The following is a 56,098-nucleotide window of genomic DNA, read 5'->3' on the forward strand; positions in this document are numbered from 1 at the left end:
CGCAAGAAGCAGGCAGAACAGAATTCTTGGTGAAATTTCCAGGCATACGAGCCGATCCGTATCCACCATTCTTGAAGATGCAAGAAGCAAGCAGAGCGAATCCTTCAAGGAACTATCAAGAGAAGTCCAGAATGCAATTATTCAGAATGGGGAGTGGCAAGAGCAACGGGATGGACTGGCGCAGGTCGCAGCCGATCAACTAATAGGCGGATTAAATAATCTTCAAGTCTACGAGGCGCAGATTCAGACTCTGATTGAGGGGCTGCATTCAAAAGTAGACACAACGGTACGGCGTCATAGCATTAGATACAATGAAACGACAGAGGCTATAAGGACGGACCATGGGTATGTTCTTGTTCCGAGTCACGATCTCCCGTTGATCCTTCATATCCTTTCCACTCCCACTCATGGTTACGAGTGGGGGACGTCACAGGTCATGAAGACGGTTGTTGCAGAAGGAATGCATGTGGCTGATGTGGGAGCCAACGTCGGGATGCACACCCTCTTGTTGGCGCGCCTCGTAGGTGAAGAAGGGAAGGTCTATGCCGTTGAGCCATTGACGGATCTTGCCGCCAACTTGAAGCTGGCGATGGCTCTCAATGGGTTTCATCGTCGCGCATCTGTCATCAACGTTGCCGCCGGCGACGCGGCGGGTCAGGCCCTGATAAATAGGGGGCTCACCTCCAGCCATTCGTCATTCCTGCCGCTTGACGACGCGTTAAAGGTTGGTTCTGAGGCGGTGGAGCTCGCGACGCTCGACGACGCCATTCCTGGACAGGTTGATTTCCTCAAGATTGATGCCGAGGGGTATGAGCTGAATATCCTGCGGGGGGCGAGCCGTCACCTTAGCAATCCGGACATTGTGGTCGTGGCGGAGTTCGCTAACAGCTATGTGGAACGGGCGGGGGGCAATGGCGAAGCGTGGTTCGCCACGATGCATCAGCGAGGCTTTTCCTGTTTTCTGATCGCTGCCGAGCCGGGAAGAAATGTGCTTAGTCCTTTGGCGGACATTGCCTTCTTCGAGGATGGGAACTACCTGATGGTTCGTCGTGGCTCCCGGCATTGGAGCAGTTTGATTTCCCTCTCGAGCGCCGCGTTGCAATGAGCGAGACACAGTTGATGATACCTGTCTACAAGCCGAGCCTGTCGGGCAACGAAAAGGCTTATGTAAACGATTGCCTTGATACGACGTGGATTTCATCGGTCGGCAGCTATGTGGATCGTTTCGAAAGTGACCTGGCGCGCTTTCTAGGCGTGAAACACGCTATTGCCGTTTCCAACGGAACCGTCGCGCTTCATCTGGCGGTGCATTGCCTTGGGATTGGGCCCGGGGACGAGGTGCTTGTCCCCACGTTCACTTACATCGCCTCGGTAAATGCGATAGCGCAGACTGGTGCTGTCCCGGTGTTTGTCGACTGCCGCCTCAGTGATTGGCTAGTGGATGCTGAGGCGCTGGAGGCAGCCATCACGCCGAAAACAAAGGCAATCATGGCGGTGCACCTGTATGGCGGCATTTGCGATATGGCGGCAATCAATCAAGTCGCGTCGCGACATGGTCTTCATGTCATTGAAGATTGTGCTGAGGCCTTGGGGTCGACCACAAGCGGTCGGCATTGTGGAGGACTATCGTCGGTAGGAACTTTCAGTTTCTTCGGCAACAAGACTGTTACCACCGGAGAGGGTGGGGCCGTCACGACGAATGACGATGCATTGGCTGCAAGGATGCGCTTGGTGAAGGGGCAGGGCCAATCACTCGATCGGCGCTATTGGCACGTGGAGTTGGGCTTCAACTACAGAATGACCAACATCTGTGCGGCCATTGGGGTTGCTCAGCTGGAACGTGTTGAAGAATTACTTGAAAAGAAGAGAGAACTGGGGCGCTCCTACCGAGAAAGGTTGTCGGATCTACCTTTGACGTTCCAGGATCTCGACCCTACGACATCGAGTTCCGATTGGCTGATTAGCGCTTTGCTTCCTAAAGATGTGGACCGTGACGCGTTTATGTCTCGCTTGGCCGCTAAAGGCGTTGATAGTCGCCCCGTTTTCCACTGCGCGCATGAAATGCCGATGTATTCCTCACTCAGTTCTTCTAAGAACTTCCCAATTTCAACGGAAGTTTCGTCTCGAGGAATTAGTTTTCCGAGCTATCCGACCATTTCGACTGCGGAGTTTGATCAGGTTGTCGATGCAGTAAGGCATTGCCTATAGAAGAAACCTATCTTGGGCGGTCAATGTTGAATACTAAAGGTCAAGTGATGAAAAATAAAACGGCGCTAATAACGGGAATTACAGGTCAGGATGGCGCTTATCTGGCGCAGATGCTTCTGACGAAAGGTTACAGAGTAGTCGGCGTTGTTCGGCGTTTGAGCCATTTTGGAGTCGCTACACAGCGGCTCGATTGGCTCGGGATCACCGACCAGGTCGAGCTTGTTGACGGCGATCTCCTGGATGTTGGCGGATTGGCTCGAATTATTCGCGAGTACAAGCCGGACGAGGTCTATAATCTTGCGGCTCAGTCCTTTGTGAAGACATCTTGGGCTCAGCCCACGCTAACGGCGCAAGTAACTGGTGTCGGCGTCGTAAATGTATTGGAAGCGGTGAGGCTTGAGAGCCCCGATGCCCGATTCTACCAAGCTTCATCGTCTGAGATGTATGGTCTCATTCAGGAAGAAAAGCAGAGTGAGGTCACCCCCTTCTATCCGCGTTCACCCTATGCTGTAGCCAAGCTTATGGGGCATTGGGCCACCGTAAATTATCGTGAAAGTTTCGATATATTTGCCTGCTCAGGCATTCTGTTCAATCACGAATCACCACTTCGTGGGCTGGAGTTCGTAACTCGCAAGGTGACTGATGCTGCCGCGCGCATCAAGTTAGGCCAAGCTAATGAGTTGGTTATGGGCAACATGGACGCTAAGCGTGACTGGGGACACGCTCGCGATTATGTCCGAGCCATGTGGCTGATGCTGCAACAGGACAAGCCCGATGACTACGTAGTTGCAACCGGCCGTACGGTCACGGTTCGTGAGATGGTAAAGGTCGCGTTTGAGCATGTTGGCCTTAATCCGGAAGAATATGTGCGGATTGACCAGGCTTTCTTCCGTCCAGCAGAGGTCGATGTTCTGCTGGGTAATCCGGCCAAAGCGAAGCGTGTCCTTGGCTGGGAGGCAGAAACGACCATGGAAGAAATGATACGTGAAATGGTTGATGCAGATCTCGCCCGCCACGCTCGGTAGCTAGAAGACGCGTTTGAAAGGGGCTGCGCCCAGATATGGCCGATCTGATGCCGCGAGATGGCATATTCCCGCCGGACGGGGCCATCCTCGTTACGGGATCTTCGGGGTTCGTAGGGCGGCGGCTTGTCCGCCGCCTTCGAACTGACGGTTATAGAGTATACGAAACTACTCGCTTTAACGCCGGGGTCAATGAAGGCCGGCTCTTCTTTGATCTGTTTGATCGACAGTCTATTGTGAAAGCGTTAGGCCAAGCAAAACCTGCTGCTATCCTCCATCTTGCGGCGCAATCTTCAGTTTCCGGCAGCACTTCCTCACCATTAGACGCATGGTCAACAAATGCTGGCGGTGCGATGAATATCTGTTCCGCTGTTAAGGAAGTGACCGCGGCTCCGGCCATTATATTTGTCAGTTCTACCGAGGTGTACGGGCGCGCCTTTAATCGCGGCGTGGCTACGGAGATCTGTTCGCCAGAGCCGATGAACCCCTATGCGCGATCGAAGCTGGCAGCAGAGCAAATATTTCTTGATACTTACCCGTCCCATGCCCCTCTCGTTATTGCTCGTCCGGCCAATCATAGTGGAGCAGGCCAGGATGAAAAATTCGCGCTTCCATCTTTCGCAAAACAGTTGAGAGACGGGTCTGACACCATCAGCGTGGGGAATATTGGAGTTCGCAGAGATTTTCTGCATGTTGACGACGTAGTTGACGCCTATGTATCTCTTTTGCAGGGGATATTGACGTTTGAGCGCGGCGAGACATTCAATATTGCCTCTGGAAATAGCCCTACATTGCGGCAGTTGCTCGAGAGAATGATGGATCTGGCGGGTAGCGAAGCCCATATCGTTGTCGATCCAGGTCGGATCAGACTGTCTGATATCCAAGAAGCGCTCGTCGATAGTCGTAAGTTAACCAGGGCAACTGAATGGCGGCCGAAAAGGCCTCTCGAAGAGTTACTGAAAGAGCTTCTCTCCTAGCCGTACATACGCTTCGTATAGAGCCTAATCATCGCCAATGTCTATTGGCAGACCGCTACGTCTGAATTTCATGTATGTCGCATACCCGACGCCGCGCTATCCAGGATTCGTCACTCAGGTCCTTGGGCGCTAATCTCGAAGCACTGGGTCTTTCCGGCAAAGAGCGACCTTTAAAGATCCTGCATCTAGTTGCGATCGGTAGATCGTAAGATGAGATTTGTCGAATATCTGATCGTACTCCCATAGAGCGAAACTCTGCTCGTTTACTCCCTTGCGAAGCTCGGCAAGGTATCCATCGTCAATGCTGCTGCGATGTACATGTCCGACGGGCTCACACATGAGCAGGATCAAGCCGTTCGCCGAAAGTTTAGTTTCAAGACTCCTTAGAAGTTCGACCGGATCTGGAAAATGGTGAAATGCGGAGAAAACGCAGATAACGTCAGCCCATCCGTCTTCAATAGGTAGATTGAGCCCGTCGGCCAAGATGAAGTCGACCGGGTAGCAACTACCTGCCGCGACGTAATTGGCATTGGCGTGCTTTCCGATCATAAGGCCATAAGGGTCGACATCGAAATTGATACGATTGGCGTAATCTAGGCCGGCGATCATCGGGCTGGCATTGCCTCCAACTTCGACGATGTTTAGCTCTCGCCCACTGAAGCGATCGGATATCCATAGATCGGCTAATCGCAACGCCTCGACATGGTCTTCGTTGTAGGATCGATTGACGTTAGTCTGCCGCCACGACGAAGGCGGAGGAAAAACTGCATTTTCGCTCACCTGGACATCGAATGCTAAGCTCGCCTCCGTGAACCATAGTGCGTTCTCTTGAAGCGGTGTTATGTCGAGGCGATAGCTGCCGCCCACGCTCGGTGTTGCTATAACGACAGGGATTGTCATGGAGTGTCCAGGCATGATCGAACACAATAGTGGCGTCCTATGTCCCTCCAGCGTCACAAAGCCTTGACCGTTGGGGATGTCTCGTGACCAGTGATACCCTAAGAGGAAGGGGTAGGCGCCGGATGAGTCGATGGCCTTGTCTCCGCCGTTTCTCAGCGTGACATTCATGGAAAATTGGGTGGACGTGGGGACTTCCGGCAGGTCGAAGATGCAGCTCAACCTGTGGTCGCCCGACACAACATCGATCATATCGACATCGATAGCATCTGCCGAAGTTTCAGACAGAACGGTTGTGCTGCTATTGATAACTCGGTCAATAAACTGATCAGATTCGATCTGAATCCAGCGCTCTCGAAAAACAAACCGGGTACTCAGGATCGACCTAATCGCTTCTGAATCAAGCGCATTATTATACTCCTTTGCAATCATCGCCACCAGTTCCGAGCTTGGCTTCCGCCCGGATGATGTGGCCTTCGTGTCGGGCACCAGCAAAGGAATCCCGTGCATGATGTCGTACTTTCGTCCGTGTCGCTTTTCGATCAACACGGATCCGTTTGACAGCAGGTGGTTCCCGGTTTCGGGGCAGATAAGTGGGGGGGATGTCGGCCTGAAAGTGCGGCTGCGCGCACGAATCTTGTTGCTCAGGCGCGAAACATACTGCCGCAGCGTATCCATTTCGTCCAAACTCCATCTTGAGCTCTGGCAGCTGGTCCATGGCGCCGTGGGCCTGTGGTCGCTTCGGCATCCTGGGATCAACAGCTATTTGTGTGGCTGTACCCGCGTCTACTCGTGTTCGATTGTATAGACCGAATCATTTGTGAACCTAGAGCTTCTAGAGTGAAATTTTGCAAATAGGCGGCTGTAGCTGCGTCGAACTCGTCAAAGCTAAACGTGCCGGCCGCCACCTCTAGATATGGCTCATGATCGTCTGCAGGTCGGTTCAGCAGCATGTGGCTGGCCTTCTCAAGGGCGGCTGCCAGCGCGCTGGGCGTATCGTTGTGACTTAAAACGGAAAGGCCTCCTCCAATGTACTGCAGATTGCTGTTTGAGTAGGTGACAGGAAGGGCGCCGGCGCTTAGGGCCTCGAGTACGGGGATGCAAAACCCCTCGTGGAGAGACGCTGTCGCAAATATATTGCTGTCTCGATAGAGGCGATCTAGGGCCGATTGGGACAGATCGAGTTTGAGCCGGATGCGATATGAATCGGCAGCCTGGCGCGCTTTATCCCTGATCATTTTCAGGATGGACGCATCAGCATGGCGAGATGAACTTGCTATAGTTAGCTGTACACGAAGCGTAGCTGTGGCGGACAGGATCTCTACGGCCAGGAGAAGATCCTCTAGATTCTTCGATTTAACTAAACGACCTACATAGACGATTTTGATCAAACGCCTTGCCGACCATCGTGTCGGAGATCGTCGTATGTTTCGAACAGGTAGAGATATCACCTGTGCCGAGGCGCCGTGGGCAATGACCGCTTGCCTGTTAAACTCACTATCGCACCATATGATATCCGCGCTATGAATAAAGTGAGGATAATCCAAGTATGTAATATCAGAAAGTGCAGTGGTGCTTCCGTGCGCAATGTTCCCAGGCGTTACATTGTGAAAGCGAACTATTCTCAATGCGTGCCCATTTCCAAGCCATATAAGGTTAAATATATTGTGGATAATGCCAACAAAGAATATTATTATGTTAGATTCTATATATTTATTATTAGTTATAAGTGATGATGTATCTTCAAATGTAACAATATCATTGTGGCTAAAGTCAGACCTTCGGCAGAAGATCGTAACATCAAGGCCTGCGGCTTTAAAAGCTAGCCTTGTCGATAAAACAGCGTGACCAATTCCATCTCTATGAAAAAGAGAAGGTACAACCAATGATATTTTGGTAATTTTGACTGGACTATCCATCAGGGTTCTGCGAATAGTTGCTCTCTTGGCGGAAATGCTCAAGTTCAATCTCAAGAATTAGTTGTCTCTTCTTTATGGTCTCCAATTCTGACTTTAACTTCTCAACTTCTGCTATAGCGCCGATGAAGGATGGAAGATAGCGCTGCCACCCTGCTTGGAGGGCGCGGAATTCCAGAACCTCAAGGCTTGCGCCCGGCTCTCGAACGGGGCGGCGTTTCGGGGCGGGCGCGCGCAAGAGCAGGTGCGCCAGGCGACTGCGAAGAGCTCTCGTGCGGCGCGCCAGGGCCCGTCGGATGCTTGTGGAGTTTTTCACCGGTCTCTCGCTGACGTGGTGGAGGTTGTGGCTGGCGGCATGATTAGGCTGTGATGTCGAGTTGCGAGCGGAGCATCAGCATCGTGCAAGATGCTGCGAACGAAATGTTTGCGGGCGCATATATGGCGCGAGAACCAAAAAAATGTCTCAGCGGAGGCAGATCCTCACAGAAAATGACACCTGTGTGACTCCGGCGAATATCGATAAGATAGGAAACATGAAGAGATGCTGATGAAGATATGAAAATCGTGTATTCTTGCTTGTCGCTATAAATTTTTTGAAAATATTGTTTTTCCTCGCTCATTCTTTCTATTAGTATTTGAGTGAAATTTATATTCAATGATAGTGATCTGATTGCCTGATTTATCGATTCATGCTCTTCTGGCGATGTAACCGTCAGTACCTTTGCCTCCGCTCTTATCCGTTGGTGTGGGGGGCGCCAGCTAATCATAGAGCATGCTCTACGAGGACGACAAAATGCCCTATTTTTTATGTGTTCGCCATCGATGCCCAATGGAAGTATTTCATCAGGCGCCCCTTCTGAGGGGGTGCCAAAAACGATGCCTTTGGGCGCGGCGCCTGTTTCTTGATAATGGCGAACGATGCTCCTAAACACCGCCGATCGAATGTCAGGATCGGCTATCTGGATCAGTTCGGTTGCGTCGATGCACAATGGTGTTGGATTATACCCCTGATATTCGTCGTCTAACTTGGGAGCAAATATCTCTCTAAGTTGTGTATTTATGTGCAGTGCGCTGTGTCGTTTTTCCACATAGCTGCGCGCACGCTCGCCTAATCGACGACGATAATCCTGGTCGTTTCTTAGAGCCAGAAGGGCATTGCCAAGCTGTCTTTGATTGGGGCGCACAGAGATCGCATGTGTGCAGTCTTCGGGAATCTCTGCCATGGACCCGACTGGATTCGTTATAGTCGGGATCCCTGAAGACATGGTATCCAGAATAGCGCGTGAGCTTTCGCCTTTCGAGCTTCCTCTAAGCTGAACGGCGATGTCCGCCGCAGCGAGATAGTCCCCATAAACTTCCTTGGTAATACGTCCAGTTATGCGCACCTCGTAGGGGGCGTTCTGAGCATGACGCCGAAGGGATTGCCCATAATTGCCTGGCGCATCTCCGACAAACGCGAGAACTAGATCCGTTGCTCCCTTGTGGTAAGCAAAGTCTGCGGCGTGGGCGATTAGATGATTTAATTTTGTAGAGGATGCAATTCCAAAGGAACACACGAGAATCTTTTCACAAGAAAGCCCAAGTAATGATTTAGATTTTTCTCTATTCTTATTGTAGATGCGTCGTATCTGTGAGATTACGTGAATTTTTCGTGGGTCTAATGTATCTGAAATGAGATTTTTGGCGTGTCGAGAATGAACGATTACGCTCGTGGCGCGCTGCGTTACAAATTCGATCGAGTGCCCATACGTACTAATGGACTCATGAGATGTAGCTAAGTCTTTCTTGGTAATAAGGTCGAGCTCTTCGTCTCCGCATAGAGCGATCTTTAAAAGATCAGAAAGAACGATATCGTGAAGAATTACGTCGCCCGGAACTCGATGAAGAAGCTCGCAAACATATATATGGAAGCGAGAATTGCCGATCTGATACAGCACCCTGTCATAGTGACCGTGCCTTTTCTTTAGAAAATCCGTTGGAGACACTGAGCGAGAACGACTAGTGACGAAGGTCCCTGGCGGGACGGAATCAGTCACGATGTCCACCACATAATCGACCTCGAGGGCAGCACATAGGTCTACTGCGTAATCGGCCACTCCAGTCGGTGACGGAGGAACGGGGGAGACTAGTGCAAGGCGGGGAAGGTCGATGGGCATGATGGTACTTATCCGTCGGCCATATATGTCGCCTTGATATCCCCCAGGCGGTACCAGCCGTCGATGCGCGGTCGTTCAAGGGTAAGGCGAAGGGTATTGACTTCGCCCGACTTCCAATGACGGGTTAGGGAAACGTGATGCCTACCTGAGGCTAGCGAGAAGTGTTTTCCCGAATCCGCTTCGTCAAGAGACGCCCAATCTATTGAAAAGAGTACGGGGTCGTGGTCGGTGCGCAGCTCCAGGTCGAATTCTAGTTGCCACAATCCACGGGGAAGCACGATGTTTGGCCCAAAGGTCAAGCATCGCCGGCGTCCAGTCAGGGGTTGAAATTCGTCACAATCTTGAGGTTCGGGAAAAAAGGCGCGTACGGGCCAGTCGAATTGGGAACCTGCCGGAACCGGCAGAATGCGAAACATGTCGAGCAACTCATGACTCGACACTTCCGTCGGCGCCAAGGATTGGATGGGAAACGACAGCTCGGTCTCTTCGGGCGCATAATTCTTGTAGGGATCGAGCGTGGTCCAGCTTACGTCCAACTGCTCGTGCAACGATGAAAAATGCCTGCTGGTCCACTGTACCGCATACATGGGTTGGATTGAGGCAGCAGTTTCAAGATACTCGACGCAATGGTTCGGAGACGCTGAGACGATAAATATTTTCGTGGCGTAGGAGAGCGCCTGTTCAATATTCTCGCATGTGACCAGCATCCCATGTGTGGCCGACTGCTCTGCCGAGAGGGTGGATGCGTCGCATACGATCCATCCGTTGCTGGCTGCAGATTGATCTAATTGTGCACGCCATGTCATGGCGTTTGGAAACGGCGAATAGATGATAGCGCACGTTCTACGAGGAGGGGTCAGGATCTCAGCCATGAATATATATCAACCGCCTCTTCAATATCGGCGAACATCTTGGCGCGACCGGCTTCGACTATCAGAGCGCGATCACAATTTTGCTTGATCATGGCGAGGTCGTGGGATGCCATTAAAAACGCTCGGTGGGCGCGACGTTCAAAAAGCTCCTCTTGGCATTTGCGCTGAAATCTTGCATCTCCTACCGCAACTAATTCGTCGACTAGATAGCAGTCGAATTCAATGGCGAGCGACAGTCCGAACGCAAGGCGTGCGCGCATACCAGCCGAATACTGCTTAACAGGTTTCTTTAGCGCAGGGCCCAGTTCGGCGAATTCATCGACCAGTTCTATAATCTCATGGTAGTCTTTCTTGTAAATGCGCGCCAGGAATCTAATGTTGTCGAGTCCGGTGAGGCTGCCTTGAAACCCGCCTCCGAAGCCAATAGGCCAAGACGAGGTCATGTCCCATTTTATGCAGCCAGCGCTTTGTTTAAGAACACCGCCCAAGATCTTAATGAGCGTTGACTTGCCCTGTCCGTTACGGCCGAGAATGGCAAGCCGCCCATCTCGCTCGAGGTTGAACGATATGTCTTCGAATACTGGTCGGTTTGACTGCGGGTATTTTTTACCGAGCCCTCTTACCACAAGACCTGGAGAATGGTTTTCGGAGGCCATTATTGCCGGTGTTCCCGGATGCCTGCCCAAACTAGCCATCCCAGTCCATAAATGCTGAGGGTGGACATAAGTACGATGAGGATGGAGACCAGCCGGCGGGGTTCGGTCGATTTGTCTGGAAGGTTGGGCTCGACAATCCGGTCAAGGTAGAGTTGCTGGCGTCGGGCTTCGTTTCGGGCGGAAATATAGGCTGCGGTTGTCTGGGTGACTTCCCGATCTGCGATTTCTCTTGCAAGAAGAAGATCTTCATACCCCCCTATCTGGGGGGCCAGAGAGCCCGTGGCGCCCGCCATTTTCGCACGCTCTATCGAAATCTGATCTTCATAGGCGCGTATGCGTGCATTGATAACCTCGATCTGTGGGCTGCTCGGCGTAAGCGACGTCAGTTGGGCCTTCTCCGCCTTAAGCGCGGCGACCTGTTCCAGGAGCCCGCCGATGAGCTGGGTCATTTCAGACGCTGTGCGGCTCGGATCTATTATCCCAGAGGTGTTACGGAAGGAGGTTAACTTGCCTTGCGCCAGATCGCGCCGCGCTATGGCGTCGTCACGCGATTGCAGGGCTTCCTGAACGGCATTCGATGCGGCGCGTTCGTTCAACTGGTTTACTAGACGTTCGCTGCGGGCGAGGAGTGACGCGGTCATTTTTCGCGCGTCTTCTGGACGGAAAGCTCGGGCGCGAAGCGTGCTGATACCTGTCGAACTGTCATACCCCACCTCCACAAATCGCAGGTAGGCTTCGAATAGGTCTTCTTGCGACCGCCCCTCCCAGGGGCGGGGATATCGAGCTAGGGGGTCGGCATGGTTGGCTCGAAGGGCTAGCGGGAGGTCAATATCCTGAGCTAGACCCTGCATGCCTGTGCGAGACAGAACGAATTCGTGCACAGCGAAGGCATCCGCCTGTCCTGCGGGCAGCCCGATACCCTGGAGAGCGACGCCCAAGCCAGACGGTTGCGGCTGGGATGGCTGTCTGACGATAAAGCGAGCCTCCGACACATACTGGGGCGTGGCGATCAGAGTAAAGTAGACAGTGGCTGCCAATGTGGGGGCTACGACAAAACCTAGGAAGCTAAGAGGTAGCCTTCTCCACCACTGGCGTGGTTTAATTTTTGTTTCATCATTGCCTAACTTCGGGCCGCGATATTCAACCTCAACGTGGGTCATTGGGTATATGCTTTGTTTGAGCGTTTATATTTATTCGACATCGATCCGGTCCTGGGATAAGGCGATGAGGATTATGCCGATGGCGTTCATGCCAAGCCCCCAGAAAAAGGCGTATGCGACATTGTAGTGGGTTTCTACAAACTCACCAAATATGCCTGCCCGTAACATTTCGATTGGGTGCGGGAATGGAATATAAAGAAAAATCTCTTGGAACTGATGCGGCATCCAGGCAACCATGATGAATGCTCCGGAAAATGGAACGAGCAAGTAGGTCATTAGCCCTACAACGCGCTCCAAAACCTCAAATCGCATTGATAGGCCGGTTAGTAAAAGTGCGAACCCTAGGCCTATCCAAGTTAAGAGGAGCCATCCAGAATATACCAAAATCATGTCCTTGGGTAGACTCATTTCCCCTAATGACATGAGAATTACATATACAAAAATAAAAGCGATGGTTGTTCCGCAGAATTCTAGAATATTGCGGGCTGCAAATATATGAATTGGTGATACGAACCTATGGTGAAGAAGCCCCATATTCGCCTGCAGGGCGGAAAGGCTGTACGTAACCATGTGTCTTAGAAGAATTAGGCACATATATCCGCTCATCATGAATGCGGAAACTTTGATGCCATTCGAATAATCAGGTTTTGTCAAAGTCCACAAAATAAGGACGGCAAGGCAGAAAATGAGTGGCTCTAGGATTAACCAGGCGAAACCAATGCCTTCGCGACCAAAGCGGGTACTTGTCTCCCGCATCATTAGGGCGCCGATAATCCTGGCGTGATTGATCATTGGAAGCCGACTGCGTGGAGGTTAGAGGTGGGCTTTCGCCGTCGAATGAACCAGTGTGTCTACACGTTTTTTGTGGCGAGCGTCCAGCAAAGCAGCGGGGACGTGGGGCAGGTTCGTAGAAGCTCGTGGGCCGAATAGGATCGACCCCCTCGACCGCCCGGCCTTGAACGTTGCCCACTGTCGCTATTTTCGCCGGCATGATCCGTTAGCTGCACGTTAGAAGCCGCGTCGCCAGCTGCCCAGTAGGGCGTAGCCGGTCGGGGCGCCCGCGCGGTGCTGTTCATCGCGACTGGCGACCGCTTCCAACTGCAGCATCGACCCGCCGGGCAGGGGATGCAGGCTGCGGACGGAGAAGTCGATCTGACGGCCGGAGGGGCTGGCCGAGAAGCGGCGCTGTGAGAAGGTGACGGGGTCGAAATAGTCCAAGGGCACATCGGCCAGGACGGCGCTGAAGGTGCCGCTCTCGATCCGCAGGGGCTGGGAGATTTCCCAGGTCAGGCGGCTGCAGCCGAACGCCCACGACGGACAGTCGGATTGCAGGGCCATGCGCCAGGTCGAGCTGATCGCGGCGCTGGACAGGTTCAGGAAGCGGCCCTCGATCTCGGTGCGGCCGAAACCGGCTTCGCCGCTCAGCACCAGTCCGCCGCCCAGCGACAGGTCGCCGCCGAAGGCCGCGAAACGGGTGCGCGACGGCATGGCGAAGTCCGAACGGGTCGGCATATAGGCGCCCAGAGGCCCCATCTTCTCGTCCAGCGAACCCAGGCTGAAGGACAGGCCGCCGCGCTCGCCGCGCCAGTCCAGCGCCGCGCGGGCGTAGGACGACACATCCTGCTCGACCGAGCGCAGGGGCGCGCGGCGGTCGCCCGCCCCGGTTTCGGCGCTGAAGACCAGGGGGCCGAAGCCCAGGCCCTTGAAGGTCACGGCCCCGCGCACGGCATGGTCGGCCTGGGCCAGGGCGGCGAAGCCGTCGCCGGAACCGGTGCGGAAGGGCGAGCGCGCCCCGCCGCGCCCCTGCCAGGCGGAGAAGGCCATGCGGCCGGCGGTGACGTCGAACAGGGCCTCCTGCTTCATCTCGTCGCCCAGCCAGGGGGCGTCGAAGGGGGTGTAGCGGTTCAGGATCGGCTCGGGCGTCTCCACCGGCACGGCGGCGGCCAGGGACAGGCGCGCACCGCCGGGACCGTCCATCGACACCTGCGACTGGCGCATGGGCGTCGGGTTCTCGGGTTGATAGCTGCGACGCGGGGCCATGCGCCAGGCCGCGCCCATGTCGATGCGGAACAGGCGTTCGTATTCATCATAGCCGATGGTGCTCAGCATCCCCGTGCGGCCCATGGCGTCGCCGAACGGGCCGCCGACATAGGCGCCGGGTTCGATGGCGACGTTCACCGCCTGTCCCGCCGCCATGGGCGAAGAGGTGGCGCCGACGGGCTGGAAGGCCCGGGCGATGTCGAGCGCGCCACGACCGTAGACGGTGTCCGTCCCCGTGGCGCCCAGGTCCGAACCGGTGCGCAACAGAATCTCCACCGCCTGCTTGCCGGTCAGGTTGGGGAAGGCCTCCAGCAACAGGGCCAGGGCGCCGGCGACGATGGGGGAGGCGTAGGAGGTGCCGCTGCCGGTCCAGCAACTGCTCGCTTCGCAGTTGAAGGTGAGGCCCACGCCGGCCGCGGTCAGATAGGCGCTTTGAGATACGCCGGCCTGGTTGGAGAAGTCGGCCATCTGCCGCGCCCGGTCATGGGCGCCGACGACGATGATCGAGCCGGCGAAGCGCGGATCGCTGGCGTAACGGCCCGGCCAGCTCGGATTGGCGTAGGCCTCATTGCCGGAAGCGATGGCGAAGACCACCCCGGCGTTGACGGCTCGCAGAAGGGCGGCCTCGAACAGGGAGCCCATGGGATCGTCGCCGCCGAGCGAAAGATTGATCACCCTAGCCCCGTTCTGCACGGCGTAATCCAGGGCGCGAGCCAGGTCGCTGGACTTGAAGCAGACCTTGTCGTCCGGGTCGGTGCAGTCGCTGACGTCGGCGCGGATCGACAGAACGGTCGAATTATAGGCGACGCCGATCGTGCCGTAGTTGTTGAACGGCGCGGCGAGGATGCTGGAGACGTTGGTCCCGTGCCGATCCTCGCCCTGGGGCTGGTTGCGGCCGGCGACGATGTCGGTGGATCGGGGCGAGATGTTCGCCGCCAGGTCCTGGTGATCCAGCTTGATGCCGCTGTCGACCACGCCGACCGTGATCCCTCGTCCCGTGGCGTTCGTCTGCCAGGCGCTATAGGCGCGAGAATCCGCCAGACCCCAGCTGCGTAGATACTCTGACGAGGTCTCGGAGGGGATGCCGGGCGGCGGAGGAGGAGGAGGAGGAGGAGGTGGTGGAGGCGGAGGGGGCGGTGGAGGAGGAGGCGGTGGCGGCGGCGTGACTACGCCGCCTCCGGATCCGCCCCCGCCTCCGCCCCCGCAAGCTGCGAGCGGCAGGGCCAGCAGGCCTATGACGCCGATTGAAACCGCGATGCTGCGCAGGGCTTGAACGGACATGGCTTCCTCCCGAAACCGATGGAGCCATTAGGCCGGTTTCCGCGAGGTTTACGAGCCGATTTTTCGCTGGGCCCGGAGCAGAGGAGAGGCCTAGTCGCGTAGCAGTTCGTTGACCCCGGTCTTGGCGCGGGTCTGGGCGTCGACGCGCTTGACGATGACGGCGCAGTACAGCGACGGGCCGCCATTGGGGTCGGGCAGGGCGCCCGGCACCACGACCGAATAGGCCGGAACCTCGCCGCGGAAGATCTCGCCGGTGGCGCGGTCGATGATCTTGGTCGAACCGGACAGATAGACGCCCATGGCCAGGACCGCACCCTCGCGGACGATGACGCCCTCGGCCACCTCGGCGCGGGCGCCGATGAAGCAGCCGTCCTCGATGATGGTCGGGTTGGCCTGCAGCGGCTCCAGCACGCCGCCAATGCCGGCGCCGCCCGACAGGTGGACGTTCTTGCCGATCTGGGCGCAGGAGCCGACGGTGGCCCAGGCGTCGACCATCGAGCCTTCGTCGACGAAGGCGCCGATGTTCACGAAGGAGGGCATCAGCACCACGTTCTTGGCGATATGGGCGCCGCGACGGACGACGGCGCCGGGCACCGAACGGAAGCCGGCGGCCTGATAGTCGGCGGCGCTCCAGTCGCCGAACTTGTTGGGCACCTTGTCCCAGAAGGGACCGACGGCGACCGGATGATCGGCCGACAGCGGCAGGGTCGGGGCGTGACCGGCGCGCATGATGACGTTGTCGTTCAGGCGGAAGGACAGCAGCACGGCCTTCTTCAGCCACTGGTGCGTGGTCCAGACGCCGTCCTCGCTGCGCGTGGCGACGCGGGCCTGACCGGAATCCAGCAGGGCCAGGGCGGTGTCGACGGCGTCGCGGGCCTCGCCGCGCGTGGCGGCCGAAATGTCGGCGCGAGCCTCCCAGGCGGCCTCGATCACGGATTCCAGATGGGTCAGGTCGGTCATTGCGGATCTCCGTCCAGCATGGCGGTGGTCAGGAAGGGGCCGAGGGAGGCGGCCCGGTGTCGGATGTGCTCGCCCTCGGCCATGAAGGCCTTGGGGCCGACCAGAACCGTGGTCATACCGAGGACGTGCGCCGGCTCCAGGTTCTTGGGCGTGTCCTCGAAGAAGCAGGCGGTGGTCGGATCGACGCCGAAGCGCGCCAGCATCTTCTGGAAGGTGCGCGGGTCCGGCTTGGGGATCAGGTCGGCGTCCTCCAGGGCGAAGACCCCGTCGAAGAAGGGCGTCAGCTCCAGCCGTTCCATCACGCGCCGGGCGTGGCCGATCGAGCCGTTGGTGAAGATCAGGCGCGGTCCGCTCAGCCGCTCCAGCGCCGCGTGGAGGCCAGGATCTGGCGTCAGCACGTCCAGAGGCACGTCGTGGACCTCGGCCAGGAAGTCGTGCGGGTCGATCTCATAGTGCATCATGAGACCGGCCAGGGAGGTGCCGTAGTCGTGCAGATAGCCGCGCTGCATCGCCAGGGCCTCAGCCGACTCCAGGCCCGAGGTGCGCACCACATAGTGATTGATGCGCTGTTCGACCTGCCGCAGGAACTGGGTCTCCGGCGGGTAGAGGGTGTTGTCGAGATCGAACACCCAGGACCGGACGTGGCGCAGGTCGGCGCCGATCTCGGTGGTCGCCGCCGGCAGTCGGCTCGTCGTATCTGCCGTCACTGGGCCTTCACCAAGGTGCCGGCGCCGAACTCGGTGAACAGTTCGACCAGCATGGCGTGGGGGCGACGTCCGTCCAGAATGACCACGGCCTCGACGCCCGCGCGGACGGCGGCCATGGCCGTCTCCAGCTTCGGGATCATGCCGCCGTTGGCGACGCCCGTGTCGATCAGGCCCTGGGCCTCTTCCAGGTTCATCTGGCGGATGATCTCGCCGTCCGCGCCCTTGACGCCCGGCACGTCGGTCAGCAGCAGCATCCGCTTGGCGCCCAGGGACCCGGCGACGGCGCCCGCCACCGTGTCGGCGTTGACGTTGTAGGTCATGCCGTCCTCGGCCACGCCGATGGGAGCGATGACCGGCACCCAGTCCTCGGTCTCGGAGGCGATCAGGCCCTTGATCAGCTTGGGGTCGACCTTGGTCGGCTCGCCGACGAAACCCAGATCGACCTCGTGCTCGATCATGCTGTCGGGATCGCGCTTGGTGCGCTTGGTCTTCTCGACCGTCAGCAGGCCGGCGTCCTTGCCCGACAGGCCGACGCCGCGCACGTCGGCCTCCTTGCCGGCGACAGTGATCCAGTGGGCGATCTCTTTATTGACCGCGCCGGACAGGACCATCTCGGCCACCTGCATGGTGTCCTTGTCCGTCACGCGCAGACCGTCGACGAAGGCCGACTTCACGCCCGCCTTGTCCAGCATGGCGCTGATCTGCGGGCCGCCGCCGTGGACCACCACGGGGTTCACGCCCATCAGCTTCAGCAGCACCACGTCGGCGGCGAATTGCTTGGCCACGGCGCTCTCGCCCATGGCGTGGCCGCCGTATTTGATGACCACGGTCTCGCGATCATAGACCTGAATATAGGGCAGGGCCTCGGCGAGCGTCTTCGCCGTTTCCCAGCTGCGTTCCTCGGATTGCCGTTCGGTCTCTTGCATAATACGCGCGCCATAGCCTCTGGGCACGCGGGTGTCACGGTGAAAGCCGCTCGAGCAGTACATGAAACAGGGTCTTCAAGCTTTCATCTGTCGCGCAAATAGGTCTAAGGAACGAAGATGGCGATATTTCCTGTAATCATGTGCGGTGGTTCCGGTACGAGGCTGTGGCCTGCGTCGCGCCCCTCACGTCCCAAGCAGTTCATACCGTTGGCGGGGAACCGCTCGCTGTTTCAAGAAGCTGCGCTCAGGGTTGCTTCGCTTGCCAATGGCGGGGGGCGACTGATCGTCGTGGGCGGAGTGAGCCATCGTCGCTGGATCGTGGACCAACTTGAAGCAATCGATCTCAAAGCGCAGATTCTTTTGGAGCCGGAAGCTCGAGATTCCGCTGCGGCGATGGCGGCGGCGGCGGCTTGGACCCATGCTCAGGACCCGAGCGGCGTAAATGTATTCGTGGCGTCCGATCACCACATCACCGATCATGACGCTTTCCGGCGAGCGGTGATCGAAGCCGCTTCTACGGCTCTCAAGGGGCGGATCGTCACCTTGGGGGTCAAGCCGACAGAGCCCTCGGCCGCCTACGGGTACATCCGTCCTGCGGGAAAGGGGCTCTCGGTTGTCGAAGCGTTCGTCGAAAAGCCCGACACGCGGACAGCAGCTCAATACCTTAAGGAAGGGTATTTGTGGAACAGTGGTAATTTCATTGTTTCATCAAGGATTTTAGGCCTTGAATTGGAGAAGTATGCACCTGCAGTCGCTCAATCTGTAGAGCTTTCGTTGGTGAATATCGGGGATGCATCCGTTGCTGTGCTTGGGAGTGCCTTCAGGGATGCCCCAAAGACATCGATTGACTATGCTGTTATGGAGAGGACTGAGCGCGCTTCTGTGCTTCCGGTCGATTTTCAGTGGTCCGATCTGGGGGCGTGGGACTCTGTTGCGGCCAGCGGTGAAGGCGAATTGGGCCTGCATGTCTTTGAAGACGCTGAAGGGTGTCTAGCGAGAGCGTCTGACGGCATGCTTGTAGCGGCGGTGGGCGTAAGGAACCTAGCGATCATCGCTGAACGTGATGCTGTCCTAGTGTGCGACTTGTCGCGTGCGCAGGACATTAAGAAAGTCGTAGAGCGGATACGCGAGACTTCGCCGCGCCATCTAGATTTCGCTTCATCCGTCGCCGAATCCCTGCCTCAGGGCGGCAAGCGTTTCATTGAGTGGATGAGACTTCGAGTCCTGCCTCTCTGGGCGACTGTGGGGCAGGATGCCGACGGCGCCTTCTCGGAGTTGATCTCGCAGGAGGGGCGCGCGGTGCGGGCCAACCGGCGCGCGAGGGTGCAGAGCCGCCAGATTCAAGTGTTTGCAGAAGCGGGAAGGCTTGGCTGGTCCGGGCCTTGGTCCTCCGCCGTGGAGAAGGGGGCGGCCTGCTTGTTGCGTGAGTATGTCCGCGACGATGGTCAGGTGAGCGCTCTTTTGGCTCCAGACGGAAGCGTCATCGACAATGACGCCTATGTCTATGATCAGGCTTTCTTGATGTTCGCTTTGGCCGCCGCTCATGGCGCGGGGCTCGGAGATGCAGCCGCATATGAGGCGCGGGCGGTCAGGGTGCGCGAGCTTCTGAAGGCGCGAGCGGGTTCCAATGGTGCGCTGACGGAAGCAGGAAGCCGGCCCTTCCAGTCGAACGCGCACATGCACCTGTTGGAAGCATGTCTGGCGTGGGAGGAAGTCGGCGGCGACGAGGGCTGGGAAAGCTGGAGCGATCAGCTTGTCGAGTTGGCGATTTCAACCTTCATCGACGAGGGGCGAGGGTGCCTGTACGAGTTCTTTTCTGAAGATTGGTCGAGAGCTGCTGGAAGCGACGGGCGACTCGTGGAGCCGGGGCATCAATTCGAATGGGCCTGGCTCTTGGCGCGCTTCGCGCGAAAACGCTCGAGCGCTCACGTGTTGGGGGTGGCTCGGCGTCTCTATGCGTTTGGAATGAAGGGGGTGTCCGAACGTCTGGACGTCGCCGTGGACGTTATTGAGGATTGTGGAGGGCAAAGAGGCGATCGGGCGCGCTTGTGGCCGCAAACCGAATGGCTGAAGGCCGCCTTGCTTCTGGCTGAGTTGAGCGAAGATGGAGAGCGTCAGCGTCTGTTGAGCGACGCGGCCAGAGCGATGCGCGCGCTTTGGTGGTATCTCGCTCCTGACGGCGTATGGCGGGACAAGCGATTAGGAGATCGCACCTTCGTCGATGAGCCCGCTCCTGCAAGTTCTCTGTACCATATCATGGGCGCTTTGGCGCAGCTCGTCAGTACGGATCGAGCTTTAGGATTGGGGATCGCTGAAAGCAGACCTCTCGCTTAGTTTTCGGTCTTGAGAGGCATGGCTGCATGAAGCTGCTGCTCACTCGTCGGGCGTTCATCTATCGAACTGACTGTAGCAAACCGGCCACGCATATAGAGCGGTTGTAGTGAAAAATGACGCTTCTCACTCGACCGCTTAAAGCTCGGCTGCTAGGCTTCGGTGAGATGGCGCTATTGTCATTGTCTGAATATAGCAAGCTTCGGAGGGCCGCTTTTATGCGCGTCAAGAGTTTGATCCTGGCATCTAGCGCGGCGGCGGCTCTGGCCCTGTCGGCGGGCGCCGCGTCGGCTGAGCCGGATGGTTGGTACGGCGCGATCGACGCGGGCTACCACATCATCGACGACATCAACACGGAATCGTCCACGACCGGCCATAACTGGAACTGGGAAGTGAACGACGGCTGGGCGGCTTTTGCTCGTCTGGGCTACCGGTTCAACCCGAACTGGCGTGTTGAACTGGAAGGCGGCTACCGCTCGGGCGACATCGGTCGCGTGCGCGCCTCGACGGGTCCGCAAGGCCTGTGCAACCTGACGCCGGCGACGGGTCCGTGCCACTCGCCGGAAGGCGACATCACCTCGACGACCCTGATGGCCAACGTCATCTATGACTTCGGCTCGCCGGAATGGACCTTCCGTCCGTTCGTCGGCCTGGGCGTGGGCGTGAACCGCGTCAACGTCGACACGGTCGGCCGCCTGCGTCAGACGCCGGGCGTGACCTTCACGGCCGACGACACCTCGACCAAGTTCGCCGCTCAGGCGATCGCGGGCGTGGCCTGGGCCGTTTCGGACCGCGCCAACATCGACCTGACCTACCGCTATCTGACCGGCGACGCCGCGTTCGACACCTCGGTGGCCGGCGCGGGTTCGATCCCGTTCGGCGAACTGTCGGGCGACTACGACCAGTCGCACACCGTGACCCTGGGCCTGCGCTATGCGTTCGGCGCCGAGCCGGCTGCTCCCCCGCCGCCGCCGCCCCCGCCGCCGCCCCCGCCGCCCCCGCCGCCGCCGCCCCCGCCGCCGCCTCCGCCGCCTCCGGCCAAGCCGGCCGCGCGTCAGTTCGTGGTCTACTTCGACTGGGATCGTTCGGACCTGACGGCCGAAGCCCGCTCGGTGGTGACGCAGGCCGCCAACTACGCCAAGTCGGGCGCGCCGACGCGCATCCTGGTCGTCGGTCACACCGACACCTCGGGTTCGCCGGCCTACAACCTGGGTCTGTCCAACCGTCGCTCGCGCACCGTGGCTGACGCCCTGGTCGCTCAAGGCGTCAACGGCGGCGTGATCTCGCTGGACGGCAAGGGCGAAACCGCTCCGGCCAAGGCTACCGGCGACGGCGTGCGTGAGCCGCTCAACCGCCGCGCCACCATCGACATCAACTTCTAAGATCCCAACCGGTCGGGCCAAACCCCGACCCAAGGAATCTAAGAAGGTCGATACATGATCAGGGCGGTCGATCCTTTCGGGTCGGCCGCCCTTTTCTTTTGCCCGAAGCCCCTGTCTCGCTTGAAGAAAGCGGGGTGAGAGGAGGCGAGGGGGCGGTCCTGTCTGGCAAACGTCATGCTTGGACGCTATCTCGACGGGACTGCTGCAAGAGGATGACCGCATGCGCGTCGCAATGATCGGCACCGGCTACGTCGGGCTTGTTTCCGGGGCCTGTTTCGCGGACTTCGGCCACGTCGTGACCTGTGTCGACAAGGATCCGACCAAGATCGATCAACTGAACGCCGGCCGCATGCCGATCTATGAGCCTGGGCTCGAGGACCTGGTGGCGGCCAATGTCCGCGGCGGCCGTCTGTCCTTCGCCCTGGACGGGGCGGAGGCGATTCGCACGGCGGACGCCGTCTTCATCGCTGTCGGGACGCCGTCGCGGCGCGGCGACGGCCATGCCGACCTGTCCTATGTCTATGCGGCGGCCGAGGAGATCGCCGACCTGATCCAGGGCTTCACCGTGGTGGTGACCAAGTCGACCGTCCCGGTCGGCACAGGCGACGAAATCGAGCGCATCATCCGCGCTCGCCGCCCAGACGCGGACTTCGCCGTCGTCTCCAATCCTGAATTCCTGCGCGAAGGCGCCGCCATCGGCGACTTCAAGCGCCCCGACCGTGTCGTGGTCGGCCTGGAGGACGAGCGCGCCCGGCCGGTGATGGCCGAGCTGTATCGTCCATTGAACCTGAACGAGACGCCGATCCTGTTCACCGGGAGGCGGACCTCGGAACTGATCAAGTATGCGGCCAACGCCTTCCTGGCGATGAAGATCACCTTCATCAACGAGATGGCCGACCTGTGCGAGGCCGTCGGCGCCGACGTCCAGCAGGTGGCGCGGGGCATCGGCCTGGACAACCGGATCGGCGGCAAGTTCCTGCACGCTGGCCCGGGCTACGGCGGATCCTGCTTCCCGAAGGACACCCTGGCCCTGGTGCGGACGGCGACGGACGCGGGCGCGCCTGTGCGCCTGATCGAGACCACGGTCGAGGTCAACGACGCGCGCAAGAAGGCCATGGCGGGCCGCGTGGCCGCAGCTCTGGGCGGCGACGAACTGAAGGGCAAGACGGTCGCGCTGCTGGGCCTGACCTTCAAGCCGAACACCGACGACATGCGCGACGCGCCTTCGCTGGACGTGGCGCCCGCCCTGATCGCCATGGGAGCGACGGTCCAGGCCTTCGACCCCGAAGGCATGGAGGAGGCGGCCAAGGTCCTCGACGGCGTGGTCTTCCGCGACGGCCCCTATGAGGCGGTCGAGGGTGCGGACGTGGTGGTGATCTTGACCGAATGGGACCAGTTCCGCGCCCTGGACCTGGACCGGGTGAAGCTGTTGCTGAAGCAGCCGGTCATGGTGGACCTGCGCAACGTCTATCGCCCCGACGACATGAGGGCGCGGGGCTTCCGCTACACCTCCATCGGTCGGCCGCAGCGCGCCTGACCTGGGTTCCAGACGACAAAAAAGGGCGGCGCCGTTGCAGGCGCCGCCCTTTCTTATTCGGTCCTGGATCGCTTGATCAGCCGGTGAAGGGGCGGATCAGGATCTCGACGCGGCGGTTCTGGGCCTTGCCCTGGACCGTGTCGTTCGAGGCGATCGGATTGCGCGCGCTCATGCCCGCGACATAGAGGCGTTCACGGATCACGCCGCGGTCGATCAGGTAGGAGGCGACCGAGGAGGCGCGGCGCTCCGACAGGGGCTGGTTGATGGCGTCGCCGCCCGAGGAGTCGGTGTGGCCGATGACGTCCACCATCGAGCGGTCGTATTCCTGCAGCACGCGGGCCACGTCGTCGAGGACGGGCAGGAAGCGGCCGTCCAGGTTGGACTGGTTGGTGGCGAAGGTCACGTCCGAGGGCATGCGCAGCACCAGGTTGTCGCCTTGGCGGGCCACGCCGACGCCGGTGCCGGACAGTTCGGCCTCAAGCGCGCGTTGCTGACGGTCCATGTACTGACCCACGCCTGCGCCGGCCAGGGCGCCGATGCCGGCGCCGATCAGGGCGTTCTTGCGGCCCTGTTCGCCGCTGGAGGTGTTGGTCAGATAGCCCAGCAGGGCGCCGCCCAGGGCGCCGGCGATAGCGCCCGTGCCGGTGTTGTTGCGGGTCGGGGTCGAGCTGTAGGGATCGGTCGTGGTGCAGGCGGCGGCGCCCAGAAGGGCGGCGATGCTGACGCCGACGAGGGGAAGCTTGGCGCGCATGGATTCTTCCTTTGCGGTTTGGAACGGCATTGCCGCGTGAACGTGGGGCTACAGTGAAGGTTCCAACCTGTATCAAAGCTGAACGCCGCCGCGTCCAGCCTCAAGGTTGACCCCGAGGGCGGCCGTGACCATGTGTTGCAAACGGCCGCGCGGCCTCGCCTTGCAGGGGGGAAGCGGACGGTCGGGTCGCTTTTGCGAGGACCGATGACGACGCGAACCATATTGTTCGACAGCCCCTTCCTGTTGGGCTTCGACCACACCCGAGCCCTGATCGACCGCGCGGCCAAGGCCGCGGCCGAGAGCTACCCGCCCTATAATGTGGAGCAACTGGGCGAGAGTGCGGTGCGCATCAGCCTGGCGGTCGCCGGTTTTTCGCCCGATGACCTGGCCATCACCCTGGAAGGGCGGCAACTGACCATAGCGGGCAAGCGCGAGGACGCGGGCAGGGCGGAACAGGCCTTCCTGCATCGCGGCATCGCGGCGCGCGGCTTCGTCCGCAGCTTCGTCCTGGCGGACGGGCTGGAGGTTCAGGGCGCGAGGCTGGAGCACGGCCTGCTGCACGTCGACCTGGTGCGGCCGGAACAGGACCGGCTGGTGCGGCGCATTCCCATTACGGCGGGCTGATTTCGGCCGCCGAACCGTCCGGGGCTTCCGGGCGTTCAGTCTAGCGTAAGGAGGCGGTCTTATGACGCCGATGATGACCAAGAAGGAACTGGCCGGCCTGGGGACGCCGGATCTCGTCTATGTGCGCGCCATACGCGCCCATGAAGTCCTGCAGGACGCCCGCGTTGAGGCGCCGGACTTCGACCTGGACCCCGAACAGATTCTCTATGCGGTGCACGGCGCCGACGGCGAGCGGCTGGCGGTCATGATGGATCGCGAGACGGCCTTCGCCGCTGCGACCGCCCACGAACTGGCGCCCGTCTCGGTGCATTGATCGTCTTCTGGAGAGGCTATCGGCCAGTCGGCCTACTTGATCTCTTTTTGGGGCTAACGGCCGTTCGGCCTACTTGAGCCGCTTTGAGGGGCCATCGGCCGTTCAGCCTGCTTGCGCCCCTCTTGAGAAGGCTGTCGCCCGACCCTTTCAGGCGGCGGTGGCCGGGGCGTCCTTGACGAAGAGGGCGCGGACGGCGTCGACCGTGCGGGCCTGGCGCAGGCGCTCGCGCAGTTCCGGCGAGCGCATGGCGCGCGACACGGCGGCCAGGGCGCGCAGGTGCTCCGCGCCCGCTTCCGGCGGGGCGAAGAGGGCGAACATCAGATCGACCGGCCGGTCGTCCAGCGCTTCATAGGCGACCGGCGATTCCAGGCGCACGAAGACGGCGCAGACGCGATCCAGTCCCTTGACCCGCGCATGGGGCACGGCGACGCCCGAGCCCAGGCCGGTGGAGCCCAGGGCTTCGCGCTCCAGCAGAGCTTCCAGGACGCGATCCTCATCCAGGTTCAGGGCGTTTGACGCCGTTTCGGCGACGGCGTGAAGCGCCTGTCGCTTGGACGAGACGCCGCCGCGCAGGACGATTCCGCCCGACGACAACAAATCAGCGATGTCCATGATGATCCCGAACTCGTACCCGACATGAGCGTGAGGGCGAGCGCCTTCTAGCGCCTTCGCCCTCCGCTTGAAAGCCCTCTAGGATCCGGCGCCGTTGAGACGGGACTTGCCCGTCCGCTCGGGGTCGATCCAGCCGACGTTGCCGTCAGGGCGACGATAGACGACCGACAGGCCGCCGTGCCCGGCGTTGCGGAACATGACGAGCGGATAGCCGGTCATGTCCAGTTCCAGCACGGCGCGCCCGACCGTCAGGGTGCGAATCTCCGATTCGGTCTCGGCGATGACCATGCCCACGGGGGGCGGTTCGTCCGGAGCCCCGGCGTCGCCGAAGGCGTCGTCCTCGACCAATTCGGGACTGCGGAAGATGGTCAGGGCCGCGATCTCGCGGGCCGCGTCCTCGGTCTTTTCGGGCGAGAGGCCCTTGGGTCCGATGTGGTGGTCCTTCAGGCGACGCTTGTAGCGACGGACGCGCTTTTCAAGCTTGTCCAGGCTGTCCGAAAAACCGGCGTGGGCGTCGCCGCCGAAACCCGTGGTCACAAGGCTCTGGCCCGAAGCCAGACGCACCCAGCAATCGACGCGGAAGCCGTGACGGTCCTTGGACACCACGACCTCGGCGTTTTCGCCGCCGCGGGCGAAATACTTGCCGACTCCCTCTTCGAGTTCCTGGGAGATGCGCGAGCTTAGCGCTTCGCCGACATCCACATGCTTGCCGCTGACTTGGATCTGCATATGGATAGAACGCGACGACTTCGGTTTGGTGTCAACGCCGATCACCGATTTGTGGTGACGCTTGCAACAGGACGTGATCAGCCGGTCTTCAGCAGGCGCCGACGCTGGACGGACGACGGAATTCGCAAGGCTTCCCGGTACTTGGCGACAGTGCGGCGCGCGATGTCGATGCCGGCCTCGTTCAGGATCTCGACGATCCGGTCGTCGCTGAGGACGTCGCCGCCCGTGGTTTCGGCGTCGATCATGGTCTTGATGCGGTGACGCACCGCCTCGGCCGAATGGAGGGCGCCGCCTTCGGAGGACTGGATGGCGGCGGTGAAGAAGAATTTCAGCTCGAACACCCCGCGCGGCGTCGCGATGTACTTGTTCGAGGTCACGCGGCTGACGGTCGATTCGTGCATCTCGATCGCCTCGGCGACCTGCTTCAGGGTCAGGGGGCGCAGGAACTCGACGCCGAAGGCCAGGAAGGCGTCCTGCTGGCGCACGATCTCGGAGGCGACCTTCAGGATGGTCCGGGCGCGCTGGTCCAGGGACTTGACCAGCCAGCTGGCCTGGGCGGCGCATTCGGCGACGAAGGTCTTTTCCGTATCGGATCGGGCGCCGGCGGCGACCACGCCGTGATAGCGCTTGTCGACCAGCAGGCGGGGCAGGGTGTCGGCGTTCAGTTCGACTCGCCAGCCGCCGGCCGGGTCGGGTCGGACATGGACGTCGGGCACGACCGTCTGGGCCGGTTCGCCGCCGAAGCCCGCGCCGGGACGCGGCGTCAGGGCCTTCAGCTCGGCGATCATGTCCGACAGGTCCTCGGCGTCCACGCCGCAGACGCGACGCAGGGCCGCCAGGTCGCGGCGGGCCAGAAGCTCCAGATTGTCCAGCAGGGCTTCCATGGCCGGGTCGAAGCGGTTCCGCTCGATCAGCTGCAGCTTCAGACATTCCGGCGCCGAGCGGGCCATGACCCCGGTCGGCTCGAAGCCGTGGCAGACGGTCAGCACGGCCTCGATCCGCGCCAGGTCGACGCCCAGGCGGTCGGCGATCTCTTGTAACTCGCCGCGCAGATAGCCGCCCTCGTCCGTGGCGTCGATCAGGGTCAGGGCGATGGCGTGGTCGGCGGCGCTGAAGCCGGCCGAAGAGGCCTGGGCCTGAAGGTGCTCCCACAGGGTCAGTTCGTGGGTGTCGGGCCGCTCCAGCCCCTCGCTGTCCAGGCCGCCGCCGTTTCCGGCGCAGGACCAGTCGGACAGGCCCGGTTGCTCGCCCGCCTCGCCGGCGTCGCGTCTGCGGTCGGCGTCGCGCTCGCCGGGCGGGGCGTCGTCATAGAGGTCGTCGGCCCGCGCATCCATGGCCTGCTCGGCTTCGCCGGAGGGTTCGGTGAACTGAAGCTCGCCCGCCTCGCCGGAGGTCGCGGTTTCGGTCGGCGCGTCCTGGGCGTCGCCGCCCGGCTCGCCCTCGTCGCGCTGGAGCAGGGGGTTGCGTTCCAGTTCGCCCTCGACGAAGGCCTCAAGCTCAAGGTTCGACAGTTGCAGCAGCTTGATCGCCTGCTGCAGCTGGGGCGTGATGACCAGCCCCTGCCCCTGCCTGACCTCCAGCCTCTGACCGATCACGTCTCACAATCCCCGACAGGCCGTTTGTGGCCCGGTTCTTGCTGTGATGGTGCCTCAGAGAGCTTAACGTCTGGCGAACGTAAATTCGTCGGACGGCCGGGCCGCGTCAGGCGTACATTTCGCCCAGATAGACGCGGCGGACCTCGGCGTCGTGGACGGCCTCGTCCGCCGTGCCCTCGAACAGGACCGAACCGGCCGAGATGATCGAGACACGGTCGATGATGTCCAGGGTCTCGCGCACGTTATGGTCGGTGATCAGCACGCCGATGCCCTGTTCCGACAGGTAGCGGATCACATGGCGGATGTCGGCGATGGCCAGGGGGTCGATGCCGGCGAAGGGTTCGTCCAGCAGCATGAAGCTGGGCCGCGCCGCCAGGGCGCGGGCGATCTCGACGCGACGACGCTCGCCGCCCGACAGGCCGGTGGCCGGGGCGTGGCGCAGATGGTCGATGCGTAGCTCCTCCAGCAGGCGGGTGGTTTCCTCGCGGGCGCCGGCGGCGGTCTTCTCGCGCAGTTCGACCACGGCCTTGATGTTCTGCTCCACGGTCATGCCGCGGAAGATGGAGGCTTCCTGCGCCAGATAGCCCAGGCCCATGCGGGCGCGCTGGTACATGGGCTGCTGGGTGATGTCCTCGTCGTCCAGCCAGATCGAACCGCTGTCGGCCGGGATCAGGCCGGTGATCATGTAGAAGCAGGTCGTCTTGCCCGCCCCGTTGGGGCCCAGCAGGCCGCAGACCTCGCCTCGCTGCACGTTCAGGGAGACGTCGCGCACCACCTGGCGCTGGCCGAAGCTGCGGGCGATGTGCTCGACGCGCAGACCCAGGCGACGCGCATCCTCAGGGGCAGGGGTCGCCTCGGGGGCGGCCGCCTGATCCAGGTTCAGGGCTGAGAGTTCCTTGCGCGCCAAGCGGGGTCAGTTCCCTTGCGGGTAGAAGACGCCCTGGACGCGGCCGTTGCCGCCTTCCATCCGGGCGGCCTCGGTGCGGACGTTGTAGACCAGACGATTGCCGGTCAGGACGTTCTTGCCCTGGGTCAGGATGACGTCGCCGGTCACCACCACCTGGGCGTCGCCCAGGGTGTAGACGGCGCGGTCGCCGCGCATGCTCTGGTCCGGCGTGACCATATAGACGTTGCCGACGGCCTCGACGCGGGTCAGCTCGCCGTTGGCGGTCACGCCGGTGATGGCGTCGGCCCGCAGGCGGTTGCCGCCCTGGGTCAGTTCGGCCCGGCCGCGCAGGGAGAAGCCGTTCGGCGTGTATTCGCCGCCGTCGGCGCCGTACTGGACCGGCTGCTTCGAGGCGTCGGGACGACCGGACTGGGCGCCCGAGGTCGCGGGAAGCGTCAGGGCCAGCAGCAGGGCGGCGCCCGCGATCATGGTTTTCGACTTGGACATGGTCATTTGCCGGATCCCGCGGGGTTGATGGTCCCGCTCATCTTGGTTTCGCCCTGGCCGCTGAAGACGACCCTCTGGCCCTGATCATAGATGGCATAGGACGAAGCGTTTATGGTTCCAAGAGGGCCTTGCCCCTGGACGCCCTTATCGCCGGTCACAACGCCCGTATTGGTGTCGACCACGGCTTCCGGCGTGGTCAGGACGAAGCCGGAGCCGCCGTCCGAGATGCGCACGTTCGGCCCGATGACCACCTTGCGCTGAGCTTCCAGATAGGAGCCGCCGTCCGCGGTCAGCTCCGTGGTCTTGCGGCCGCCGAGGTCGAGGCGGAGCAGGGGGGCCAGCAGGCGGAAATGGCCGGTGGCCGGATCGCGCACCGCCCCCTTGGCCCCGATGACGAAGGAGCGGCCCTGAGCGTCCTGTCCATGGAACATGGGGTTGTCCAGGCGGATCTCGCGGCTCTCGCTGGCCTTGCGCTCCACGCCCGACATGACGGTGCGGAAGACGGTCCAGGTCAGGGCGCCGCCCGCCAGGGTCAGGATGACGATCGGCAGGACGCGGCGGTACAGCCGCACCCGGCGCGAACGCGCGCGCCAGCGCTCGCCCGCCTGGGCGACCCGGGCCTCGTCGGCGCGCTTGCGCGCTTCCTGGGCTTCGAGGTCGCTCATGCGCGCCTCAGGCGTGGGCGAAGATGTCGATCTCGTCCCAACCGGCCAGGTCGAGACGCGAACGCACGGGCAGGAAGTCGAAACAGGCGCGGGCCAGATCGGCGCGGCCTTCGCGGGCCAGCATCTCGTCCAGGCGCGCCTTGATGGCGTGCAGGTAGAGAACGTCCGAGGCGGCGTAGTCCAACTGGGCCTGGCTCAGCTCCGTCGAGCCCCAGTCCGAGCTCTGCTGGGCCTTGGACATGTCCACGCCGGCCAGTTCCTTGGCCACGTCCTTCAGGCCGTGACGGTCGGTGTAGGTGCGCGCCAGCTTGGAGGCGATCTTGGTGCAATAGACCGGCCGGGTCTCCACGCCCAGGTGCAGGTCGAACATGCCGATGTCGAACCGGCCGAAGTGGAAGATCTTCAGCACCTTGGGGTCGGCCAGCAGCCGCTTCAGGTTCGGGCAGTCGTAGGTCGGGCGGTTCAGGCGCACCACATGGGCGTTTCCGTCGCCGGACGACAGTTGCACCACGCACAGGGGGTCGCGGCGGAAGCGCAGGCCCATGGTCTCGGAATCGATCGCGACCTCAGGGCCCAGATCGAGGCCGTCGGGCAGGTCGCCTTCGTGCAGGTAAACGGTCATCGGCAAAACGCTCGGGTGTTCAGTCTGGGGACAACATAGACGAACCGCGCGGCATCGCTAGGACGCCTGATCGTCTTCATCGCTATCGGGTGGAAGAAAAACAGGGCCGGAATGACAAACGGCGCCGCACCCGATCGGATACAGCGCCGTTTGAGAATATGGTGCCCAGGAGAGGACTCGAACCTCCACGGCCTTTCGGCCACTGGCACCTGAAGCCAGCGCGTCTACCAATTCCGCCACCTGGGCCCGGTGGGTCGCCCCGCCGAGGCGCGGACTAATAGGGGGGACCCTCGGGGTGGTCAACAGGCTTTTTTCAGTTTTGCGAAAAAACTGCGCCGTTGATCGAAAACCCCGCGAATTCCGCGACCTATCAGGCCAGCCAGACCATCATCCGCGTATCGGCGATCTCGCCTCGCGCCTGGCTGAAGGCGCGACGGGTCTCGCCGGTGTACAGGAAGCCGGCCTTCTCCAGCACCCGGCCGGAGGCGGGGTTGTCGGCGAAGTGGCCGGCCACCAGGGCGCGCCGCTTCCAACGCCGCGAGGCCCAGGCCAGGGCGCCTTCCAGGGCCTCGGTGGCGAAACCGCGACCCCAGAACTCGCGGCCGATCCAGTAGCCGGTCTCGGGCACGTGGTCCTCGCCCTCGAACAGGCCCACGACCCCGACGGGGCCCAGGTCCTCGTGCTCGATGACGAAGGTGTTGGCTCTCTTCGGGTCCTGAGAGGCGACGTGCAGGACGAAGTCCTCGGCGTCCTCGACACGGAAGGGGTGGGGCATGCGCTTGGTCATGCGGGCGATGTCGCGGTCGTTGGCCAGGGCCGCAATGCGGCTGACGTCCTGGGCGCCGGGCGCGCGCAGCAACAGGCGCCGCGTCTCGACGACGGGAGAAGATTCGATCACGCACATGACAGCCTCGATGTCTTCGGCGCCGCCTCCTTGGAGGGCTCGGGCGGCTTCGAGGCGGGGAAACGCAAACGGGGAGCCTGGTGATCCAGACTCCCCGCGGAAAATTTCCCTGGTCCGGATCGGGCTGCTGTCGAGAGCAACACGATCCGGGAGATTTCCTGGTTCGTGTTACTCGGCGGCCATCGCCTGAGCGTCGTCATTGGCCGCGAGAATCGACACGTAACAACGACCGCCACGTTTGGTGGTGAACTTCACCGAGCCGTTTACGGTGGCGAACAGGGTGTGGTCGCGGCCCAGGCCGACGTTGTCGCCCGGGTGGAAGGTGGTGCCGCGCTGACGCACGAGGATGTTGCCGGCCAGAACCTTCTCGCCGCCGTATTTCTTCACGCCAAGGCGCTTCGACTCGGAGTCGCGACCGTTACGCGACGAACCGCCGGATTTCTTGTGAGCCATCTTGCTGCTCCTCTTCTTGGGGCGCTACCGGCCATTCGGCCTACTTGAGCGCACCCTGTCGATCTGGTCTGGCGCTGATCCAGCGCCGGTGGAAACTCTTAGGCTTCGGCGCCTTCAGAGGCCTCAGCCTTGGGGGCGGCCTTCTTGGCGGGAGCCTTCTTGGCCTTCGGAGCCTCGGCTTCGACAGCTTCGACGCGCGGGGCGAGGCCGCGGGCGCGAGCGTTGATCTCGGCCTTGGTGATCAGCTCGACCTTGCCGTCCCACTTGGCCTTCTCGCCGGCGCCTTCGATGCCGGTGATGCGCAGGACCGATTCCATCTGGCGATGGCCGTTCGTGCGGCGGTAGCCCTGGCGACGGATCTTCTTGAAGATCTTCACCTTCTCGCCCTTGCGGGTTTCGATCAGGGTCGCTGCGACAGCGGCGCCGTCGATCAGCGGAGCGCCGACCGTAACGCCCTTGTCGCCGCCCAGCATGAGGACTTCACCGAAGTTGACGGCAGCGCCAGCGTCGCCGTCGATCTTCTCGACAACAATCACATCGCCCGGTTGGACCCGGTACTGCTTTCCGCCGGTCTTGATCACCGCGTACATTATGAAGCCTCAGCGTGAACGCAAAAAAGAATGCGCCCGCCGGAGCGACCCCCGCGGGCGAAGAGCGGCGACATATACGGAAGGTCGCGCCAGAGTCAACGCGAAAGGGGCCTGTTGCGGGCAAAAGCCGACGGAAGGCGGCCTTAGAGCGCAGATGTGGCCTGATTTGTCGTCGGGCGGCAAGAGGCGCATGCGAATCGCGTCGCCGTCATCCGCGCCGAAGGATGTCGCGGAGCCGGCCGGGAGCGATGCGGGCCAGCAGGGGAATGAGGCGGGCGCGTCCCACATAGATCTCCGCGCGACGGCGCCGGAGCCCGCGCATGATCTCGTCGACGGCCTGGTCGGCGGATATCTTCCTGCCGCCGCGTCCCCGGGTCATGGGGGTGTCCACCATGGGCAGGACGACCTCGGTCACGCGCACGCCGCCCTCCAGTTGGTATCTCAGGCTCTGGGAAAAGGAATGAAGCGCCGCCTTGGAGGCGCAGTAAACGGCCGAGCCCGTCTTGGGATAGAAGGCCAGGCCGGAAGAGATGTTGACCACATGGCCGCCGTCGGGATGCGACAGCAGTCCGGGCAGGCTGAGCAGGCTGAGCCAGACGGGGGCCAGGAAGTTGACCGTGGTCTCGTAGCGGACGCTGTCATAGCGAAAGCCGGCCTCGGTGAAACGGGGCGTGAACTGCACGCCGGCGTTGTTGATTAGGACGGATATGTCCGGATGGTCGCTCCAGATCGCCGCGGCGGCGTCCTCGACGTCCTGCTGGTTCGACAGGTCGCAGCGATAGGTCGCGAGCGTCGGAGCCTCGCGCCTCAGGTCCGACAGGGCGGCTTCCGAGCGTCCCAGGACAACGAGATCGTGACCGGCCGCATGAAGACGATCGACCAGGACGCGGCCGATGCCGGACGAGCCCCCGGTGAGAAGGATTTTTCGCGGGCGGGACAGCATGGGGACCTCTGCATTAGGAATGGAGGGGCCGTCATGCCCGGCGAAGAGCGGCGGCGACTTAACCCGGGTTCAGCCGGGCGATCTTTTCGGGGAGGGCGCGTGGGGTTCGATCTCTTACTGGAGCGTCTGGAAGCCGATCCGAGCCTGGGTCTGGGTCGGCCGCGCGGTTTCGAGAAGGGCGAGGTCGTCTTCCGGCAGGGCGACGCGGCGCGCGACGTCTATGTGCTGAGGCGCGGGCTGGTGAAGCTCTTCTATGTGACGCGGGACGGCCGGGAGAGGATCAAGAGCTTCATCGTCGACGGCGGCCTGTTCGGCTCGCGGCGGTCGCAGATCGGGGACGGGAGCAGCGCCTTCTCGGCCGCCTGTCTCGAACAGAGCGAGATCGCGGTCGTCGGCTATGACCGCTTCCGGGACGCGATGCGCCGGGATGCGAGGCTTGCTTCCCTTTTTCTCGACCTGTCCGAGGGCGCGGCCCTCAGAAAGGAGATCCGCGAGCATGATCTCCTGTGTCTGTCGGCGGAGGCGCGCTATCGGCGGTTCGTGGCCGAGCAGGAGGCGCTGGCGTCGCGTCTGATGCAGATCGATATCGCCCGCTATCTGGGCGTCACGCCCGTGGCGCTCAGTCGAATCAGGCGGCGCGTGGAGGCGGAGAGGGGCGAACTTCCGCCGACTTCGCTCTCGACCGTTACAAAGTAACAGTATATAGGCGTCGCACAATGACGCCGCACGATCTTCAGCAACCGGTCCTGATCTCGCTCCTGGGCGGTGGATTCGTCGCAGCCTTCCTGCATGCGGCCCTGCCGACCCATTGGTTGCCCTTCGTCCTTGTCGGGCGGGCGCAGCGGTGGAGCCTGGGACGGGTCATGGGCGCGGCGGTGGCGGCCGGTCTGGGGCATATCCTGTCGACGGCCCTGGTCGGCTCCCTGATCGTGGCGGCGGGGATCGCCCTGAACACCTGGATCGACGGGGTTCTGCCGCATCTGTCGGCGGCCCTGCTCTTCCTGTTCGGCGCCTTCTATCTGGCGCGGGCCTCCCTGCGGAAGCCGGTGACGGCCCTGGGGCCGGAGGCCGAGGTTCCCGAGCCCGCCGTGTCCGACCGCGCCGCCTTCTGGGGACTGGTGCTGATGATGGCGGTGACGCCGGGCGAGGTCTTGCTGCCCATCTATCTGTCCTCGGCGACGGAGGGGGTCGTGGCCCTGGGTCTTCTGACCCTCAGCTTCGCGGCGGGGACGGTGCTGGGCATGACCCTGCTGGCCGCCCTGGCCAGCGCCGGATATTCGATCCTGCGGCTGGAGCGCTGGGCGCGCTACGAAGGCGCGATTCTGGGCGTGGCCCTGATCGTCATCGGCCTGCTGGTCATGACCCATCAGCACTAGGGTCTGATAGGTTATATATTTACATTCAATGACTTGCGTTCGTCTTTATTGACCTTCCACGGGAAGCAGGCCTAGACAATCGGCATGGCGCACGATCACGCACACGACCATGACCACGCTCATGACGATCATGGGCATGACGACCACGACCATGATCATGGCGCGGGAGGCGCGCGCGGCCATTCCCACGACCACGGTCACTCGCACGGGATCGGCGGCCATCATCATGGACCGGTGGATACGGGGGACTGGCGCTACGCCGTCGGCCTGATCGTCAACCTGGCCTTCGTCGTCTGCGAGTTCGGGGCCGGCCTGTGGGCCGATTCCACCGCCCTGATGGCGGATGCGGGGCATAATCTGTCGGACGTCCTGGGCCTGGCCCTGGCGGGCGGGGCGGCCTGGCTGGCGCGGCGCGCGGCGGGGCCGAAGCGGACCTACGGCTACGGCAAGGCCACGGTGCTGGCGGCCCTGGCCAACGCCCTGCTGCTGATCTTCGCCTGCGGCGCCATCGCCTTCGAGGCCGTGCGGCGCTTGGCCGAACCCGCGCCGGTCCAGTCCGGCGTCATCATGATCGTGGCGGGCATAGGCTTCGTCATCAACCTGGGCACGGCCCTGCTGTTCATGAAGGATCAGCACAAGGACCTGAACGTGCGGGGCGCCTATCTGCACATGATGGCCGACGCCGCCGTGTCGCTGGGCGTGGTGATCGCGGGCGCCGTCATCCTGTTCACCGGCTGGGCCATGATCGACGGTCTGGTCAGCCTGGTCATCGTCGCCGTCATCATGGCCGGCACCTGGGGCCTGCTGAAGGATTCGGTGAACCTGGCGCTGGACGCCGCGCCGAACGGCCTGGACGTGGCGGAGATCCGCACGGCCATCCTGGCCCTGCCGGGGGTGACTGCGGTGCACGACCTGCATGTCTGGGGCCTGTCGACCACTGACGCCGCCCTGACCGCCCATATCGTGCACCAGAGACCGGACGCCGACGCCCTTCTGGCCGAGGCGCAGAGCCTGGCGCGCGGTCGTTTCGAGATCAGCCACACCACCCTGCAACTCGAAGCCGGCGCCCTGCCGGACTGCCCGAACTGCTGAGCCGTTTCGGGCAGTTCGCCGAAAGGCGCATTCCGCCCCTCGTCACCCGATGATCGCCGTCCTATCTGTGCCGCCATGAGCAAGGTGTTGATTATCGGCGCGGGACACGCGGGGGGCTCGGCGGCGGCGCTGCTGAGACAATACGGATTCGAGGGCGAGATCGTCCTGGCGGGGGAGGAGACGGCGCCGCCCTATCAGCGGCCGCCCCTGTCCAAGGCCTGGCTGAAGGGGGAGGCGGGTCTGGACGACCTGCTGCTGCGCCCTGAAAGCTTCTACGCCGAACAGGCCATAGAGCTTCGCACCGGGGTCACGGCCACCGCGATCGACGCGGCGGGCAAGACCGTGACCTTCGCCGACGGAACGGTCGAAGCCTATGACGTTCTGATCCTGGCGACCGGCTCCATGGCGCGGAAGCTGGCGGTTCCCGGCGCGGATCGCGCGGACCTGCTGGAACTGCGCACCCTGGAGGACGCGGAGCGATTGAAGGCGGCCCTGGCGCCGGGCAAGCGGCTGGCCGTCGTCGGCGGCGGCTATGTGGGGCTGGAGGCGGCGGCCTCGGCCCGGGCCCTGGGCGCAGAGGCGGTGGTGATCGAACGGATGGATCGGGTGCTGGCCCGGGTCGCCTCCGAGATCCTGTCGACCTTCTTCACCGACTATCATCGTCGACATGGCGTCGAGATCCTGACCGGCGCCGAGGTCACGGGCTTCGAGGACGAGGGCGTGCGCCTGGCGGACGGACGCCTGATCGGGGCGGATGCGGTCCTGGTCGGGGTGGGCGCCCTGGCGCGCGAGAGCCTGGCGCGGGCGGCGGGCCTGCCCTGCGAGAACGGGGTGACGGTGGACCAGAACGCCCGCACCGCCGATCCGTCCATCTATGCGATCGGCGACGCGACCCACCGTCCCATTCCCGTCCATGGCGGGCTCATGCACCGGTTGGAGAGCGTGCCCAACGCCCTGGAACAGGCCAAGCAGGCGGCGGCGGCCATCGTCGGCCGTGCGGCCCCGGCCCCCGAAGTCCCCTGGTTCTGGTCCGACCAGTACGACCTGAAGCTGCAGATCGCGGGCCTGCCCTTCGACGCCGACCGTCAGGTCGTGCGCGGCGATCCGGCGAGCGGGTCCTTCGCGGTCTTCCATATGAACGGCGACCGCATCCTCTGCGTCGAGGCGGTCAACGCTCCGGCCGAGTTCATGGGCGGGCGACAGTTGATCGGCAAGGTGACCCCGGTCGACGCCGGTCTGCTGGCCGATCCCGCAACCTCGATGAAGGCGGTGGCCAAGCCGGTCTGACGGCGGGCTTGCGACGGGAGTGTGACATCTCTGCCGCAATTGCGATTTAGTCGCAGGAGTCAGATTGTCGCAGGGGGAAATGATGATATTGCGAGCCGGTCTCAACTCAACCGACTGGTTCCTCCCCCATGTCCGATCCCCGCTCGTCCGCGCTCAAGGCGCTGCTCTTCGCCTCCAGCGCCGCCGGCATGCTGTGCGCCGCCCCCGCCGCCCTGGCCGCCGATGAAGCGCCGGTCACGACGGCGGACGTGACGCAGGACGCGACCAATCTGGGAACCATCGACGTCAACGGCCAACGCGTGAAGCGCGAGCCCAAGGATCCGCAGTTCGTCACCCCCCTGGTCGACACGCCGCGCACCGTGACGGTGATCCCGCAGCAGATCATCGAACAGACCGCCGCCACCTCGCTGCAGGACATCCTGCGCACCTCGCCGGGCATCACCTTCGGCGCCGGCGAAGGCGGCCAGCCCCTGGCCGATCGTCCCTTCATCCGCGGCCAGGCCTCGGGCAACAACATCTTCGTCGACGGCATCCGCGACACCGGCGGCCAGCAGCGCGAAGTCTTCAACCTGGAGCAGGTGGAAGTCATCAAGGGCGCCGATTCCGTCTATTCGGGTCGCGGCTCGGGCGGCGGCAGCATCAACCTGGGCTCCAAGGCCCCGCGCCTGACCAACTTCGTCAACGGCTCGGTCGGCGCCGGCACGGACAGCTATCTGCGCGGTACGGTCGACGCCAACTGGCAGGTCAGCCCCACGGCCGCCATGCGCCTGAACCTGATGGCCTCGCAAGGCGACGTCGCCGGCCGCAACGCTGTCGACTTCGACAAGTGGGGCGTGGGCGCCGCGATCGCCGTCGGCCTGGGCACGCCCACCACGATCACGGCCAGCTACTATCACCTCGACAGCGACCAGATGCCCGACTACGGCATCCCGCTCTACACCAAGCGCGGCGGTGCGACCGCGCCGCGCCCGGACGCCTCGGGCATCCTGGACGTGCCTTACGACAGCTTCTACGGCCTGAAGGCGCGCGACTATCTGAACAACAAGGTCGACAGCCTGACGCTGGAGATCGAGCATCGTTTCAACGACAACCTGGCGATCCGCAACGTCACCCGGTATTCGCAGACGCTGAACGACTATGTCGTCACCAACCCCGGCGACGGCGGAAACGCCCAACAGATCAACGGCGTCTGGTGGATGAAGCGCGGTCTCAAGTCGCGCTGGAACCCGGCCGAAACCCTGGCCAACGTCACCGACCTGCACGGCTCCTTCCTGACCGGCGGCATCAAGCATGACTTCGACATCGGCCTGGAAGTGTCGCGTGAGAAGAACAAGAACGCCTCCTATACGGTGACGACCCTGACGGGCAGCGCCTGTCCGGCGCCCCTGACCGGCGTCGACTGCACCCCGGTCTACGCCCCCAATCCGAACGACCCGTGGACCGGCACGATTACGCGCGGTGTGGTCAGCACCAGCGACACCGACGCCCTGGGCGTCTACGCCTTCGACGCCATCCACTTCGGCGAGAAGTTGATCCTGAATCTGGGGCTGCGCTGGGACGACTATTCGGTCGAGGGGGTCAACGCCACAGGTACGGTCGCTGCGCCGGTCTATACGCCGTCCAGCGGCGATTGGGATTTCGTCAACTATCAGGTCGGCCTGGTTTACAAGCCGACGGCGAACAGCAGCCTCTACGCCTCCTTCTCGACTTCTTCGACGCCGCCGACCATCTCGGCCGGCGATCAGAACACGGGCACGAGCACCGGCAGCGGCAACTTCATCGCGACCGTTCTGGATCCGGAAGAGACGGAGAGCTTCGAGATCGGCGCCAAGGCCAATCTGTTCGGCGACCGTCTGGCGCTCAGCGGCGCCCTGTTCCATCTGACGCGCAAGAACGCGGCCATCCTGGTGGACGTGGGCAAGTACGAGCAGGTCGGCGAAGCCGAGGTCAAGGGTCTGGAACTGGGCGTGTCGGGCAACATCACCGACAAGTGGCAGGTCTTCGGTGGCTACACTTGGATGGATTCGGAGCTGACGCGCGCGGCGGTCCTGACGACGGGCACGCCTCCGGTGGCGATCCCCAACCCCTTGCAGGGTCAGCAATTGGCCAATACGCCCGAGCACAGCGCCAGCCTGTTCACCACCTACCGGGTCATGCCCAAGCTGAGCCTGGGCGGCGGCGTCTACTACGTCTCCAAGTCGTGGGGCGGCAACCAGGGTGGCGCCGGCGGCGGTACGAACCGCGTCTATGCGCCGGAATACACCCGCGTCGATCTGTTCGCCTCCTATGAGATCAACGACAGCGCCTCGCTGCAGTTGAACGTCCAGAACGCGGGCGATGAGGAATACATCATCCGCACCAACGGCGTGCACCATGCCGACGTGGCGCCGGGGCGTTCCGCCATCCTGACGCTGAACCTGCGCTACTAAGCGTTCGCGTTTCGCGCCATCATGTCGGCCCCGTCGTTCCTCCGAACGGCGGGGCCGATGCGCATCTGATCGAGGCCTTCATGCTGCTGCACATTCCCGAAGTCTTCACCAAGGCCGAGGTCGCCGCCCTGCGCCGGACCCTGGACGCCGGCCCCTGGGCCGACGGCAACATGACCTCGGGCCATCAGTCGGCGACGGCCAAGCGGAACCTGCAACTGCCCGAGGACAGCGACGCGGCGCGCGAGGTCTCGACCCTGGTGGTCCAGGCCCTGAACGCCAATCCGATGTTCGTCTCCGCCGCCCTGCCGCACACGATCTTTCCGCCCCTTTTCAATCGCTATGAAGGCGGCGGGGAGTTCGGCGTCCACGTCGACAACGCCATCCGCCAGCGCGACAACGTCCGCATCCGCAGCGACCTGTCGGCCACCCTCTTCCTGTCCGAGCCCGAGGACTATGACGGCGGCGAACTGATCATCGAGGAGTTGTATGGATCGCAGTCGGTCAAGCTGCCGGCCGGCGATCTGGTCCTCTATCCGTCCAAGAGCCTGCACCAGGTCACGCCGGTCACGCGGGGCGCCCGCGTCTCGAGTTTCATGTGGCTGCAAAGCCTGGTCCGCGACGACGCCGACCGCGAAAGCCTGTTTCGGTTGGACGTGGCGACCCAGAGGGTCAATCTGGACAAGGGGCCGAAGGATCAGGCGGTGATCGAACTGACCGGGCTGTATCACAACCTGCTCAGGCGGTGGTCGGAGGTCTGAGAACCCTCTCCCATCGGGAGAGGGTTAGCTAGTAAACGTCTCGCCGATAGCGCCCAGCGTCCGTCAGCCGCGTCAGTCGCTCTTCTCCCAGCGCCGCCTCCAGCGCCGCGTGGACGCCCTTGGACATGCCTTCCAGGCTGCCGCAGACATAGACATAGGCCCCGCGATCGACCCAGTCCGCGACTGTTCGGGCGTGCTCGGCCACCAGCGACTGTACGTAGCGGTTCTCGCCCCCGTCGCGCGAGAAGCTCCGGTCCAGGCGGGTCAGGACGCCGGTCGCCAGGCAGGCCTGCAGGTCGGCGTCATAGAGGGCGTCGTGCGCCTGCGTCCGCTCGCCGAACAATAGCCAGGCGCCGCCGGTCTTGTCGTGTTGCGCACGGGCCTTCAGATGCCCGCGCAGACCGGCGATGCCGGTGCCGTTGCCGATCAGGATGATGGGGGCTTCCGGCGGCGGGGCGTGGAAGCCGCGGTTGGCGCGGACCCGCATGGCCGTCTCGCCGCCGACTTCCAGGTCCTGCGTCAGCCAGCCTGAGGCCAGGCCGGGTTTTCCGTCCGGATAGGTCATCAGTCGGATGCAGAACTCGACCCGCCCGTCCGAGGGCAGGGAGGCGACCGAGTATTCACGACTGGCCGACGGCTCGCCGTCGCGGACGGGCAGGCCGACTTCGGCGATGTCGCCGGCCGCCCAGTCCGGGGCGTGGTCGATCGGCTCAAAGGCCAGATGCCAGGCTTCGCCGCCGGGGCTTCCCGCGTTCAGCAGGCGTCGCTCGACCAGCCGCCAGCGGTCATAGGCAGGCGGGGTCCAGTCGGGAGCCGTGGTCGAGCCGGTGATCTGGTTCAACTGGTGCTGCCAGTGGCGGATGGCGCCGGCGTCGCCGTCGTCCACCTCGACCCGGTCGAACAGGGTCTGTGCGCCGCAGGCGTCCAGCCAGTCGCCGACCGCATGGCCGAAACTGCAGAAGGCGTCATAGGAGCGGTCGCCCAGGGCCAGCAGGCCATAGGAGAGGTGCGACAGGTCGACCTCGGTCTTCATCGCTTGGCGAACGAAGCGGGCGGCGCCGTCGGGAGCGTCGCCCTCGCCGGTGGTCGAGGCGATCACCAGCAGGCGTCGCGCGCCTTTCAGCGTCTCCAGGTTCAGATCGGAAAACGACAGGGGCCGGGCGCCGACGCCGCCGTCGCCCAGCGCCCGGGCGGTCATCCAGGCCAGTTCCTCGCCGAAGCCGGTCTGGCTGGCGAAGGCGATCAGGACGGTGTCCTCGCCCGCCGCCGGGGCCAGGGCGCGGCCCTGTTCGGCGGCCCTGCGGGCGGCCGCGCGCACGCGCCAGACGGTCAGGCCGACCAGGCCCAGCCACAGGGCGACGGTGACGGCCGTCCACAGCCAGCGGGAGACGTCGGCGGTCACGATCAGGCTTCTTCTTCGTCCATCATGGCGGCGAAGGCGGGCGTCATCCGCTCGACCAGGCCGCGCGGCGTGCGCTCGACGAAATGGGCGGCGATCTGCATGGCCTCGGCTAACTCCGGCCCGTCATAGGGACCCAGAACGGTCAGGGCCGTGGCGAGGGCGTCGGCGCGCATGGCCGAGGCGTCGAAGACCGTCACCTGGGCCAGGCCGTTGTCCACCGGCCGCCCGGTCGAGCCGTCCAGAGTATGCGGATAGAGGCGATCTTCATGGACGAAGGCTCGCCGCCAGTCGCCTGACGTGGCCACCGCCACGTCGAACAGGGCGGCCACCGTCTGCGGGGCGGGCGAGCCCGGCGCGGTCTCGATCTCGACCCACCAGGGCTGGGCGTCGGGCTTGACGCCGCGCCCCAGCAACTCGCCGCCGATCTCGACCAGGTGCGAGGTCGCGCCCATCTTGGTCAGGCGGGCGGAGACCCGGTCCACGGCGTGACCCTTGGCGATGCCGGAAAAGTCCAGCTTCATCCCGCCCGGCTGCACCGCGGCCCGCGCGTCGCGGTTCAGCCGCAGCTTTCGCCAGCCCGACACGGCCAGGGCCGCCTCGACCTCCTCGGCGGAGGGCAGGGGATTGAGCGGATCGCGCGGTCCCGGCGGTCCGAAGCCCCACAGGTCAACCAGGGCCCCCAGGGTCGGATCGACCGCGCCGTTGACGTCGTCAGCCAGATCCAGAGCGGCGTTCAACAGGGTCCAGAAATCAGGCGACAGCTCCCAGGTCCCGGCGGGGGCGTGGTTGAAGCGGCTGATCTCGCTGGCGGGCGTCCAGGGGCTGAACAGGGCGATGATGCGCGCCAGTTCCTCTTCAACGGCCGCCTGAAACGCCTCCTGCGTGGTTCCCATCGGCGGGACCAGACGCACGGACCAGGTGGTGCCCATGCTTTCCCCCGCCAGCGACCAGATCAGGTCGCTGGGCGGCCGCTCGGGCGCGCGTGCGGTCGGCGGGATCAGGACGCGCGTATCCTGACGGCCTTCAACCGTCGCCCCGAGCTGGAGCGGCGGCGGGGCCGAGCTGGAGCGTTTCGTGGTCAGGGCAGGACTTCCAGCGCGCCGTTCCACGAGGCGTTCGAGCCGGGCTGGCCGTTCACGCCCGCCGTGCGCACCGAGGCGCCCAGCCAGTAGAGGCCGGCCTGGGGCCAGGTCACGGTGAAGGCGCCGTCCGCGCCCGTCTTGACCGTGATCTCTTCCGGATTGTCGCGATAGCGCGTGCCGCCGCGGGCAATGGTCACTTCCACGTCGGCGGCGGGCTGGCCGTCCTTCAGCAGCTTGAAGGTCGCGGCTTCGCCGGCGGCCAGATCGTTGGGGTGGGTGACGGGCGCCAGCTCCAGGCCCTTGCCGGTCGGCGTCAGGTCGGTGGGCTCGCCCAGGGTGACGAAGGTCTCGGTGCGGCTGTCGGTGCGGGTGGCCTGGACCTCGGTCGCATCGGCGGGGATGGCGGCGAGGAACTCGGCTTCAGCGCCGCGCCAGCGCTTCTGCTCGCCGCCCTGCTTGTAGTTGACCTGGAAGCCCGAACCGACATTGGCGATGCGATAGGTGCCGGCCTGGGTCAGGTGCAGGTCGAAGCTAGAGCGGTATTTGGCCTGCATCAGGTTCTCGGCCTGGGCGGTCGAGCCGTCCGGCGCCGTGATGACCAGGCCGTTCAGGCGCATGGCGGCGTGGTCGGGGATGAAGACGCCGTTCGACATGCCGGCGTCGAAGCCGACCCAGGCGTCGGAGCCGGACAGGACGGTCGAGGTCGGCGCCAGCCAGGCGCGGTGCGCCTGGGCGGAAAGCGGGGCGGCCAGGACGGCGGCCAGCGACAGGAGGGCGAGGGTCTTCTTCATGGTCATGTCCTCAGCGGGTCACGGTGACGCGCACGGCGCCCAGTTCGGTGGAGCCGGAAACCGTGGCCGTATTGGCCGCGCCCCAGCGGAAGGGAACGCGCACGACCTCGCGGCCGCCCAGTTCGCGGGCGGCCTCGACCACCAGGACGTACTGGCCGGCGGGCAGGGCGCTCAGGCGGGCGCCCGGAACATTAACGGCGTGACGGCCGGGGGCCTTGGTCGGGCCGGAGACGCCGTCGGCGGGCATGGCCATGGCGCGGCCGCCCTTGCGCCACCAGGTGCGCAGATCCTTCAGCCAGTCCTTGCCCTCGGCGTTCGGCAGGGCCTGATCATACCAGACGGCCAGGGTGCGGGCGTTGGTCTGGTCGGCGCGTTCGATCCAGGCCGCGACATAGGGGCGGTGGTAGGAGGCGCTGGAGATGCGGGGCACCTCGATCGACACCTGCAGGTCGGCGGCGACGGCAGGCGCGGCGGCGGTCGAAAGGCCGGCGGCGGTCAGGACGAGGGGAAGCTTGCGCATGGGAGGAGGCTCGTCAGTGAATGAACAGAAGGGCGATGACCACGGGGATCAGAAGACCCAGGCCCACGATCGGCCAGGTCGAGGGGCGGCCGCGCGCGTGCAGCCACAGCAGGGCCAGACCCGTCATGGAAAAGATCACGCAGGCTGCGGCGAAGACGTCGATGAACCAGTACCAGACCTTTCCGGTATTCCGACCCTTGTGCAGGTCGTTGAGGTAGGCGATCCAGCCGCGCGTGGTCTTTTCATGCACGGCCTCCCCGGTTGAACGGTCGATGGTCAGCCATCCGTCGCCGCCGGGCGCGGCCAGGGCGACGTAGATCTCCTCGGCCGTCGTCTCGGTCGGCTTGCCCGCGATCTGCACCTTGAAGGCGTCGGCCGCCCAACGGGCCACGGGGGCGGGAACCGGATCGGTAGTCTCGGCCGGGAAGTCGGTCAGGCGCGTCAGCAGGGGCGCGGGCAAGGTCGCCGTCGCCTCCTTCGTCGTCGGTTCGGCCGGGATCTGGGCGGCGTGGTTCAGGGTGATCCCCGTCGCGGCGAACAGGATCATGCCGACCAAGCTGACCGCCGCCGAAATCCAGTGCCAGCTGTGCAGTTGCTTCAGCCAGAAGGACCGCCGCGCGTTCAGCGCCGCCTTGGCCTTAACAGGCTTGGCGGGCGTCTCGGCGGGAGATGGGGCGGCGGCTTGGGTCACGCCGACGGCTCTGCCACACCCTGCGAACGATTAGCAATGCTATTCGCGCTTTCGAATGCCGCGGTTCAGCCGGGTCAGGCCGCCCGCGCGGCGGGCTGGCGCGACAGGGCCAGGCGGATGGCGTTCAGCAGGGCCTCCGGCTGGATCGGCTTCTGGGCCACGCCCTGCATGCCCGCCGCCAGATACTCGGCCTCGTCGCGCGGATCGGCGTTGGCGGTCAGGGCCAGGATGGGCGTGGCGCCGGCCGCCCCGGGCAGGGCGCGGATGGCGCGGGTCGCCGTCACCCCGTCCATCACCGGCATCTTCACATCCATCAGGATCAGGTCGAAGGGTGCGATCTGCGCCCGCTCCAGCGCTTCCCGTCCGTCCTCGGCCGTTTCGTGGGAACAGCCGAACAGCTCCAGCACCTTGCCGGCGACGAAGCGGTTGGCGGCGTGGTCGTCCACCACCAGGACGTGCAGGGTTTCGTGCGGGGTCGGATCGGCGTCCAGGCCGTGGACGCGGCGGGCGTCGGCCTCGGCCAGGGGCAGGTGGAGATCGAAGCGGAACCGGGCGCCGCCCAGAGGCGAACGCTCGACCGACAGTCGCCCCTCCATCCGTTCCACGATCTGTCGGCAGATGGCCAGGCCCAGGCCGGCGCCCGCGCCGCGCCGCCCGGCCTCGCCGGTGTTGAAGGGTTCGAAGATCGCCGCCGCGGCCGCTTCGCTGATCCCCGGCCCGCTGTCGTCCACCAGGGCGGACAGGGCGACGCGCCCGTCCTCCAGCCGCGTGGTCAGCCGCACCTTCACCGCTCCGGCCATGGTGAACTTCAGGGCGTTGCCGATCAGGTTGTTCAGGAGCTGCTTCAGCCGCATCTCGTCTCCGACGAGCCAGCGGGCCGCGGCCGTGTCCGCCGTCACGGCCAGGGTCAGGGCCTTTTCCTCGGCGCGCGGGCGCCACAGGGCGGCCAGGTCGGCGGCTACGGCCTCCAGATCCAGGGGGGCGGGTTCGAGCGTCAGGACGCCGGCCTCGGCGCGGGACATGTCCAGGGCGTCGGTCAGCAGGCGCAGCAGGCTGTTCCCCGAATCCAATATGGTCCGCACATGGGGGCGCAGGGTCTCCTGGCTCAATTCCCGCTCCATCAGGGCGGCGACGCCCAGGACGCCGTTCAGCGGGGTGCGGATCTCATGGCTCATCACCGCCAGGAATTCGGACTTGGCGCGGCTGGAGGCGCGGGCCTCGGCCTCGGCGCGGGACAGGCTCTGGGCCAGTTCGGCCATGGCCTCGGCGCGGCGGCGATGGATGGCGGCGCCGACCTGCAGGACGTGCAGCCCGGCGCCGACCCCGAAATACCGCCCTTCCTTCACCACGACGAAGCCTTTGAGCAGGGCGCCCAGATCGGCGGCGTCCAGCGTCTGGAACAGGTCGTCGGCTGAAGCTTCCGCGTCGACCAGCAGGGGCGTGGGGTCCATCAGGGCCGAGACCGGCCGTCGGGCGTAGAGGGCCCGCCCGAACTCGGCGGCCATCTTCAGCGTGAAGGCGTTGCGCTCGATCAGGCCGACGGGGCGCCCCTGGGCGTCCGTCACGGCGATCACCAGGGTGTCCGGCTCGGCCTGGAAACGGTCGAAGGCCTCGGCGCCGGGCGCGTCCAGCGCCATCGGCGCGGCCTGGTCCGCAAAGTCTCCGATCCTGGCCATTCGTCCGTCCCCCACGCCGTTAGGCCTAGGGCGATAGGGCAGGGGCGCTTAACAGCGGATTTTCCAGAAGTGAATGTTTTACAACGTCAATTTTAAACTATGTCCGCCTACTGACGGTTAAAGTCGCGCCAAGAGCTCCGCCGCGAAGCTGGACAGGCTGTCGTCGCGGGCGCCCATGACCACGACCCGGTCTCCAGGACGGGCGAGTTCCAGGATGCGGTCGCCGCAATCGGCGCGCGTGGCCAGGGCCTCTGCGCGGCGGCCCGCCTCGCGCACGCCGGTCGCTATGTCCTCGGACCCCACGCTGCGGTCGGTGGTGCCGCCGTAGTAGACGGGTTCCGGCATCAGCAGGACGTCGTCCTGACGCATCAGGCCGGCGAAGCCTTCGATGAACTCGGACTTCATCAGCTTCAGCGGGCCGAAGCCGTGGGGCTGGAACAGGATCAGCAGGCGGCCGTCGAAGGCGTGCAGGGTCTTCAGGGTGGCGGCGATCTTGTCCGGGTTGTGGGCGAAGTCGTCGACGACGGTGACGCCGTTCTGCGTCCCCACCACCTCCAGCCGTCGCCGGATGCCGGCGAAGGTTTCGAGCGCCGCGACCGCGTCGTCGACCGACACGCCCAGAGCCTTGACCGCACCCAGGGCCGCCAGGGCGTTGGCGGCATTGTGCGCGCCGGGCACGTTCAGCACGACCGCGCGCGGAGCCTCGCCGCGCGCCCGCAGTTCGAAGCGCATGCCCGTCGGCAGGGGTTGAAGATCATGCGCCGACAGGTCCGCCTCTTCCTCGCCGAGCGCGAAGGTGATCGCCTTGCCGGGCGCCAGTTCCTGCGCCAGGGCCGCCGTCTCGGGATTGTCGAGGTTCAGCACCGCCGTCGTCGCCCGGCCGACGAAGCCGCCGAACAGGTCGCGCAGTTCCTCCATCGACTTGTGGTCCAGAGAGATGTTGGAGACGACCGCCACCGTCGGGTCATAGCGGGCGATGGAGCCGTCGCTCTCGTCCACCTCGGCAACGAACAGGTCCGGGCCGCCGACCAGGGCGCTGGCGAAGGGATGGTCCGCGTCGGCGAAATTCTTCATCACCGCGCCGTTGACCACGGTGGGCTTGCGGCCCGCCCGATCCAGGACCCAGGCGATCATGCCGGTGATGGTGGACTTGCCGCTGGTCCCGGCCACGCCGATCGAGGTCGGGGCGGCGTTGAACAGTTCGCTCAGCAACTGGGGCCGGGTCTTGATGGTCGCGCCGACGCGTCTGGCCGCGCCGATGTCCGGCACCGTGTCCTCGACCGCCCCGGTAGCGACGACGATCTGATCAACGCGGGTCACGCCCGATCCGTCCTGGGGGTGCAGGGCGACGCCGTGGGCGCGCAGCCAGTCGAACTTGTCCGGCGTCCGGCCCTGGTCCAGCGCCCGGTCGGAGCCCGCGATGCGGTTTCCCTGAGCCTGAACGATCATGGCCAGGGGCAGCATGCCGGACCCGCCGACGCCGCAGAAGAAATAGTCTTTGTTCATCGGCTTGATTTTGACGCGCGAAACCGGGGAATGTCCGGCGGCCTGACTAGCACGGGCGACGCCGGAGGCCAGCCCCATCCCTATGTCCGAACCGTTCAAGATCGGCGTGGTGAACGCCAGCTCGCGTCTGGACCCCGCGCGGGGAGAGGCGATCCAGGCCTGGATGGACCAGGCCTATCCCGACGGCGACGTGCGGCTGGTCCTCCATCCGGCCCTGTTCGAGACGCACGGCCATTTCGGCGGCGACGACGCCACGCGCGCCCGCGCCTTCATCGAGTTCGCCAATGATCCGCGTCTGGACGCCGTGTGGTTCGCGCGCGGCGGTTACGGTTCCTGTCGCATCGCCGAGGCCGTCCTGCCGCAACTGACGGACGTGGCGCGCAAGAAGCGCTACCTCGGCTATTCCGACGCGGGCAGCCTGCTGGCCCTGCTCTACAAGGCGGGCTTTCCGCATCTGGCCCACGGGCCGATGGCGTCGGATGGCGCGCGGCATGACGCGACGGGGCGGCGGGCGGTCGAATGGCTGCGCCACGGCGACCCGGCCTCGCTGGAGCCGTCGCTGCGGGACGAGACGCGCCCCGCCGTCGCCTTCAACCTCACCATCCTCAACGAACTGGTCGGCACGGCGCTGGAGCCGGATCTGAGCGGCCATGTCCTCATGCTGGAAGAGGTGTCCGAGGCCCTCTACCGCGTCGATCGGATGATGTTCCACCTGACAGGCCAGGCCTCGATCCGCCGCGTGGCGGGCATTCGCCTGGGCCGGGTTTCCGACGTCACGCCCAACGACCCCGACTTCGGCCTGACGGCGGAGGAGATTGTCCGCTACTGGTGCGAGCGTTCGGGTATTCCCTATCTGGGCGCCGCCGACATCGGCCATGACCGGGACAACAAGGTCGTGCCCTTCGGCCGCCGCTGACGTTCGCCCTTGCCGCTCCACCGCAGGAGCTAGGGACGGGGTTTCTTCTCCTCCCCCGTGAACGGGGGAGGATTTTCTGGGGATTAACCCCGGAAGGTCAGGCCGTGGGGACCGGCCTCGAAGGCGGACAGGCGGCCCAGGTAGCTCATGCCCAGCAGGGGCGCGGGCATGTCGCCGTCCACCACCAGGGCCTCGACCGAGGTCAGGCGAACTCCGGCCACCGCCAGCGAAGGCAGGACCACGGGGGCGGCCTTTATCGGGCCGCTGGCCGTATGCAGGGTTCGGGTGAAGTCGTCGGCCTCGACGGGAACGCCCGCCCGCGCGGCGTCGGCGCGGCTCAGGGTCACCAGGCTGGCGCCGGTGTCGACCAGCATCCGCATCGGCCGCCCGTCCACCATGGCTTCGGCCCAGTAGTGGCCGTCCACGGCGCGCACGACCGAAGGAACGGTCGCGGCGGCGGCCTGGGCCTCGCCGGCGCCGTCGATCCAGCGCAGGGCGCCGGCGCAGGCGAACGACGTCGCCAGGGCGGCGGCGAAGACGACGGCGGAGCGCGGGTCGAAGCGGATCATGCCGCCCTTATGCGCCCCAGGGTCTTGGCGTCCGGTGAAACGATACGGCGAATGAAAGGTTTACGCGGCTGCTTTGCTCCTCCCCTGCGAAGCGGGGGAGGAGTTTGCTTATTCGCCCAGCAGGGCGGGGTCGATCTGGCTGCGTCGGTCGGACAGGCCCTGCATGATCTCCGCCCGTTCGTCCTCGCTCATCCGGCTCCAGGTCGCGATTTCCTTGAGGGTGCGAAAACAGCCCAGGCACAGGCCGGACGCCCCGTCCACGGTGCAGACCATGACGCAGGGCGTGGCGACGGGCCGGGGGATGGGGCGGCTTGCAGGGGCGGTCGGCTGGCTCATGGTTCGGTGACGTTATCGCTACAAGATGTCCGGGTTCTGACCAAAAAACTTGACTTTTGGGCAGGTGTCGCTATCTTCACTCTCGACGCGACGACTATGACGGTGAGATTCCCGATAAGCACGACGCGTCTTCTTTCATCGTTCAACGGAAGGAGACGCCAAAAATGAACGACAAACAACGCAACCTGCAGCACGCCATGATGTCCTTCGCCCTGTGGGGCGGGATGCTGGTCAATACGAAGCAGATGAACAGCGCGAATGATCGCGTGGTCAGTCATCCTTCGAACTTCGTGCCCATTACGATCAAACGACCGCGCGCGTAGCCGCGAGGTTTCAAGATCCATCAATCGACCCCGGTCAGAACGACCGGGGTTTTTCAATTCCGGCTTCAACCTTCGGGCGGAGCGCTGGGACGACAACGAAAAAGGGACGCCTCGCGGCGTCCCTTTCCGTTTTCGGCGCTGTGAGGCTCAGCGGCGCGGGGGAGCCTGCATGGCCCGGGCGGCCGGGACGCCCGTGATGCTCGTATCGCGCTTGGCGCCGGCGGTTTCGCCGGGCTTCATGAACTTGACCAGGACGCGTTGGCCGATCAGCAGGGGGGCGTCCTTGACGGCCACGACCACCTCGACCACGCGCTCGTCCGAGCGTTGCGACGGGTCGTCCGAGGCCAGCTTGCGGGCGCCGAAGACGGCGGCGCGGCGCAGGACCGTGCCGATGTAGACCTTGCTCGGGTCGCCTTCGGGCGTGATCTCGACCGCCTGATCGACCGCCACGTTCGGAATATCGGCCTCGACGATCTCGGCGCGGGCGATGCGTGGGGCGTCGGGCTCCAGATCGAACATGTTGGACACGTTCAGGGTCGAGGCGCCGGCGCCGGGGTTGGCGTAGCGGCGCACGATGCGGCCGTCGGCCGGGGCGCGGATGACCGTCAACTCGACGTTATAGGCGGCCTCGTCGCGGCGGGCGCGGGCAGTCTGGACCGCCGACTGCTGCGAGCCGAGACGGGCCTGGGCCGAGGCGATGGCGTCGCGAGCCTGGTCCAGGCGTTGGGCGGCGACGAAGTTCGTGCCCGCCAGTTTCTGCAGACGGTCGTATTCGCGCTGGGCCGTGGCGATGTCGACGTTGATCAGGCGCAGCTGGCTTTCAGTCTCGGCCAGGGTCGCGGCGGCGGTCTGCAGCGCCAGGCGCGGCTCGTCGTCTTCCTGGCGGGCCAGGATCTGGCCGGCGGTCACGCGGTCGCCTTCCTGCACCAGGACGTCGCGCACCACCCCGCCGCGGCGCGCCGCGATCTGGATGATGCCGCCTTCGACATCCACCTTGGCGTTGGCGATGGCGGCGTAGGGGCTCTCCACCTTCTTCTCGGCGGCGGCTGCCTGTTCGGCCTTCTTGGCCGCGCTCGACTTCTGGAAGAAGACGAAACCGCCGATGATGAGGACCAGCAGCACGAGGCCGATCCAGAGCCATTTGTTTTTCAGGAAAGCGGGCATGTGAGGCGTCCTCGGAGGATCGGTGTCAGTGCGAGGCCAAAGTCGTGTTTTGGGCGACTTCGGGATTGGGGGTGCGGCGCTGATCGTCGATGATCACGCCGTCTTCGATGTGGATGACCCGGTCGGCCCAGGCTTCCAGGCGCGGGTCGTGGGTCACGCAGATGACCGCCGCGCCGTGTTCGGTGGCGGCCCGGCGCAGAAGCTTGATGACCACCTGGCCGTTCTCGCCGTCCAGGGCCGAGGTCGGCTCGTCGGCGAACAGAATCTGCGGATCCTTGGCCAGGGCGCGGGCGATGGCGACGCGCTGCTTCTCGCCGCCGGACAGGGCCGCCGGGCGTTGGTGCAGGCGATGGCCCAGGCCGACTTCTTCCAGAGCGAGCGTGGCGCGCTTCTTGGCCTGATCCGGCGTCAGTCCCTGGAACTTCAGCACCGTCGTCACCTGCTGCAGGGCGCTGAGCGAGGGGAAGAGGTTGAAGCCCTGGAAGATGAAGCCGCAGTGGTCCAGGCGGAACTTGTCGATCTTGCCGGACGAGAAGGCCCACATGTCGTCCATGTCCAGGGCGTCGACCCGGCCCTCCTCGGGCCGGAGCAGGCCCGACAGGGCGGCGATCAGGGTCGACTTGCCCGATCCGGACGGCCCCATGACCATGGTCAGGTCGCCGTGGCGGGCGTCGAAATCCACGCCCTTCAGCACCTCGACATAGTTCTTGCCGGACTTGAACCGCTTGATCAGGCCCTTGGCCTCGATGGCGAACTCGCCGTGCTTGCCGTGCGCTTTCGTATGCCCAAAAGTCATGGTGTTCATCGCAGCAGGTCCGCAGGTTGGCTCTTCTTGAGGATGCCCATCGACAGGAAGCCCGAGAGCATGGCGATGAGGATCAGGCCGCCGCCGACCACGATGAGCAGGATCGGGGGCAGGGAGATGATGACGGCGTTGGCCAGGGCGAACAGGGAGACCAGCCAGGTCAGGAAGATCGCCGCGCCCACGCCGACCACGCCGACCCAGAAGCTCAGTTCCATGACGATGCGACGCAGCGACCCCATGCCGACGCCCAGGGCGCGCAGCGAGGCGAACTCCTTGATGTTGGCCATGATGGCGCCGCGCAGGGTCTGCCAGGTGATGGCCACGCCGATGATGGTGCCCAGGACCACGCAGCCGCCGATGATGATGACCAGGATGCCTTCATCGAACATGGCGCCGGCGTTGGCGTCGGCCAATTCCTGGCGGGTCCAGGCCTTCCACTGGCCCTTGCCCATGGCGTTCAACTGGGTCGCCACGATCTGGGCCCTGGCCGGGTCGCGCAGCTTGATCATCAGGGGGCCGACGCGCGGGCCGGTGTCTGCCTGGCCCAGCATCCGCAGGGTGTCGCGGGACATGACCACGCCCGGCTGCATCATGTTGGGATAGCCGCGGGTGATCCCGACCACGGTGACGGTCTGGCCGTTGTACAGGGCCTTGTCGCCGAGCTTGACGCCCAGGGTCTTCAGCGCCGTCTCGTCGACCGCGACGGTGTAGGGTTGGCGCAGGGCGTCGACCAGTTCCTGGGAATAGTCGGTGGGAATGGTGACCGAGCCCGGCGTGGTGTCGATGATGCTGGACTGGACGAATTTCTGACGCGGAGCGCCCTGCGCCGCGCTTTCGGCCTGGCTGCGGGTCGGGTCCACCTCATTGATGGACTGGAAGGTGCCGCCGGCGCCGTCCAGGGGCTGGACCTCCACCACGTCGGGGTGGTTGTAGGCCAGGGGGATGAAGCGGCGGGGCACGCCGGACGGACCGTTGATCAGGCTCTTGGCGCCCGGCTGCATGATGATGATGTCGGCGGCCGAGCGCTCGATCTGGGCGGTGAAGCCCTTGCCGATGCCGATAAAGACCCCGGTCATCGCCAGCACGAGCAGACCCGAAAGGGCCAGCGCCATGACGGCGGCCATATAGCGGCGCCACTCGAAGAGCAGCGTGGACAGCGCGAGCGACATGACGCGTTTCAAACCCCTGACTTGCATGGTTATCTGACCGCGCCCCGGCCCGGGGCCAAGTTAAATCGGGGTAAGCTTGGAGCGCGCCCTCGCGGCGTCGCGACATGCGACCTTTGGCGCGGGGGGTTGAGGCCCTTCCCCTTGCGGGTCTAGTGACGGCGCAACAACAGCAAGGCGGGATGTCCTGTCCCGCCTATCCGGAGACGTCCATGTCGCTTCGTCGCATGATCACCCACACCGCATCCCTGGCGGCGCTCGGCATGGCCGCCGCCGTCTTCAGCGCGCCCGCATCGCCCGCCCGCGCCGACGAGGGCATGTGGACCTTCGACAACTTCCCGATCCAGACGGTGAACGACAAGTACGGCACGCGCATCGACCAGGCCTGGCTGGACCGCGTCCGTAACGCCGCCGTGCGCCTGCAGGGCTGCTCGGCCTCCTTCGTCTCGGGCGAAGGCCTGATCCTGACCAACCACCACTGCGTCATCTCCTGCGTCCAGGACCTGTCCACGGCCCAGAACGACTACGTCAAGAACGGCTGGATGCCCGCGACGCGCGAAGAGGAAAAGACCTGCCCCGGCCAGACGGCCGAGGTCCTGACCGACATCGTCGACGTGACCGACCGCGTCCTGGGCGCTGGCGCCGGCCTGGAAGGCGCGGCCTTCGTCACGGCGCGTTCGGCCGAGATCGACAAGATCCAGAAGGAAGCCTGCGGCGACGACCGCAAGCTGACATGCCAGGTCATCAGCTTCTATCGCGGCGGCAAGTACGCCCTGTACAAGTTCCGCAAGTATGAGGACGTGCGTCTGGCCTTCGCGCCGGAGTTCCAGGCGGCCTTCTTCGGCGGCGACCCCGACAACTTCAACTTCCCGCGCTACGCCCTCGATGCCGCCTTCCTGCGCGCCTATGAGGACGGCAAGCCCGTCTCGACGCCCAACCACCTGAAGTGGAACGCCAACGCCCCGGCCGAGGGCGAAGTGACCTTCGTCGCGGGCAACCCCGGCACCACCCAGCGCCTGCTGACCATGAGCCAACTGGAACGCCTGCGCGATCAGCAGATCCCCGTCACCCTGATCCAGGGTTCGGAACTGCGCGGCCGTCTGGTCGAATACTCGACCCAGGGCGATGAAGAGAAGCGCGTCGCCCTCGACCCGATCTTCGGTCTCGAGAACAGCTTCAAGGTCTATTACGGCCAGCAGGGCGCCCTGACCGATCCGGCCTTCATGGCCAAGAAGCGCCAGGAAGAGACCGAGCTGCGTCAGCGCGTCGCCGCCGACCCGGCCCTGGTCCAGCGCATCGGCGACCCCTGGGCGGACCTGGAAAAGGTCCAGTCGACGGCCCGTGACCTCTACCTGCCCTATCGCCAGTTGGAAGGGAACGCCGGCGGCGGTTCGACCCTCTATTCCTACGCCCGCGCCATCGTCCGCGCCTCCAAGGAACGCGCCAAGCCGGTCGCCGAGCGCCGCCCCGGCTACGCCGACAGCGACATCGCGGCCCTGGGCCGTCGCCTGGCCTCGGAAGCCCCGATCGCCAAGGGCGTCGAGGAGATCCAGCTGTCCTTCTGGTTGTCCAAGACTCGCGAATACCTGACGGTCGACAACGCCAATGTGAAGTCGATGCTGGGCCGCGAAAATCCCGAGGGCATCGCCGCCCGCCTAGTCGAGACCAAGCTGATCGACCCGGCCTTCCGCGCTGAAGCCCTGGCCATGACGCCGGAACAGCTGGCCGCCTCGGGCGACCCGATGATCGCCTTCGTCCTGGCCAACGACGATGCGGCCCAGGCCTTCCGCACCCAGTGGGACGCCGGGGTCAACGGCCCGACCGCCCGCGCCGCCGAAAAGGTCGCCCAGGCCCGCTTCGCCGTCTACGGCTCCAACCTCTATCCCGACGCGACCTTCTCGCTTCGCCTGTCCTATGGCCAGGTGAAGGGCTGGACCTATCGCGGCGTGACCGTCCCGTCCTTCACGTACATGGGCGGCCTGTACGAGCGCGCCACGGGCGCCGAGCCGTTCAACGCGGCGGCCCGCTTCGTCGATGCCGAAAGCCGCATCAACAAGACCGTCGTCTATGACTTCGTCTCGACCAACGACATCATCGGCGGCAACTCCGGCTCGCCGGTGATCAACGCCAGGGGCGAGGTGATCGGCGCCGCCTTCGACGGCAACATCCACTCCCTGGGCGGTTCGTTCGGCTACGACGGCGACCTGAACCGCACGGTGACGGTCTCCACCGCCGCCGTCACCGAGGCCCTGCGCAACGTCTACAACCAGCCGCGCCTGCTGCGCGAACTGGGCGTGACGCGCTAACACAACCAAGACCCTTCTCCCCTTGAGGGAGAAGGTGTCATGCGTCAGCATGACGGATGAGGGGTGTCGGCGGCGCGGTCTGATTTTCAGGCTCGTCGCCGGCCCCCTTTTTCGTAACCTCGCGCCGACGCCCCTCATCCGAGCGCCTCCGGCGCCCATCTTCTCCCTCAAGGGGAGAAGGAATTACGCCCCCGTCTGACGTATCGGCCTGCTAGGTTCCTTCAAGCCGATTTCAGACTATTCAGACGAATTGGACTCTGTTTCTTCCTCGCCAGAGTCTGAACCAGGAGTTCTCCATGCGTCACATGCTCTTTGCCTCGGCCGCCGTCCTGGCCTTCGCCGCCGCCTCTTCCGCCAAGGCGGAAGAAGGCATGTGGACCTATGACAACTTCCCCATCGTCCGCGCCAACCAGACGCTGGGCACGTCGATCGACCAGGGCTGGCTCGATAAGGTGCGCCTGTCCTCGGTGAAGTTCGGCGGCTGCTCGGCGGGCGTCATCTCCGGCGAAGGCTTGGTGATGACCAACAACCACTGCGTCGCCACCTGCGTCGCCAACCTGTCCACGCCCCAGGTCCAGTACGCCGAGACCGGCTTCACGCCGAAAAGCCGCGAGGAGGAGCTGAAATGCCCCGGCGGCTCGGCCGAAATCCTGACCGACATCGTCGACGTCACCGAACGCG

54 protein-coding genes and 1 tRNA gene (2 of these 55 cut by a window edge) are annotated in these 56,098 nt (G+C 64.1%); 19 read left to right on the plus strand and 36 right to left on the minus strand.

Annotated elements, in window-relative coordinates; genetic code table 11:
* The 4 genes in view from ABIE19_RS01005 to ABIE19_RS01020 are tightly spaced (at most 47 nt apart) and all read left to right on the plus strand, a layout consistent with a single transcriptional unit that may run on beyond the window.
* Window positions 1-1,105 carry the end of an FkbM family methyltransferase gene (locus ABIE19_RS01005; RefSeq protein WP_354087248.1) on the plus strand. Its footprint begins 1,799 nt before the window's first position, so the window shows 1,105 of its 2,904 coding nt (coding positions 1,800-2,904); its start codon lies beyond the left edge, outside the window; its stop codon occupies window positions 1,103-1,105.
* Window positions 1,102-2,208: a DegT/DnrJ/EryC1/StrS family aminotransferase gene (locus ABIE19_RS01010; protein WP_354087249.1), complete on the plus strand. Its 1,107-nt coding sequence runs from the start codon at window positions 1,102-1,104 to the stop codon at window positions 2,206-2,208. The genes ABIE19_RS01005 and ABIE19_RS01010 overlap by 4 nt, the downstream gene beginning before the upstream one ends.
* A gap of 47 nt (window positions 2,209-2,255) precedes the next feature.
* A complete protein-coding gene (gene gmd, locus ABIE19_RS01015) occupies window positions 2,256-3,233 on the plus strand; it encodes a GDP-mannose 4,6-dehydratase (RefSeq protein WP_354087250.1) in 978 nt (325 codons plus the stop codon).
* Between the two features lie 35 nt (window positions 3,234-3,268).
* Window positions 3,269-4,207 carry an NAD-dependent epimerase/dehydratase family protein gene (locus ABIE19_RS01020; protein WP_354087251.1) on the plus strand — a complete coding sequence of 313 codons (939 nt, stop codon included), beginning with the start codon at window positions 3,269-3,271 and terminating at the stop codon, window positions 4,205-4,207.
* 129 nt (window positions 4,208-4,336) lie between these two features.
* On the opposite strand, the gene ABIE19_RS01025 is transcribed toward ABIE19_RS01020, so the two are convergent.
* From ABIE19_RS01025 to argB, 11 genes are all read right to left on the minus strand, one after another.
* The gene (locus ABIE19_RS01025) at window positions 4,337-5,782 is read right to left on the minus strand and encodes a class I SAM-dependent methyltransferase (protein WP_354087252.1); all 1,446 of its coding nucleotides are present in this window, start codon (window positions 5,780-5,782) and stop codon (window positions 4,337-4,339) included.
* A gap of 77 nt (window positions 5,783-5,859) precedes the next feature.
* A complete protein-coding gene (locus ABIE19_RS01030; protein ID WP_354087253.1) occupies window positions 5,860-7,065 on the minus strand; it encodes a glycosyltransferase family 4 protein in 1,206 nt (401 codons plus the stop codon).
* Window positions 7,066-7,379: 314 nt separating this feature from the next.
* Window positions 7,380-9,176 carry a glycosyltransferase family 4 protein gene (locus tag ABIE19_RS01035; protein WP_354087254.1) on the minus strand — a complete coding sequence of 599 codons (1,797 nt, stop codon included), beginning with the start codon at window positions 9,174-9,176 and terminating at the stop codon, window positions 7,380-7,382.
* Between the two features lie 8 nt (window positions 9,177-9,184).
* Window positions 9,185-10,048, minus strand: coding sequence for a hypothetical protein (locus ABIE19_RS01040; RefSeq protein WP_354087255.1), 864 nt, complete (start codon window positions 10,046-10,048; stop codon window positions 9,185-9,187).
* On the minus strand, window positions 10,033-10,704 hold the full coding sequence (locus ABIE19_RS01045) for an ABC transporter ATP-binding protein (RefSeq protein ID WP_354087256.1): 672 nt from the start codon (window positions 10,702-10,704) through the stop codon (window positions 10,033-10,035). The genes ABIE19_RS01040 and ABIE19_RS01045 overlap by 16 nt, the downstream gene beginning before the upstream one ends.
* Complete coding sequence (locus tag ABIE19_RS01050) at window positions 10,704-11,345, minus strand: KpsE/RkpR family capsule polysaccharide export protein (protein WP_354087257.1); 642 nt, start codon at window positions 11,343-11,345, stop codon at window positions 10,704-10,706. Before ABIE19_RS01050 ends, ABIE19_RS01045 begins: the two co-directional genes overlap by 1 nt.
* Window positions 11,346-11,894: 549 nt before the next feature.
* The gene (locus ABIE19_RS01055; protein WP_354087258.1) at window positions 11,895-12,656 is read right to left on the minus strand and encodes an ABC transporter permease; all 762 of its coding nucleotides are present in this window, start codon (window positions 12,654-12,656) and stop codon (window positions 11,895-11,897) included.
* A gap of 216 nt (window positions 12,657-12,872) precedes the next feature.
* A complete protein-coding gene (locus tag ABIE19_RS01060; protein ID WP_354088567.1) occupies window positions 12,873-14,987 on the minus strand; it encodes a S8 family peptidase in 2,115 nt (704 codons plus the stop codon).
* A 288-nt stretch (window positions 14,988-15,275) separates the two neighbouring features.
* Window positions 15,276-16,145 (minus strand): 2,3,4,5-tetrahydropyridine-2,6-dicarboxylate N-succinyltransferase, encoded by an 870-nt coding sequence (dapD, locus tag ABIE19_RS01065; RefSeq protein WP_354087259.1) that lies wholly within the window; start codon window positions 16,143-16,145, stop codon window positions 15,276-15,278.
* Window positions 16,142-16,852, minus strand: coding sequence for a pyrimidine 5'-nucleotidase (locus ABIE19_RS01070; protein ID WP_354087260.1), 711 nt, complete (start codon window positions 16,850-16,852; stop codon window positions 16,142-16,144). Before ABIE19_RS01070 ends, dapD begins: the two co-directional genes overlap by 4 nt.
* Window positions 16,849-17,778, minus strand: a complete 930-nt coding sequence (argB, locus tag ABIE19_RS01075) for an acetylglutamate kinase (protein ID WP_354087261.1) — start codon at window positions 17,776-17,778, stop codon at window positions 16,849-16,851. Before argB ends, ABIE19_RS01070 begins: the two co-directional genes overlap by 4 nt.
* Before the next feature lie 117 nt (window positions 17,779-17,895).
* Here argB and ABIE19_RS01080 point away from each other — a divergent pair, with 117 nt between their 5' ends.
* From ABIE19_RS01080 to ABIE19_RS01090, 3 genes are all read left to right on the plus strand, one after another.
* On the plus strand, window positions 17,896-20,112 hold the full coding sequence (locus ABIE19_RS01080) for an AGE family epimerase/isomerase (protein ID WP_354087262.1): 2,217 nt from the start codon (window positions 17,896-17,898) through the stop codon (window positions 20,110-20,112).
* Between the two features lie 215 nt (window positions 20,113-20,327).
* Entirely contained in the window at window positions 20,328-21,491 is a 1,164-nt protein-coding gene (locus ABIE19_RS01085) for an outer membrane beta-barrel protein (protein ID WP_354087263.1), read from the plus strand.
* 220 nt (window positions 21,492-21,711) lie between these two features.
* A complete protein-coding gene (locus tag ABIE19_RS01090) occupies window positions 21,712-23,028 on the plus strand; it encodes a UDP-glucose dehydrogenase family protein (protein WP_354087264.1) in 1,317 nt (438 codons plus the stop codon).
* Window positions 23,029-23,104: 76 nt separating this feature from the next.
* Here the strand turns inward: ABIE19_RS01090 and ABIE19_RS01095 are convergent, their stop codons facing one another.
* The gene (locus ABIE19_RS01095; RefSeq protein ID WP_354087265.1) at window positions 23,105-23,779 is read right to left on the minus strand and encodes a YiaD family glycine zipper/OmpA-like lipoprotein; all 675 of its coding nucleotides are present in this window, start codon (window positions 23,777-23,779) and stop codon (window positions 23,105-23,107) included.
* A 204-nt stretch (window positions 23,780-23,983) separates the two neighbouring features.
* Between ABIE19_RS01095 and ABIE19_RS01100 the strand changes: the two genes are divergently transcribed.
* Complete coding sequence (locus ABIE19_RS01100) at window positions 23,984-24,403, plus strand: Hsp20 family protein (RefSeq protein ID WP_354087266.1); 420 nt, start codon at window positions 23,984-23,986, stop codon at window positions 24,401-24,403.
* Between the two features lie 61 nt (window positions 24,404-24,464).
* Window positions 24,465-24,716: a DUF1150 family protein gene (locus tag ABIE19_RS01105; RefSeq protein WP_354087267.1), complete on the plus strand. Its 252-nt coding sequence runs from the start codon at window positions 24,465-24,467 to the stop codon at window positions 24,714-24,716.
* Between the two features lie 147 nt (window positions 24,717-24,863).
* Here ABIE19_RS01105 and ABIE19_RS01110 read toward each other — a convergent pair whose 3' ends face one another.
* The 12 genes from ABIE19_RS01110 to ABIE19_RS01165 all read right to left on the minus strand — a co-directional run bounded on the left by ABIE19_RS01110 (window position 24,864) and on the right by ABIE19_RS01165 (window position 33,222).
* The gene (locus tag ABIE19_RS01110) at window positions 24,864-25,328 is read right to left on the minus strand and encodes a PTS sugar transporter subunit IIA (protein WP_354087268.1); all 465 of its coding nucleotides are present in this window, start codon (window positions 25,326-25,328) and stop codon (window positions 24,864-24,866) included.
* A gap of 78 nt (window positions 25,329-25,406) precedes the next feature.
* Window positions 25,407-26,057, minus strand: a complete 651-nt coding sequence (gene hpf, locus ABIE19_RS01115; protein WP_354087269.1) for a ribosome hibernation-promoting factor, HPF/YfiA family — start codon at window positions 26,055-26,057, stop codon at window positions 25,407-25,409.
* 77 nt (window positions 26,058-26,134) lie between these two features.
* Entirely contained in the window at window positions 26,135-27,652 is a 1,518-nt protein-coding gene (gene rpoN, locus ABIE19_RS01120; RefSeq protein WP_354087270.1) for an RNA polymerase factor sigma-54, read from the minus strand.
* Between the two features lie 106 nt (window positions 27,653-27,758).
* On the minus strand, window positions 27,759-28,559 hold the full coding sequence (lptB, locus tag ABIE19_RS01125; protein ID WP_354087271.1) for an LPS export ABC transporter ATP-binding protein: 801 nt from the start codon (window positions 28,557-28,559) through the stop codon (window positions 27,759-27,761).
* A 6-nt stretch (window positions 28,560-28,565) separates the two neighbouring features.
* Window positions 28,566-29,051 carry an LptA/OstA family protein gene (locus ABIE19_RS01130; RefSeq protein ID WP_354087272.1) on the minus strand — a complete coding sequence of 162 codons (486 nt, stop codon included), beginning with the start codon at window positions 29,049-29,051 and terminating at the stop codon, window positions 28,566-28,568.
* A complete protein-coding gene (gene lptC, locus ABIE19_RS01135) occupies window positions 29,048-29,710 on the minus strand; it encodes an LPS export ABC transporter periplasmic protein LptC (protein WP_354087273.1) in 663 nt (220 codons plus the stop codon). The genes ABIE19_RS01130 and lptC overlap by 4 nt, the downstream gene beginning before the upstream one ends.
* 7 nt (window positions 29,711-29,717) lie before the next feature.
* A complete protein-coding gene (locus ABIE19_RS01140) occupies window positions 29,718-30,332 on the minus strand; it encodes a ribonuclease D (RefSeq protein ID WP_354087274.1) in 615 nt (204 codons plus the stop codon).
* A gap of 159 nt (window positions 30,333-30,491) precedes the next feature.
* A tRNA-Leu gene (locus tag ABIE19_RS01145) sits at window positions 30,492-30,578 on the minus strand.
* Between the two features lie 124 nt (window positions 30,579-30,702).
* Window positions 30,703-31,236: a GNAT family N-acetyltransferase gene (locus tag ABIE19_RS01150; protein WP_354087275.1), complete on the minus strand. Its 534-nt coding sequence runs from the start codon at window positions 31,234-31,236 to the stop codon at window positions 30,703-30,705.
* A 168-nt stretch (window positions 31,237-31,404) separates the two neighbouring features.
* Window positions 31,405-31,689 carry a 50S ribosomal protein L27 gene (gene rpmA, locus ABIE19_RS01155; RefSeq protein WP_207823383.1) on the minus strand — a complete coding sequence of 95 codons (285 nt, stop codon included), beginning with the start codon at window positions 31,687-31,689 and terminating at the stop codon, window positions 31,405-31,407.
* A 98-nt stretch (window positions 31,690-31,787) separates the two neighbouring features.
* A complete protein-coding gene (gene rplU, locus ABIE19_RS01160; RefSeq protein ID WP_354087276.1) occupies window positions 31,788-32,279 on the minus strand; it encodes a 50S ribosomal protein L21 in 492 nt (163 codons plus the stop codon).
* 208 nt (window positions 32,280-32,487) lie between these two features.
* Window positions 32,488-33,222, minus strand: coding sequence for an SDR family oxidoreductase (locus ABIE19_RS01165; RefSeq protein ID WP_354087277.1), 735 nt, complete (start codon window positions 33,220-33,222; stop codon window positions 32,488-32,490).
* A gap of 99 nt (window positions 33,223-33,321) precedes the next feature.
* Here ABIE19_RS01165 and ABIE19_RS01170 point away from each other — a divergent pair, with 99 nt between their 5' ends.
* The 6 genes from ABIE19_RS01170 (at window position 33,322) to ABIE19_RS01195 (ending at window position 40,164) form a co-directional block, all read left to right on the plus strand.
* Window positions 33,322-33,918: a Crp/Fnr family transcriptional regulator gene (locus ABIE19_RS01170; RefSeq protein WP_354087278.1), complete on the plus strand. Its 597-nt coding sequence runs from the start codon at window positions 33,322-33,324 to the stop codon at window positions 33,916-33,918.
* 20 nt (window positions 33,919-33,938) lie between these two features.
* Window positions 33,939-34,598, plus strand: a complete 660-nt coding sequence (locus ABIE19_RS01175; RefSeq protein ID WP_354087279.1) for a hypothetical protein — start codon at window positions 33,939-33,941, stop codon at window positions 34,596-34,598.
* Window positions 34,599-34,682: 84 nt separating this feature from the next.
* The gene (locus tag ABIE19_RS01180) at window positions 34,683-35,690 is read left to right on the plus strand and encodes a cation diffusion facilitator family transporter (protein WP_354087280.1); all 1,008 of its coding nucleotides are present in this window, start codon (window positions 34,683-34,685) and stop codon (window positions 35,688-35,690) included.
* Between the two features lie 75 nt (window positions 35,691-35,765).
* Entirely contained in the window at window positions 35,766-36,977 is a 1,212-nt protein-coding gene (locus ABIE19_RS01185; RefSeq protein ID WP_354087281.1) for an NAD(P)/FAD-dependent oxidoreductase, read from the plus strand.
* A gap of 128 nt (window positions 36,978-37,105) precedes the next feature.
* Complete coding sequence (locus tag ABIE19_RS01190; protein WP_354087282.1) at window positions 37,106-39,406, plus strand: TonB-dependent receptor; 2,301 nt, start codon at window positions 37,106-37,108, stop codon at window positions 39,404-39,406.
* Between the two features lie 80 nt (window positions 39,407-39,486).
* Complete coding sequence (locus tag ABIE19_RS01195) at window positions 39,487-40,164, plus strand: Fe2+-dependent dioxygenase (RefSeq protein WP_354087283.1); 678 nt, start codon at window positions 39,487-39,489, stop codon at window positions 40,162-40,164.
* Window positions 40,165-40,192: 28 nt separating this feature from the next.
* On the opposite strand, the gene ABIE19_RS01200 is transcribed toward ABIE19_RS01195, so the two are convergent.
* The 7 genes from ABIE19_RS01200 to ABIE19_RS01230 all read right to left on the minus strand — a co-directional run bounded on the left by ABIE19_RS01200 (window position 40,193) and on the right by ABIE19_RS01230 (window position 47,832).
* Entirely contained in the window at window positions 40,193-41,566 is a 1,374-nt protein-coding gene (locus ABIE19_RS01200; protein WP_354087284.1) for a sulfite reductase subunit alpha, read from the minus strand.
* 2 nt (window positions 41,567-41,568) lie between these two features.
* On the minus strand, window positions 41,569-42,675 hold the full coding sequence (locus ABIE19_RS01205; protein WP_354087285.1) for an FAD:protein FMN transferase: 1,107 nt from the start codon (window positions 42,673-42,675) through the stop codon (window positions 41,569-41,571).
* The gene (locus ABIE19_RS01210) at window positions 42,645-43,439 is read right to left on the minus strand and encodes a DUF4198 domain-containing protein (RefSeq protein ID WP_354087286.1); all 795 of its coding nucleotides are present in this window, start codon (window positions 43,437-43,439) and stop codon (window positions 42,645-42,647) included. Before ABIE19_RS01210 ends, ABIE19_RS01205 begins: the two co-directional genes overlap by 31 nt.
* Window positions 43,440-43,449: 10 nt before the next feature.
* On the minus strand, window positions 43,450-43,959 hold the full coding sequence (locus tag ABIE19_RS01215; protein WP_354087287.1) for a DUF2271 domain-containing protein: 510 nt from the start codon (window positions 43,957-43,959) through the stop codon (window positions 43,450-43,452).
* 13 nt (window positions 43,960-43,972) lie between these two features.
* Window positions 43,973-44,650 (minus strand): PepSY-associated TM helix domain-containing protein, encoded by a 678-nt coding sequence (locus tag ABIE19_RS01220; protein ID WP_354087288.1) that lies wholly within the window; start codon window positions 44,648-44,650, stop codon window positions 43,973-43,975.
* 74 nt (window positions 44,651-44,724) lie between these two features.
* Entirely contained in the window at window positions 44,725-46,326 is a 1,602-nt protein-coding gene (locus ABIE19_RS01225; RefSeq protein WP_354087289.1) for an ATP-binding protein, read from the minus strand.
* A gap of 117 nt (window positions 46,327-46,443) precedes the next feature.
* Window positions 46,444-47,832: a glutamate ligase domain-containing protein gene (locus ABIE19_RS01230; protein ID WP_354087290.1), complete on the minus strand. Its 1,389-nt coding sequence runs from the start codon at window positions 47,830-47,832 to the stop codon at window positions 46,444-46,446.
* 82 nt (window positions 47,833-47,914) lie between these two features.
* Between ABIE19_RS01230 and ABIE19_RS01235 the strand changes: the two genes are divergently transcribed.
* Window positions 47,915-48,748: an LD-carboxypeptidase gene (locus ABIE19_RS01235; protein WP_354087291.1), complete on the plus strand. Its 834-nt coding sequence runs from the start codon at window positions 47,915-47,917 to the stop codon at window positions 48,746-48,748.
* Window positions 48,749-48,831: 83 nt separating this feature from the next.
* On the opposite strand, the gene ABIE19_RS01240 is transcribed toward ABIE19_RS01235, so the two are convergent.
* Together ABIE19_RS01240 and ABIE19_RS01245 are read right to left on the minus strand one after the other, a co-directional pair.
* Window positions 48,832-49,317: a retropepsin-like aspartic protease family protein gene (locus ABIE19_RS01240; protein ID WP_354087292.1), complete on the minus strand. Its 486-nt coding sequence runs from the start codon at window positions 49,315-49,317 to the stop codon at window positions 48,832-48,834.
* A gap of 108 nt (window positions 49,318-49,425) precedes the next feature.
* On the minus strand, window positions 49,426-49,653 hold the full coding sequence (locus tag ABIE19_RS01245) for a DUF1289 domain-containing protein (protein WP_354087293.1): 228 nt from the start codon (window positions 49,651-49,653) through the stop codon (window positions 49,426-49,428).
* 164 nt (window positions 49,654-49,817) lie between these two features.
* On the opposite strand from ABIE19_RS01245, the gene ABIE19_RS01250 reads away from it, so the two are divergent.
* Entirely contained in the window at window positions 49,818-49,976 is a 159-nt protein-coding gene (locus tag ABIE19_RS01250; RefSeq protein WP_354087294.1) for a hypothetical protein, read from the plus strand.
* Between the two features lie 147 nt (window positions 49,977-50,123).
* On the opposite strand, the gene ABIE19_RS01255 is transcribed toward ABIE19_RS01250, so the two are convergent.
* The 3 genes from ABIE19_RS01255 to ABIE19_RS01265 are packed head-to-tail and all read right to left on the minus strand — an operon-like array spanning window position 50,124 to window position 53,114.
* Entirely contained in the window at window positions 50,124-51,140 is a 1,017-nt protein-coding gene (locus ABIE19_RS01255; RefSeq protein ID WP_354087295.1) for an HlyD family secretion protein, read from the minus strand.
* Between the two features lie 25 nt (window positions 51,141-51,165).
* Entirely contained in the window at window positions 51,166-51,945 is a 780-nt protein-coding gene (locus tag ABIE19_RS01260) for an ABC transporter ATP-binding protein (protein WP_354087296.1), read from the minus strand.
* Window positions 51,942-53,114 carry an ABC transporter permease gene (locus tag ABIE19_RS01265; protein ID WP_354087297.1) on the minus strand — a complete coding sequence of 391 codons (1,173 nt, stop codon included), beginning with the start codon at window positions 53,112-53,114 and terminating at the stop codon, window positions 51,942-51,944. Before ABIE19_RS01265 ends, ABIE19_RS01260 begins: the two co-directional genes overlap by 4 nt.
* Window positions 53,115-53,323: 209 nt before the next feature.
* On the opposite strand from ABIE19_RS01265, the gene ABIE19_RS01270 reads away from it, so the two are divergent.
* Together ABIE19_RS01270 and ABIE19_RS01275 are read left to right on the plus strand one after the other, a co-directional pair.
* A complete protein-coding gene (locus ABIE19_RS01270) occupies window positions 53,324-55,417 on the plus strand; it encodes a S46 family peptidase (RefSeq protein ID WP_354087298.1) in 2,094 nt (697 codons plus the stop codon).
* A gap of 296 nt (window positions 55,418-55,713) precedes the next feature.
* A protein-coding gene (locus ABIE19_RS01275; RefSeq protein WP_354087299.1) for a S46 family peptidase crosses the window boundary here: on the plus strand, window positions 55,714-56,098 show its 5' portion. 1,700 nt of this gene lie beyond the right edge of the window; the window shows 385 of its 2,085 coding nt (coding positions 1-385); it begins with the start codon at window positions 55,714-55,716; its stop codon lies off the right edge, out of view.

Source organism: Brevundimonas faecalis, from assembly GCF_040549405.1.
In the GTDB taxonomy this organism is placed as follows: Bacteria; Pseudomonadota; Alphaproteobacteria; order Caulobacterales; family Caulobacteraceae; genus Brevundimonas; species Brevundimonas faecalis.

Coding starts and splice junctions, on each gene's coding strand:
- ABIE19_RS01110 (WP_354087268.1), bottom strand. CDS start 25,328: ATGGACATCGCTGATTTGTTGTCGTCGGGCGGAATCGTCCTGCGCGGC.
- hpf (WP_354087269.1), bottom strand. CDS start 26,057: ATGCAGATCCAAGTCAGCGGCAAGCATGTGGATGTCGGCGAAGCGCTA.
- ABIE19_RS01080 (WP_354087262.1), top strand. CDS start 17,896: ATGGCGATATTTCCTGTAATCATGTGCGGTGGTTCCGGTACGAGGCTG.
- ABIE19_RS01270 (WP_354087298.1), top strand. CDS start 53,324: ATGTCGCTTCGTCGCATGATCACCCACACCGCATCCCTGGCGGCGCTC.
- ABIE19_RS01250 (WP_354087294.1), top strand. CDS start 49,818: ATGAACGACAAACAACGCAACCTGCAGCACGCCATGATGTCCTTCGCC.
- ABIE19_RS01165 (WP_354087277.1), bottom strand. CDS start 33,222: ATGCTGTCCCGCCCGCGAAAAATCCTTCTCACCGGGGGCTCGTCCGGC.
- ABIE19_RS01235 (WP_354087291.1), top strand. CDS start 47,915: ATGTCCGAACCGTTCAAGATCGGCGTGGTGAACGCCAGCTCGCGTCTG.
- ABIE19_RS01025 (WP_354087252.1), bottom strand. CDS start 5,782: ATGGATACGCTGCGGCAGTATGTTTCGCGCCTGAGCAACAAGATTCGT.
- ABIE19_RS01190 (WP_354087282.1), top strand. CDS start 37,106: ATGTCCGATCCCCGCTCGTCCGCGCTCAAGGCGCTGCTCTTCGCCTCC.
- ABIE19_RS01085 (WP_354087263.1), top strand. CDS start 20,328: ATGCGCGTCAAGAGTTTGATCCTGGCATCTAGCGCGGCGGCGGCTCTG.
- ABIE19_RS01260 (WP_354087296.1), bottom strand. CDS start 51,945: ATGAACACCATGACTTTTGGGCATACGAAAGCGCACGGCAAGCACGGC.
- ABIE19_RS01185 (WP_354087281.1), top strand. CDS start 35,766: ATGAGCAAGGTGTTGATTATCGGCGCGGGACACGCGGGGGGCTCGGCG.
- ABIE19_RS01195 (WP_354087283.1), top strand. CDS start 39,487: ATGCTGCTGCACATTCCCGAAGTCTTCACCAAGGCCGAGGTCGCCGCC.
- ABIE19_RS01010 (WP_354087249.1), top strand. CDS start 1,102: ATGAGCGAGACACAGTTGATGATACCTGTCTACAAGCCGAGCCTGTCG.
- ABIE19_RS01245 (WP_354087293.1), bottom strand. CDS start 49,653: ATGAGCCAGCCGACCGCCCCTGCAAGCCGCCCCATCCCCCGGCCCGTC.
- rplU (WP_354087276.1), bottom strand. CDS start 32,279: ATGTACGCGGTGATCAAGACCGGCGGAAAGCAGTACCGGGTCCAACCG.
- ABIE19_RS01210 (WP_354087286.1), bottom strand. CDS start 43,439: ATGAAGAAGACCCTCGCCCTCCTGTCGCTGGCCGCCGTCCTGGCCGCC.
- ABIE19_RS01230 (WP_354087290.1), bottom strand. CDS start 47,832: ATGAACAAAGACTATTTCTTCTGCGGCGTCGGCGGGTCCGGCATGCTG.
- ABIE19_RS01265 (WP_354087297.1), bottom strand. CDS start 53,114: ATGTCGCTCGCGCTGTCCACGCTGCTCTTCGAGTGGCGCCGCTATATG.
- ABIE19_RS01215 (WP_354087287.1), bottom strand. CDS start 43,959: ATGCGCAAGCTTCCCCTCGTCCTGACCGCCGCCGGCCTTTCGACCGCC.
- argB (WP_354087261.1), bottom strand. CDS start 17,778: ATGCAAGAGACCGAACGGCAATCCGAGGAACGCAGCTGGGAAACGGCG.
- ABIE19_RS01180 (WP_354087280.1), top strand. CDS start 34,683: ATGGCGCACGATCACGCACACGACCATGACCACGCTCATGACGATCAT.
- ABIE19_RS01240 (WP_354087292.1), bottom strand. CDS start 49,317: ATGATCCGCTTCGACCCGCGCTCCGCCGTCGTCTTCGCCGCCGCCCTG.
- ABIE19_RS01100 (WP_354087266.1), top strand. CDS start 23,984: ATGACGACGCGAACCATATTGTTCGACAGCCCCTTCCTGTTGGGCTTC.
- rpmA (WP_207823383.1), bottom strand. CDS start 31,689: ATGGCTCACAAGAAATCCGGCGGTTCGTCGCGTAACGGTCGCGACTCC.
- ABIE19_RS01020 (WP_354087251.1), top strand. CDS start 3,269: ATGGCCGATCTGATGCCGCGAGATGGCATATTCCCGCCGGACGGGGCC.
- ABIE19_RS01095 (WP_354087265.1), bottom strand. CDS start 23,779: ATGCGCGCCAAGCTTCCCCTCGTCGGCGTCAGCATCGCCGCCCTTCTG.
- ABIE19_RS01175 (WP_354087279.1), top strand. CDS start 33,939: ATGACGCCGCACGATCTTCAGCAACCGGTCCTGATCTCGCTCCTGGGC.
- ABIE19_RS01225 (WP_354087289.1), bottom strand. CDS start 46,326: ATGGCCAGGATCGGAGACTTTGCGGACCAGGCCGCGCCGATGGCGCTG.
- ABIE19_RS01105 (WP_354087267.1), top strand. CDS start 24,465: ATGACGCCGATGATGACCAAGAAGGAACTGGCCGGCCTGGGGACGCCG.
- ABIE19_RS01130 (WP_354087272.1), bottom strand. CDS start 29,051: ATGACCATGTCCAAGTCGAAAACCATGATCGCGGGCGCCGCCCTGCTG.
- ABIE19_RS01055 (WP_354087258.1), bottom strand. CDS start 12,656: ATGATCAATCACGCCAGGATTATCGGCGCCCTAATGATGCGGGAGACA.
- lptC (WP_354087273.1), bottom strand. CDS start 29,710: ATGAGCGACCTCGAAGCCCAGGAAGCGCGCAAGCGCGCCGACGAGGCC.
- gmd (WP_354087250.1), top strand. CDS start 2,256: ATGAAAAATAAAACGGCGCTAATAACGGGAATTACAGGTCAGGATGGC.
- ABIE19_RS01035 (WP_354087254.1), bottom strand. CDS start 9,176: ATGCCCATCGACCTTCCCCGCCTTGCACTAGTCTCCCCCGTTCCTCCG.
- ABIE19_RS01140 (WP_354087274.1), bottom strand. CDS start 30,332: ATGACCGTTTACCTGCACGAAGGCGACCTGCCCGACGGCCTCGATCTG.
- ABIE19_RS01255 (WP_354087295.1), bottom strand. CDS start 51,140: ATGCCCGCTTTCCTGAAAAACAAATGGCTCTGGATCGGCCTCGTGCTG.
- ABIE19_RS01150 (WP_354087275.1), bottom strand. CDS start 31,236: ATGTGCGTGATCGAATCTTCTCCCGTCGTCGAGACGCGGCGCCTGTTG.
- ABIE19_RS01050 (WP_354087257.1), bottom strand. CDS start 11,345: ATGACCGCGTCACTCCTCGCCCGCAGCGAACGTCTAGTAAACCAGTTG.
- ABIE19_RS01090 (WP_354087264.1), top strand. CDS start 21,712: ATGCGCGTCGCAATGATCGGCACCGGCTACGTCGGGCTTGTTTCCGGG.
- ABIE19_RS01045 (WP_354087256.1), bottom strand. CDS start 10,704: ATGGCCTCCGAAAACCATTCTCCAGGTCTTGTGGTAAGAGGGCTCGGT.
- dapD (WP_354087259.1), bottom strand. CDS start 16,145: ATGACCGACCTGACCCATCTGGAATCCGTGATCGAGGCCGCCTGGGAG.
- ABIE19_RS01040 (WP_354087255.1), bottom strand. CDS start 10,048: ATGGCTGAGATCCTGACCCCTCCTCGTAGAACGTGCGCTATCATCTAT.